This is a genomic window from Streptomyces thermocarboxydovorans (assembly GCF_039524635.1).
Lineage (GTDB): Bacteria > Actinomycetota > Actinomycetes > Streptomycetales > Streptomycetaceae > Streptomyces > Streptomyces thermocarboxydovorans.
Genome location: NZ_BAAAGU010000045.1, coordinates 1 through 55,479, shown reverse-complemented (window position 1 = coordinate 55,479; position 55,479 = coordinate 1). Strand labels below are relative to the sequence as shown.

55 protein-coding genes and 2 pseudogenes (1 of these 57 only partly in view) are annotated in these 55,479 nt (G+C 71.3%); 39 read left to right on the top strand and 18 right to left on the bottom strand.

Going from position 1 to position 55,479, the window contains the following annotated elements:
* Together ABD198_RS21195 and ABD198_RS21190 are read right to left on the bottom strand one after the other, a co-directional pair.
* Positions 1-181, bottom strand: the beginning of a protein-coding gene (locus tag ABD198_RS21195; RefSeq protein ID WP_344004264.1) for a Yip1 family protein. It extends 836 nt beyond the left edge of the window; only the first 181 of its 1,017 coding nucleotides appear in the window; its start codon is at positions 179-181; its stop codon lies off the left edge, out of view.
* Between the two features lie 287 nt (positions 182-468).
* Positions 469-2,751, bottom strand: a complete 2,283-nt coding sequence (locus ABD198_RS21190) for a (Fe-S)-binding protein (RefSeq protein ID WP_344004262.1) — start codon at positions 2,749-2,751, stop codon at positions 469-471.
* A gap of 324 nt (positions 2,752-3,075) precedes the next feature.
* Between ABD198_RS21190 and ABD198_RS21185 the strand changes: the two genes are divergently transcribed.
* The 6 genes from ABD198_RS21185 to ABD198_RS21160 all read left to right on the top strand — a co-directional run bounded on the left by ABD198_RS21185 (position 3,076) and on the right by ABD198_RS21160 (position 10,275).
* Entirely contained in the window at positions 3,076-4,506 is a 1,431-nt protein-coding gene (locus ABD198_RS21185) for an MraY family glycosyltransferase (RefSeq protein WP_425580520.1), read from the top strand.
* Positions 4,507-4,658: 152 nt separating this feature from the next.
* Complete coding sequence (gene dnaK / locus ABD198_RS21180; RefSeq protein ID WP_344004259.1) at positions 4,659-6,503, top strand: molecular chaperone DnaK; 1,845 nt, start codon at positions 4,659-4,661, stop codon at positions 6,501-6,503.
* Entirely contained in the window at positions 6,500-7,219 is a 720-nt protein-coding gene (gene grpE / locus ABD198_RS21175; RefSeq protein ID WP_344004256.1) for a nucleotide exchange factor GrpE, read from the top strand. Before dnaK ends, grpE begins: the two co-directional genes overlap by 4 nt.
* Positions 7,220-7,255: 36 nt before the next feature.
* The gene (gene dnaJ / locus ABD198_RS21170) at positions 7,256-8,425 is read left to right on the top strand and encodes a molecular chaperone DnaJ (RefSeq protein ID WP_344004253.1); all 1,170 of its coding nucleotides are present in this window, start codon (positions 7,256-7,258) and stop codon (positions 8,423-8,425) included.
* Between the two features lie 5 nt (positions 8,426-8,430).
* Positions 8,431-8,883: a heat shock protein transcriptional repressor HspR gene (locus tag ABD198_RS21165; RefSeq protein WP_344004251.1), complete on the top strand. Its 453-nt coding sequence runs from the start codon at positions 8,431-8,433 to the stop codon at positions 8,881-8,883.
* A gap of 285 nt (positions 8,884-9,168) precedes the next feature.
* Complete coding sequence (locus ABD198_RS21160; RefSeq protein WP_344004249.1) at positions 9,169-10,275, top strand: sugar ABC transporter substrate-binding protein; 1,107 nt, start codon at positions 9,169-9,171, stop codon at positions 10,273-10,275.
* A gap of 214 nt (positions 10,276-10,489) precedes the next feature.
* On the opposite strand, the gene ABD198_RS21155 is transcribed toward ABD198_RS21160, so the two are convergent.
* Entirely contained in the window at positions 10,490-10,666 is a 177-nt protein-coding gene (locus ABD198_RS21155) for a hypothetical protein (RefSeq protein WP_344004246.1), read from the bottom strand.
* 335 nt (positions 10,667-11,001) lie between these two features.
* Between ABD198_RS21155 and ABD198_RS21150 the strand changes: the two genes are divergently transcribed.
* Positions 11,002-12,030: a helix-turn-helix transcriptional regulator gene (locus tag ABD198_RS21150; protein WP_344004244.1), complete on the top strand. Its 1,029-nt coding sequence runs from the start codon at positions 11,002-11,004 to the stop codon at positions 12,028-12,030.
* Here the strand turns inward: ABD198_RS21150 and ABD198_RS21145 are convergent.
* From ABD198_RS21145 to ABD198_RS21135, 3 genes are read right to left on the bottom strand one after another with little or no spacing between them, the layout of a single operon-like run.
* On the bottom strand, positions 11,993-12,976 hold the full coding sequence (locus ABD198_RS21145) for a helix-turn-helix transcriptional regulator (RefSeq protein ID WP_344004242.1): 984 nt from the start codon (positions 12,974-12,976) through the stop codon (positions 11,993-11,995). The genes ABD198_RS21150 and ABD198_RS21145 overlap by 38 nt on opposite strands.
* Positions 12,973-13,995, bottom strand: coding sequence for a helix-turn-helix transcriptional regulator (locus tag ABD198_RS21140; RefSeq protein WP_344004240.1), 1,023 nt, complete (start codon positions 13,993-13,995; stop codon positions 12,973-12,975). The genes ABD198_RS21145 and ABD198_RS21140 overlap by 4 nt, the downstream gene beginning before the upstream one ends.
* Complete coding sequence (locus ABD198_RS21135) at positions 13,992-15,011, bottom strand: helix-turn-helix transcriptional regulator (RefSeq protein ID WP_344004238.1); 1,020 nt, start codon at positions 15,009-15,011, stop codon at positions 13,992-13,994. Before ABD198_RS21135 ends, ABD198_RS21140 begins: the two co-directional genes overlap by 4 nt.
* A gap of 294 nt (positions 15,012-15,305) precedes the next feature.
* Here ABD198_RS21135 and ABD198_RS21130 point away from each other — a divergent pair, with 294 nt between their 5' ends.
* The gene (locus ABD198_RS21130) at positions 15,306-15,641 is read left to right on the top strand and encodes a hypothetical protein (RefSeq protein ID WP_344004236.1); all 336 of its coding nucleotides are present in this window, start codon (positions 15,306-15,308) and stop codon (positions 15,639-15,641) included.
* Between the two features lie 203 nt (positions 15,642-15,844).
* Here ABD198_RS21130 and ABD198_RS21125 read toward each other — a convergent pair whose 3' ends face one another.
* The gene (locus tag ABD198_RS21125) at positions 15,845-16,261 is read right to left on the bottom strand and encodes a pyridoxamine 5'-phosphate oxidase family protein (protein ID WP_344004234.1); all 417 of its coding nucleotides are present in this window, start codon (positions 16,259-16,261) and stop codon (positions 15,845-15,847) included.
* A 147-nt stretch (positions 16,262-16,408) separates the two neighbouring features.
* Between ABD198_RS21125 and clpB the strand changes: the two genes are divergently transcribed.
* Together clpB and ABD198_RS21115 are read left to right on the top strand one after the other, a co-directional pair.
* The gene (gene clpB / locus ABD198_RS21120; RefSeq protein ID WP_344004231.1) at positions 16,409-19,006 is read left to right on the top strand and encodes an ATP-dependent chaperone ClpB; all 2,598 of its coding nucleotides are present in this window, start codon (positions 16,409-16,411) and stop codon (positions 19,004-19,006) included.
* Positions 19,007-19,159: 153 nt separating this feature from the next.
* Positions 19,160-19,690, top strand: coding sequence for a YbjN domain-containing protein (locus tag ABD198_RS21115; protein ID WP_344004228.1), 531 nt, complete (start codon positions 19,160-19,162; stop codon positions 19,688-19,690).
* 111 nt (positions 19,691-19,801) lie between these two features.
* On the opposite strand, the gene ABD198_RS21110 is transcribed toward ABD198_RS21115, so the two are convergent.
* Positions 19,802-20,998 carry a pyridoxal phosphate-dependent aminotransferase gene (locus tag ABD198_RS21110; protein WP_344004225.1) on the bottom strand — a complete coding sequence of 399 codons (1,197 nt, stop codon included), beginning with the start codon at positions 20,996-20,998 and terminating at the stop codon, positions 19,802-19,804.
* 279 nt (positions 20,999-21,277) lie between these two features.
* Between ABD198_RS21110 and ABD198_RS21105 the strand changes: the two genes are divergently transcribed.
* The 8 genes from ABD198_RS21105 to fbaA all read left to right on the top strand — a co-directional run bounded on the left by ABD198_RS21105 (position 21,278) and on the right by fbaA (position 29,238).
* On the top strand, positions 21,278-22,384 hold the full coding sequence (locus ABD198_RS21105) for a PP2C family protein-serine/threonine phosphatase (protein WP_344004222.1): 1,107 nt from the start codon (positions 21,278-21,280) through the stop codon (positions 22,382-22,384).
* A gap of 239 nt (positions 22,385-22,623) precedes the next feature.
* The gene (locus tag ABD198_RS21100) at positions 22,624-22,911 is read left to right on the top strand and encodes a hypothetical protein (RefSeq protein ID WP_344004220.1); all 288 of its coding nucleotides are present in this window, start codon (positions 22,624-22,626) and stop codon (positions 22,909-22,911) included.
* Positions 22,912-23,286: 375 nt separating this feature from the next.
* On the top strand, positions 23,287-23,805 hold the full coding sequence (locus ABD198_RS21095) for a DUF2617 family protein (RefSeq protein ID WP_344004217.1): 519 nt from the start codon (positions 23,287-23,289) through the stop codon (positions 23,803-23,805).
* A gap of 121 nt (positions 23,806-23,926) precedes the next feature.
* The gene (locus tag ABD198_RS21090; protein WP_344004214.1) at positions 23,927-25,549 is read left to right on the top strand and encodes a polyamine aminopropyltransferase; all 1,623 of its coding nucleotides are present in this window, start codon (positions 23,927-23,929) and stop codon (positions 25,547-25,549) included.
* A 73-nt stretch (positions 25,550-25,622) separates the two neighbouring features.
* Positions 25,623-26,603 carry an SRPBCC family protein gene (locus ABD198_RS21085; protein ID WP_344004212.1) on the top strand — a complete coding sequence of 327 codons (981 nt, stop codon included), beginning with the start codon at positions 25,623-25,625 and terminating at the stop codon, positions 26,601-26,603.
* Positions 26,604-26,711: 108 nt separating this feature from the next.
* Positions 26,712-27,500, top strand: a complete 789-nt coding sequence (locus ABD198_RS21080) for an aldose epimerase family protein (protein WP_344004209.1) — start codon at positions 26,712-26,714, stop codon at positions 27,498-27,500.
* A 10-nt stretch (positions 27,501-27,510) separates the two neighbouring features.
* Positions 27,511-28,059 (top strand): orotate phosphoribosyltransferase, encoded by a 549-nt coding sequence (pyrE, locus tag ABD198_RS21075; RefSeq protein ID WP_344004205.1) that lies wholly within the window; start codon positions 27,511-27,513, stop codon positions 28,057-28,059.
* Positions 28,060-28,206: 147 nt separating this feature from the next.
* Positions 28,207-29,238: a class II fructose-bisphosphate aldolase gene (fbaA, locus tag ABD198_RS21070; RefSeq protein ID WP_344004202.1), complete on the top strand. Its 1,032-nt coding sequence runs from the start codon at positions 28,207-28,209 to the stop codon at positions 29,236-29,238.
* A gap of 119 nt (positions 29,239-29,357) precedes the next feature.
* On the opposite strand, the gene ABD198_RS21065 is transcribed toward fbaA, so the two are convergent.
* Positions 29,358-29,777: a DUF3151 domain-containing protein gene (locus ABD198_RS21065; RefSeq protein ID WP_344004199.1), complete on the bottom strand. Its 420-nt coding sequence runs from the start codon at positions 29,775-29,777 to the stop codon at positions 29,358-29,360.
* Positions 29,778-29,948: 171 nt separating this feature from the next.
* On the opposite strand from ABD198_RS21065, the gene ABD198_RS21060 reads away from it, so the two are divergent.
* From ABD198_RS21060 to ABD198_RS21035, 6 genes and pseudogenes are all read left to right on the top strand, one after another.
* The gene (locus tag ABD198_RS21060; RefSeq protein ID WP_344004196.1) at positions 29,949-30,779 is read left to right on the top strand and encodes a tryptophan 2,3-dioxygenase family protein; all 831 of its coding nucleotides are present in this window, start codon (positions 29,949-29,951) and stop codon (positions 30,777-30,779) included.
* A 16-nt stretch (positions 30,780-30,795) separates the two neighbouring features.
* The gene (gene kynU, locus ABD198_RS21055) at positions 30,796-32,031 is read left to right on the top strand and encodes a kynureninase (protein WP_344004291.1); all 1,236 of its coding nucleotides are present in this window, start codon (positions 30,796-30,798) and stop codon (positions 32,029-32,031) included.
* Positions 32,032-32,209: 178 nt separating this feature from the next.
* Positions 32,210-33,100 (top strand): alpha/beta hydrolase family protein, encoded by an 891-nt coding sequence (locus tag ABD198_RS21050; protein WP_344004193.1) that lies wholly within the window; start codon positions 32,210-32,212, stop codon positions 33,098-33,100.
* Between the two features lie 306 nt (positions 33,101-33,406).
* Positions 33,407-33,772 (top strand): annotated as a pseudogene (locus ABD198_RS21045) (alpha/beta hydrolase); the annotation flags it as partial.
* Positions 33,769-34,044, top strand: a pseudogene (locus tag ABD198_RS21040) (acyltransferase family protein); the annotation flags it as partial. The pseudogenes ABD198_RS21045 and ABD198_RS21040, both read left to right, overlap by 4 nt.
* Positions 34,045-34,138: 94 nt before the next feature.
* Positions 34,139-35,341, top strand: a complete 1,203-nt coding sequence (locus ABD198_RS21035) for a cytochrome P450 (protein ID WP_344004190.1) — start codon at positions 34,139-34,141, stop codon at positions 35,339-35,341.
* 64 nt (positions 35,342-35,405) lie between these two features.
* On the opposite strand, the gene ABD198_RS21030 is transcribed toward ABD198_RS21035, so the two are convergent.
* Positions 35,406-37,037 (bottom strand): ABC transporter permease, encoded by a 1,632-nt coding sequence (locus ABD198_RS21030; RefSeq protein ID WP_344004187.1) that lies wholly within the window; start codon positions 37,035-37,037, stop codon positions 35,406-35,408.
* Positions 37,034-37,948, bottom strand: coding sequence for an ABC transporter ATP-binding protein (locus tag ABD198_RS21025; protein ID WP_344004184.1), 915 nt, complete (start codon positions 37,946-37,948; stop codon positions 37,034-37,036). The genes ABD198_RS21030 and ABD198_RS21025 overlap by 4 nt, the downstream gene beginning before the upstream one ends.
* Positions 37,949-38,070: 122 nt before the next feature.
* Here ABD198_RS21025 and ABD198_RS21020 point away from each other — a divergent pair, with 122 nt between their 5' ends.
* The 3 genes from ABD198_RS21020 to ABD198_RS21010 all read left to right on the top strand — a co-directional run bounded on the left by ABD198_RS21020 (position 38,071) and on the right by ABD198_RS21010 (position 39,904).
* Positions 38,071-38,589, top strand: a complete 519-nt coding sequence (locus tag ABD198_RS21020) for a GbsR/MarR family transcriptional regulator (RefSeq protein ID WP_344004181.1) — start codon at positions 38,071-38,073, stop codon at positions 38,587-38,589.
* A 48-nt stretch (positions 38,590-38,637) separates the two neighbouring features.
* The gene (locus ABD198_RS21015; protein ID WP_344004178.1) at positions 38,638-39,228 is read left to right on the top strand and encodes a Uma2 family endonuclease; all 591 of its coding nucleotides are present in this window, start codon (positions 38,638-38,640) and stop codon (positions 39,226-39,228) included.
* 79 nt (positions 39,229-39,307) lie between these two features.
* Positions 39,308-39,904, top strand: coding sequence for a Uma2 family endonuclease (locus tag ABD198_RS21010; RefSeq protein ID WP_425580519.1), 597 nt, complete (start codon positions 39,308-39,310; stop codon positions 39,902-39,904).
* Between the two features lie 56 nt (positions 39,905-39,960).
* Here the strand turns inward: ABD198_RS21010 and ABD198_RS21005 are convergent, their stop codons facing one another.
* On the bottom strand, positions 39,961-40,830 hold the full coding sequence (locus ABD198_RS21005; RefSeq protein WP_344004173.1) for a diacylglycerol kinase: 870 nt from the start codon (positions 40,828-40,830) through the stop codon (positions 39,961-39,963).
* Between the two features lie 190 nt (positions 40,831-41,020).
* On the opposite strand from ABD198_RS21005, the gene ABD198_RS21000 reads away from it, so the two are divergent.
* Positions 41,021-42,304, top strand: coding sequence for an adenylosuccinate synthase (locus ABD198_RS21000; protein ID WP_344004170.1), 1,284 nt, complete (start codon positions 41,021-41,023; stop codon positions 42,302-42,304).
* Between the two features lie 105 nt (positions 42,305-42,409).
* On the opposite strand, the gene ABD198_RS20995 is transcribed toward ABD198_RS21000, so the two are convergent.
* Complete coding sequence (locus ABD198_RS20995; protein ID WP_344004167.1) at positions 42,410-42,562, bottom strand: hypothetical protein; 153 nt, start codon at positions 42,560-42,562, stop codon at positions 42,410-42,412.
* Between the two features lie 214 nt (positions 42,563-42,776).
* On the opposite strand from ABD198_RS20995, the gene ABD198_RS20990 reads away from it, so the two are divergent.
* The 3 genes from ABD198_RS20990 (at position 42,777) to ABD198_RS20980 (ending at position 45,192) form a co-directional block, all read left to right on the top strand.
* On the top strand, positions 42,777-44,357 hold the full coding sequence (locus tag ABD198_RS20990) for an alpha/beta hydrolase (protein ID WP_344004164.1): 1,581 nt from the start codon (positions 42,777-42,779) through the stop codon (positions 44,355-44,357).
* Positions 44,358-44,437: 80 nt separating this feature from the next.
* On the top strand, positions 44,438-44,809 hold the full coding sequence (locus ABD198_RS20985) for a hypothetical protein (protein ID WP_344004161.1): 372 nt from the start codon (positions 44,438-44,440) through the stop codon (positions 44,807-44,809).
* Between the two features lie 89 nt (positions 44,810-44,898).
* A complete protein-coding gene (locus ABD198_RS20980; RefSeq protein WP_344004158.1) occupies positions 44,899-45,192 on the top strand; it encodes a hypothetical protein in 294 nt (97 codons plus the stop codon).
* Positions 45,193-45,216: 24 nt separating this feature from the next.
* Here ABD198_RS20980 and ABD198_RS20975 read toward each other — a convergent pair whose 3' ends face one another.
* The 3 genes from ABD198_RS20975 to ABD198_RS20965 form a co-directional block, all read right to left on the bottom strand.
* Positions 45,217-45,867, bottom strand: a complete 651-nt coding sequence (locus ABD198_RS20975) for a hypothetical protein (protein WP_344004155.1) — start codon at positions 45,865-45,867, stop codon at positions 45,217-45,219.
* A 154-nt stretch (positions 45,868-46,021) separates the two neighbouring features.
* On the bottom strand, positions 46,022-46,717 hold the full coding sequence (locus tag ABD198_RS20970; protein ID WP_344004152.1) for a GntR family transcriptional regulator: 696 nt from the start codon (positions 46,715-46,717) through the stop codon (positions 46,022-46,024).
* 180 nt (positions 46,718-46,897) lie between these two features.
* Positions 46,898-48,262, bottom strand: a complete 1,365-nt coding sequence (locus ABD198_RS20965) for an aspartate aminotransferase family protein (protein ID WP_344004148.1) — start codon at positions 48,260-48,262, stop codon at positions 46,898-46,900.
* 227 nt (positions 48,263-48,489) lie between these two features.
* Between ABD198_RS20965 and ABD198_RS20960 the strand changes: the two genes are divergently transcribed.
* The 3 genes from ABD198_RS20960 (at position 48,490) to ABD198_RS20950 (ending at position 51,547) form a co-directional block, all read left to right on the top strand.
* Positions 48,490-49,092 carry a DJ-1/PfpI family protein gene (locus ABD198_RS20960; RefSeq protein ID WP_344004146.1) on the top strand — a complete coding sequence of 201 codons (603 nt, stop codon included), beginning with the start codon at positions 48,490-48,492 and terminating at the stop codon, positions 49,090-49,092.
* Positions 49,089-49,574, top strand: coding sequence for a MarR family winged helix-turn-helix transcriptional regulator (locus ABD198_RS20955; protein ID WP_344004143.1), 486 nt, complete (start codon positions 49,089-49,091; stop codon positions 49,572-49,574). Before ABD198_RS20960 ends, ABD198_RS20955 begins: the two co-directional genes overlap by 4 nt.
* A 77-nt stretch (positions 49,575-49,651) precedes the next feature.
* Positions 49,652-51,547, top strand: coding sequence for a serine/threonine-protein kinase (locus ABD198_RS20950; protein ID WP_344004140.1), 1,896 nt, complete (start codon positions 49,652-49,654; stop codon positions 51,545-51,547).
* A gap of 9 nt (positions 51,548-51,556) precedes the next feature.
* Here the strand turns inward: ABD198_RS20950 and ABD198_RS20945 are convergent, their stop codons facing one another.
* The gene (locus ABD198_RS20945) at positions 51,557-52,333 is read right to left on the bottom strand and encodes an SLATT domain-containing protein (protein WP_344004137.1); all 777 of its coding nucleotides are present in this window, start codon (positions 52,331-52,333) and stop codon (positions 51,557-51,559) included.
* Positions 52,334-52,657: 324 nt separating this feature from the next.
* On the opposite strand from ABD198_RS20945, the gene ABD198_RS20940 reads away from it, so the two are divergent.
* From ABD198_RS20940 to ABD198_RS20930, 3 genes are all read left to right on the top strand, one after another.
* Complete coding sequence (locus tag ABD198_RS20940) at positions 52,658-52,999, top strand: YbaB/EbfC family nucleoid-associated protein (protein WP_344004134.1); 342 nt, start codon at positions 52,658-52,660, stop codon at positions 52,997-52,999.
* Between the two features lie 76 nt (positions 53,000-53,075).
* Positions 53,076-53,675, top strand: coding sequence for a recombination mediator RecR (recR, locus tag ABD198_RS20935; RefSeq protein ID WP_344004130.1), 600 nt, complete (start codon positions 53,076-53,078; stop codon positions 53,673-53,675).
* On the top strand, positions 53,668-54,327 hold the full coding sequence (locus ABD198_RS20930; RefSeq protein ID WP_344004127.1) for a DUF5063 domain-containing protein: 660 nt from the start codon (positions 53,668-53,670) through the stop codon (positions 54,325-54,327). The genes recR and ABD198_RS20930 overlap by 8 nt, the downstream gene beginning before the upstream one ends.
* 36 nt (positions 54,328-54,363) lie before the next feature.
* Here ABD198_RS20930 and ABD198_RS20925 read toward each other — a convergent pair whose 3' ends face one another.
* Entirely contained in the window at positions 54,364-54,705 is a 342-nt protein-coding gene (locus ABD198_RS20925) for a hypothetical protein (protein ID WP_344004124.1), read from the bottom strand.
* Between the two features lie 53 nt (positions 54,706-54,758).
* On the opposite strand from ABD198_RS20925, the gene ABD198_RS20920 reads away from it, so the two are divergent.
* Positions 54,759-55,211: a DUF5753 domain-containing protein gene (locus ABD198_RS20920; protein WP_344004121.1), complete on the top strand. Its 453-nt coding sequence runs from the start codon at positions 54,759-54,761 to the stop codon at positions 55,209-55,211.
* Complete coding sequence (locus tag ABD198_RS20915) at positions 55,204-55,386, top strand: DUF397 domain-containing protein (protein WP_344004118.1); 183 nt, start codon at positions 55,204-55,206, stop codon at positions 55,384-55,386. The genes ABD198_RS20920 and ABD198_RS20915 overlap by 8 nt, the downstream gene beginning before the upstream one ends.
* Positions 55,387-55,479 lie beyond the last annotated feature (93 nt).

The window sequence follows — 55,479 nt, the reverse complement described above, 5'->3', positions numbered from 1 at the left end:
ACGGCCCCTGCGGCGTCTGCTGTCCGTACGGGGGGTGTTGCGGGTGCGCGTTGGGAGCGCCGTTGTTGTTCCGGCCGCGTCCGATCCTGAATCCAGCCACGTCTTCGAACGTACCTGGTCGCGGAAGGTCGCGTGTCCGGCCCCCGGTTTTGCGGGCCCCTTTGCGGCCGAGCTGTGACATCCCCTAAGGGGTCGTCAGGCCCGGTGTCCGTCCCCGGTAGTGCGCCGGTCCGTCCCGGGTAGTGCTTCGCGGGAGGCGGTCATCCGTAGGGGGGAGAGAGGGCGGGAGGCAGGTCGTGCCCGGCCGCGCGGGAGAGGGCCCGCTGTACGGGGAAGGCCGTCCGTACGAGCCAGGTGTACGGCGAAGGGCCGCCCGGGGGACGGGCGGCCCTTCGTTCGCGTGTGGTCGCAGACGGCTCAGCGAGCTCGGCCGGCCTCAGCCGGCCCCGCGCCCGCCGACCGCGACGGTCACTTCACCGGCTCCGGCTCCGGCTCGCTCTCGGTCTCGGCGGAGCCTTCGGGGTCGGCCGGGGTCTTGACGGACTCCAGCAGCAGCTGGGCGACGTCGACGACCTGGACGGATTCCTTGGCCTTGCCCTCGTTCTTCTTGCCGTTGACCGAGTCGGTGAGCATGACCAGGCAGAACGGGCAGGCGGTGGAGACGATGTCCGGGTCGAGGGAGAGGGCCTCGTCGACGCGCTCGTTGTTGATGCGCTTGCCGATGCGCTCCTCCATCCACATCCGGGCGCCGCCGGCGCCGCAGCAGAAGCCGCGTTCCTTGTGGCGGTGCATCTCCTCGTTGCGGATGCCGGGGACGCTGGAGATGATCTCGCGCGGGGGCGTGTAGATCTTGTTGTGGCGGCCCAGGTAGCAGGGGTCGTGGTAGGTGATGATGCCCTCGACCGGGGTCACCGGGATCAGCTTGCCCTCGTCGACGAGGTGCTGCAGCAGCTGGGTGTGGTGGATGACCTCGTAGTCGCCGCCGAGCTGGGGGTACTCGTTGCCCAGGGTGTTCAGGCAGTGCGGGCAGGTGGCGACGATCTTCTTGGCCGACTTCGGCTTCTTCGACTCGGGCGTGACGTTGCCCTCGTCGTCCATCTCCTCGCCGAACGCCGTGTTCAGCGCGGCGACGTTCTCCATGCCGAGTTCCTGGAAGAGGGGCTCGTTGCCCAGGCGGCGGGCGGAGTCACCGGTGCACTTCTCGTCGCCGCCCATGATCGCGAACTTGACGCCCGCGATGTGCAGCAGCTCGGCGAAGGCCTTGGTGGTCTTCTTGGCGCGGTCCTCCAGGGCGCCGGCGCAGCCGACCCAGTACAGGTACTCGACCTCGGAGAGGTCCTCGATGTCCTTGCCGACGATGGGGACCTCGAAGTCGACCTCCTTGAGCCACTCCAGGCGCTGCTTCTTGGCCAGGCCCCAGGGGTTGCCCTTCTTCTCCAGGTTCTTGAGCATCGTGCCCGCCTCGGACGGGAACGCGGACTCGATCATGACCTGGTAGCGGCGCATGTCGACGATGTGGTCGATGTGCTCGATGTCCACCGGGCACTGCTCCACGCAGGCGCCGCAGGTGGTGCAGGACCACAGCACGTCGGGGTCGATGACGCCGTTCTCCTCGGCGGTGCCGATCAGCGGGCGCTCGGCCTCGGCGAGGGCGGCGGCGGGCACGCCGGCCAGCTGCTCCTTCGTCGCCTTCTCCTCGCCCTCCATGGTCTTGCCGCCGCCGGCCAGCAGGTAGGGGGCCTTGGCGTGGGCGTTGTCCCGCAGGGACATGATCAGCAGCTTGGGGGAGAGGGGCTTGCCGGTGTTCCAGGCCGGGCACTGCGACTGGCAGCGGCCGCACTCGGTGCAGGTGGAGAAGTCCAGCAGGCCCTTCCAGGAGAAGTGCTCGACCTGGGAGACGCCGAAGACGTCGTCCTCACCGGGGTCGGTGAAGTCGATCGGCTTGCCGCCGCTGGTCATCGGCAGCAGCGCGCCGAGCGAGGTGGAGCCGTCGGCGTTGCGCTTGAACCAGATGTTCGGGAAGGCCAGGAAGCGGTGCCAGGCGATGCCCATGTCCTGCTTCAGCGCGACCGTGATCATCCAGATGAAGGAGGTGGCGATCTTCAGGCCGGCGAAGAAGTAGACCAGGTTCTGCAGCGTGGGGACGTCCAGGTCCTGCAGGGCGGCGACGACCGGGTACGAGATGAAGAAGGAGGCCTCGTAGCCGTCGACGTGGTGCAGGGCGCCCTCGAGGGCGTGCAGCATGAAGATGCAGACGCCGACGATCAGGATGACGCCCTCGACGAAGTACGCCTGGCCGAAGCTGGAGCCGGCGAAGCGGGACTTGCGGCCCGGCTTGCGCGGGTGGCTCAGCTGCCGGATGACGATCAGGGTCAGGATGCCGAGCACGGTCATCGTGCCGATGAACTCGACGAAGACGTTGTACGGGGCCCAGTCGCCGAGGACCGGCAGGATCCAGTCGGCCTGGAAGAGCTGACCGATCGCGTTGACGATCGTCAGCAGCAGGGTGAAGAAGCCCACCGCCACGAACCAGTGCGCGACGCCGACGATGCCCCAGCGGTTCATCCGGGTGTGGCCGAGGAACTCACGTGCCACGGTGAGGGTGCGCTGCGCGGGCTGGTCGGTGCGGGTTCCGGCCGGAATCGGCTGGCCCATCCGCATGTGGTTGACGATCTGCAGGACAGCGCGGCCGAACAGTGCCACGCCGACCACGATCAGGACCAGCGACACGATGATCGCGGCGAGTTGCATTGGGGGCTCCTCGGGCCTGCGAGGGTTGCGAAGGGGCGGTATTACTAAGCGGTAACTTATGCAGTCCGTTCGAGATTACCCCTATCTTCGGCCGCACTGTAGCCGGGTACGGGGTGATCTGAATCGCTGAGGGTTGCCTGACATGGCGCCCGGCGGCACGGCTCCCGCGGCCTCCGGCGACACGGCCGGCGGTATGGCCCTGAGGGGAGCTATTGCGCCGGACGGGGGACGGGCGGCAGCGCCGAACGGGGTGTCCGTGATGGCACCTCGCTTCCGATCGTGTTATTCACGCCAAATCTGTACATACGCCCCTAACTTATATCCGTGCTCTACGGGATCGTCGTCGCCATCACCGCTCTGCTGCTCTCCGCCCTGCTCGCGGCGGCGCTGCGCGGGCCCGCCCTGCGCCTCGGCGCCGTGGGCCGGCGGCGGCAGCGGGCGGTTCCGCTGTCCGGGGGAATCGCCGTCCTGCTGGTCACCGCCCTGGTCACCGGTGTCGGTGACTGGACGGGGGTCGCACCGCTCGGCAGCGGGGCCGGACGGATGCTGGTGGCCGGGGTCTGGGTCGGCGCGCTCGGGCTGCTCGTGGACCACTGCCGGCTGCGCTGGTGGGTGCCGCTCGCCGGTACGGCGCCGGCCGCGCTGGTCGTCGTTCCGTACGCGGAGACCGGGCCGTGGGCCGGGCTGCTGGCCGCGGGGTGGATCGCCTGCGTCACCGTGGCCTTCCGGGGGCTCGACCACGCCGACGGGCTGGCCGGGAGCGTGGCGGTGGTGACCGCGTTCGGGGTGGCGGCCTGCGCGGCCGTGGAGCTGATGGACGGGGTCGCGGTGCTGCTGAGCGTGCTGGCCGCGGCGCTCACCGGCTTCCTCATGCACAACTGGCATCCGGCCCGGGTCGCGCTGGGCGCGGGCGGGGCGCTGTTCGCCGGGTTTCTGCTCGCCTCGGCGGCGGTGTTCGTGCGCGCCGGGCACGGGCTGGACGCGAGCGCCTGGGTGCTGTTCGCGCTGACCGCGGTGGTGTGCGCGGACGCCGTCCTGGTGGTGCTGTCGCGGTGCCTGGCCCGCAGGCCCCTGCCGCGCGGCCGCCCGGACCATCTCGCCCACCGTCTGCGGCGCCTCGGGCTCGCCCCGCGCGCCGCTACCGTACTGCTGGGCGCCGGCGCGCTCGCCGGTGTCACGGTCGCGGTGCTCACCCACGCGGGCCATGCCTCCCAGGGAGGCGTGCGCTGGGTGGCGGCGGTTACCGTGGTGGTGGTCCTCGCACTGGTGCGGGTTCCGGTGTCGACGGCGGCGCCGGAATCGGCCCGGACGACGGTGAGGGCGACGGTACGGACGCATGCCGGGACGGCGGCGTCACGGACAACGGCAACGGCAAGGGCGACGGCAAGGGCGACGGCAAGGGCGACGGCGACGGTGAGAACGCCGGCCGGGGCGGCCGGAAGGGCCGTGAAGGGGTCCTACGGCCGTACGGCGGCCGGAGCCGGACCCGGAGCCGGACCCGCAGCCGGATCCGGAGCAGTGAAGGGAGCCGGTCCCCGCGGCCGGTCCCAGGCGGGGCGACCCGGGCGGCCCGGGCAGCCGGGGCGATCCCCGGTCACCGCCACCGCTCCCCGCCCCCGCTCGGTCGGCCCGGTCGCCGACCCGCCCCGCGGGCGCCTGCGCCGGGCACCCGGTGTGCCGCGCAGCCGGTCGTCCGAGGAGCCGCCCGCACGGGCCCGGCGCCTTGCGCGTCAACTTCCTTTTCGGAGCCCATAGCCGATCCCCGGCCGCATCCTCCCAGGTCAGAGGATCGTTGCGTGTAATGAACAGATAAGAGTTGAGTCTGAGCGACTCAGGTCTGTTGACCCGGCCTCCCGGTGTCAGGCATGCTTGAGTCCGTTCCACTCAAGTCAGCTGGAGGAATCGAAATGGCACGTGCGGTCGGCATCGACCTGGGCACGACTAACTCCGTCGTCAGCGTTCTGGAGGGCGGCGAGCCCACCGTCATCACCAACGCCGAGGGCGCCAGGACCACGCCTTCCGTCGTCGCCTTCGCCAAGAACGGTGAGGTGCTGGTCGGTGAGGTGGCCAAGCGCCAGGCCGTGACCAACGTCGACAGGACCATCCGGTCGGTCAAGCGCCACATGGGCACCGACTGGAAGATCAACCTGGACGGCAAGGACTTCAACCCGCAGCAGATCAGCGCCTTCGTGCTGCAGAAGCTGAAGCGGGACGCCGAGGCGTACCTGGGCGAGAAGGTGACCGACGCGGTCATCACCGTCCCGGCGTACTTCAACGACGCCGAGCGCCAGGCGACCAAGGAGGCCGGTGAGATCGCCGGTCTGAACGTGCTGCGCATCGTCAACGAGCCGACGGCCGCCGCACTGGCCTACGGCCTCGACAAGGACGACCAGACCATCCTCGTCTTCGACCTCGGTGGCGGTACCTTCGACGTCTCCCTGCTGGAGATCGGCGACGGTGTGGTCGAGGTGAAGGCCACCAACGGTGACAACCACCTCGGTGGTGACGACTGGGACCAGCGCATCGTCGACTACCTGGTCAAGCAGTTCCAGTCGGGCCACGGCGTGGACCTGTCCAAGGACAAGATGGCGCTGCAGCGTCTGCGCGAGGCCGCCGAGAAGGCGAAGATCGAGCTGTCCTCGTCCACCGAGACCTCGATCAACCTGCCCTACATCACCGCCTCGGCCGAGGGCCCGCTGCACCTCGACGAGAAGCTCACCCGTGCCCAGTTCCAGCAGCTGACCGCGGACCTGCTCGAGCGCTGCAAGACCCCGTTCAACAACGTGATCAAGGACGCCGGCATCTCCGTCAGCGAGATCGACCACGTCGTCCTGGTCGGTGGCTCGACCCGTATGCCCGCCGTCGCCGACCTGGTCAAGGAGCTGACCGGCGGCAAGGAGGCCAACAAGGGCGTCAACCCGGACGAGGTCGTCTCCATCGGCGCCGCGCTCCAGGCCGGTGTCCTCAAGGGCGAGGTCAAGGACGTCCTGCTGCTGGACGTCACCCCGCTGTCCCTCGGCATCGAGACCAAGGGCGGCATCATGACCAAGCTGATCGAGCGCAACACCACGATCCCGACCAAGCGCTCCGAGATCTTCACGACGGCCGAGGACAACCAGCCGTCCGTGCAGATCCAGGTCTACCAGGGCGAGCGCGAGATCGCGGCGTACAACAAGAAGCTCGGCATGTTCGAGCTGACCGGTCTGCCGCCGGCGCCGCGCGGCGTCCCGCAGATCGAGGTCTCCTTCGACATCGACGCCAACGGCATCATGCATGTCACGGCGAAGGACCTCGGCACCGGCAAGGAGCAGAAGATGACCGTCACCGGCGGCTCCTCGCTCCCGAAGGAAGAGGTCGACCGCATGCGCGAGGAGGCCGAGCGCTACGCGGAGGAGGACCACAAGCGCCGCGAGGCCGCCGAGACCCGCAACCAGGGCGAGCAGCTGGTCTACCAGACCGAGAAGTTCCTGGCCGACAACCAGGACAAGGTCCCCGGCGAGATCAAGACCGAGGTCGAGGCGGCCGTCGCCGAGCTGAAGGAGAAGCTCAAGGGCGACGACACCGCCGAGATCCGCACCGCCACGGAGAAGGTCGCGGCCGTCTCCCAGAAGCTGGGCCAGGCCATGTACGCCGACGCCCAGGCCGCGCAGGCGGCGGGCGGCGCCTCGGCCGGTGCCGGTGAGACCAAGGCCGACGACGACGTCGTCGACGCCGAGATCGTCGACGACGACCGGAAGGACGGTGCCGCGTGACGGAGGAGAACCCGGGCTTCGACGAGCAGCAGCAGCCCCGGCAGCCGCAGCAGCCGCAGCCCGAGGTCCCCTCCGGCGCCGCTTCCGAGGACGCCGAGCCGCAGGCCGCCCCCACCCCCTCCGCGGAGGAGGAGGCGGCGGCCCCGGCCGGGGACACGGGCCAGAACGCGGCCCTGGTGGCTCAGCTGGACCAGGTGCGCACCGCGCTCAACGAGCGCACCGCGGACCTGCAGCGGCTCCAGGCCGAGTTCCAGAACTACCGCCGCCGGGTCGAGCGCGACCGGGTCGCGGTCAAGGAGATGGCGGTCGCGAACCTGCTGACCGAACTCCTTCCCGTGCTCGACGACATCGGCCGGGCGCGGGAGCACGGCGAGCTGGTCGGCGGCTTCAAGTCGGTCGCCGAGTCGCTGGAGACGACCGTGGCGAAGATGGGCCTGCAGCAGTTCGGCAAGGAGGGCGAGCCCTTCGACCCGACGATCCACGAGGCCCTGATGCACTCCTACGCCCCGGACGTCACCGAGACGACCTGCGTCGCGATCCTCCAGCCGGGGTATCGCATCGGCGAACGCACCATCCGCCCCGCGCGGGTGGCCGTCGCCGAACCGCAGCCGGGCGCGCAGACGGTCAAGGCCGACAAGAAGGCCGAGAGCGCCGAGAACGCCGGTGCCGCGGACCAGGCGGACGACAAGGAGAACGGTGGCCCGGAGGAGGGCTGACCCAATCACGGACAACGGGAAGGAGGGACGTCGGGGATGAGTACCAAGGACTTCATCGAGAAGGACTACTACAAGGTCCTCGGCGTCCCCAAGGACGCCACCGAGGCCGAGATCAAGAAGGCGTACCGGAAGCTCGCCCGCGAGTACCACCCGGACGCCAACAAGGGCAACGCCAAGGCCGAGGAGCGGTTCAAGGAGATCTCCGAGGCGCACGACGTCCTCGGCGACCCCAAGAAGCGCAAGGAGTACGACGAGGCCCGCGCACTGTTCGGCAACGGCGGCTTCCGCCCGGGGCCGGGCGCCGGCGGCGGCACGTTCAACTTCGACCTCAGCGACCTGTTCGGCGGTCCGGCCGGGCAGGGCGGAGGCTTCGGCGGCGGTCTCGGTGACGTCTTCGGGGGCCTGTTCGGCCGCGGCGGCGGCGCGGGCACGCGGACGCAGCCGCGGCGTGGCCAGGACATCGAGTCCGAGGTCACGCTCAGTTTCACCGAGGCGATCGAGGGGGCGACCGTCCCGCTCAGGATGTCCTCCCAGGCGCCCTGCAAGGCCTGTTCGGGCACCGGCGACAAGAACGGCACACCGCGTGTGTGCCCGACCTGCGTCGGCACCGGGCAGGTCGCGCGGGGCAGCGGCGGCGGCTTCTCCCTCACCGACCCCTGCCCCGACTGCAAGGGGCGCGGTCTGATCGCCGAGACCCCTTGCGACGTCTGCAAGGGCAGCGGCCGGGCCAAGTCCTCGCGGACGATGCAGGTGCGCATCCCCGCGGGCGTCAGCGACGGCCAGCGGATCCGGCTGCGCGGCAAGGGCGCACCGGGCGAGCGCGGCGGTCCGGCGGGCGACCTGTACGTGGTCGTGCACGTCGGCAAGCACCCGGTGTTCGGCCGCAAGGGCGACAACCTCACCGTCACCGTGCCGGTGACGTTCGACGAGGCCGCGCTCGGCGGCGAGGTGCGGGTGCCCACGCTGGGCGGGCCGCCGGTCACGCTGAAGCTGCCGCCGGGCACGCCCAACGGACGCACCATGCGCGCCCGGGGCAAGGGCGCGGTACGCAAGGACGGCACCCGCGGTGATCTGCTGGTCACCGTCGAGGTGAGTGTTCCCAAGAACCTGTCGGGGAAGGCTCGTGAGGCGCTGGAGGCGTATCGCGAGGCAACCGCGGGTGAGGACCCGCGGGCGGAGCTGTTCCAGGCCGCGAAGGGAGCTTGATTGAGATGGACGGCCGTCGACGGAATCCGTATGAACTGACCGAGGACACCCCGGTCTACGTCATCTCGGTGGCGGCCCAGCTCTCCGGCCTGCACCCGCAGACCCTGCGGCAGTACGACCGTCTGGGGCTGGTCTCGCCGGACCGTACCCCGGGGCGGGGCCGCCGCTACTCGGCCCGCGACATCGAACTGCTCCGCCAGGTGCAGCAGTTGTCGCAGGACGAGGGCATCAACCTGGCCGGAATCAAGCGCATCATCGAACTGGAGAACCAGGTCGCCGAACTCCAGGCGCGGATCGCGGAACTGGAGGACGCGCTGGACGGCGCGGCGGCGGCGATGCGCCAGCGCGAGGCGGCCGTCCACGCCTCCTACCGCCGCGATCTGGTCCCGTACCAGCAGGTGCAGCAGACCAGCGCGCTGGTGGTCTGGCGGCCCAAGCGGCAGCAGCAGTCGGACTGACACCTTCCGGGGTTCCGCTTCGGGGCCCGGAAGCCGGCGTCGGCCTCCGGGCCCCTTCGCGTGCCCGTGGGAGCGCGCACACATCAATGACCGGCGTATGTGCAGGTGTTCGCGGTTGCCCCGCGATTCCTCCCCGGGTCCCTCACGAGATCAGCGGAGCGTGTCGTATCCACTTCGTTAAGTGGTTCCTCTTGACGCCGATGGCGGGTGAAGATTGGCTTTTCAGTCACATGGGTCGCACTGCTGTGCCCACGTCCCGAATTACGTACTGAAGTGGACCTTCGCATGCGTCGTCGTATCGCCATATCCGTGGCCGCCACCTCCGTGTCCGTGATGCTCGCCGGCTGCGGCGTGCTCGACGCGACGGGAAGCAGCGACGACGCCAGCCCCACCAAGGGCAACGACGTGAAGATCGGCCTGCTGCTGCCGGAGAAGGCCAACACGCGCTACGAGCAGTTCGACTACCCCATCTTCAAGCGCAAGGTGGACGCCCTCACCGGCGGCGAGGGCCAGGTCGTCTACGCCAACGCGGACGCGGACGCGGCCAAGCAGGAGAGCCAGCTGCAGCAGATGATCGACGACCGGCTCGATGTCATCGTGCTGGACGCGGTCGACTCGCACGGCATCGCGGACGGCGTGAAGAAGGCCAAGGAGGCCGGCATCCCGGTCATCGCCTACGACCGGCTCGCCGAGGGCCCGATCGACGCGTACATCTCCTTCGACAACGAGCTCGTCGGCCAGGTCCAGGGACGGTCGCTGCTGGAGGCCCTCGGGGACGTCAAGGGCACCGACAAGATCGTCATGATGAACGGCTCGCCCACCGACCCCAACGCCAAGCAGTTCAAGGCGGGCGCGCTGTCGGAGATCAAGGGCAAGGTGACCATCGCCGCGTCCTTCGACACCAAGGGCTGGAAGCCGGAGAACGCCCAGGCCAACATGACCCGGGCGATCAACGAGATCGGCGCGGAGAACATCGCCGCCGTCTACTCCGCCAACGACAGCATGGCGGGCGGCATCGTCAAGGCTCTCCGGGCCGCCGGCGTCACCGACCTGCCGCCCATCACCGGCCAGGACGCGGAGCTGGCCGCGGTGCAGCGGATCCTCACCGGCGAGCAGTACATGAGCGTGTACAAGTCCTACCCGCAGGAGGCCGAGTCCGCCGCGGAGATGGCCGTGGCGAAGATCCAGGGCAAGGACATCCAGTTCGACGCGCTGACCCGCGACCGGGTGGACAGCCCCACCCACAAGAACATCCGGGCCCAGCTGGTGCCGGTGGTCGCGCTGACCAAGGACAACATCAAGGACACGGTCATCGCGGACGAGATCTACGAGGTGTCGGACATCTGCACCGCCAAGTACAAGGCGGAGTGCGAGGCGATCGACCTGAAGTGAGCGCGGGCCCGCGTGAGCAGGGCGGGTCGCCTGAAGTGAGCGCGGTCCTGCATGAGGTGAGCGCGGGCTTGCGTGAGGTGAGCGCGGGCTTGCGTGAGGTGAGCGCGGGCCGGCCGAGCGCTCGGGTCCGCCTGGTGTGAGCGCGGTGCGCTCGACGTGACAGCCGTGGTGAGCACGGCCCCGGCCAGGGGGGACGGCGGCCGGGGCCGCGCGTTCAGGGGGAAGCGGGCGGGCAGTCCTCGCCCAGCAGCCTGAGCCACTGCCGCTCGCGCTCCGTCAACGGGCAGCGCACGGAAGCACCGCTCCTGCTCGCCGCGCCGCCCTCCGCCTCGTGGTGAGGCGTGGAACTGGACTCGCTGTCCGACTTCTCGCTGACATCCCACCTGGTCACAGTGGTGCCCTGCCTTCCCCGTCAAGCCCGGTCATGCCTGGGCGGCCAGGGCCGCGTCGGCGGCAGCCCTGGCCGGACTCCCCCGTGAGTCCCCCGTGTTCCCCCGCGGATCCCCCGTGTTCCCCCGGGAAACCCCCGTGTTCGAGACAATCCCATCTCCGCCCGCACCGACACCACCCTCATCTTGTTGCAACGGGTCATCCCGGGGGAGTGCACATAGCGGAATCCGGGCCATCAAAGGGGGCGATTCCGCGGTCGAGCCGTGTTGCGCAGCACGTTCCGTCCGCGCATAGTTGCGCTGCGGAAAGGCGCTGCAACCGGGGGTGGAACGGGCGATGGCCGGGCACGGGACGGACGAGCATCCACACGGTGCTGACCGACTGTGCGAGGCCGGGGACCGCGTGTACTCCCGTGCCGTACGGCGCGGGCGCGTGCACCGCCGGGACGCCGAACCGGTTCCCTGCCTCCTCGAACTCGCCCTGCTGCACCCCGACCCCGACGACATGGACTGGCTGGTGCCGACCTCGCCCCAGGAGGTCATGACCCGGCTGCTGCGCGAGGTATACGAGGAGATCAGCACCAGCCGGCGCCGGGTGGGCTCCGCGGTGGAGGCCTTCGAGTGGTACGCGGGCCTGGGCCGCCAGGTGCAGCCCGCACCGGCGGCGGAGGGCCCCGCCATCCGCGTCCTGGACGGACTCGCCCGCATCCAGGCGGCGATGGACGAGGCGACCCAGGCGTGCACCGCCGAGGTGCTGACCGTCCAGCCCGGCGGCATCCGGCGCGAGGCGGAACTCTCCGAGGGCCTGCACCGGGCGATGGCTCTGCGCCGGCGCGGGGTGCGGATGCGGGACCTGTACACCCATGTGGCCCGGCACGGCCACGGGCTGCTCTCCTACCTGGAGTTGATGGGCGGCGCGGTGGAGGCCCGCACCCTGGACGAGGTGACCGAGCGCCTGATCCTCTTCGACCGCACGGTCGCCTTCATCCCCGCCAACGCCGAACGCACCATGGCCCTGGAGCTGCGCCACCCCGCACTGGTCGACTACCTGGTGACCGTCTTCGACCGCTTCTGGCGCCTGGCCATCCCCCTGACCGCGCCGCTCCCCGACACCGGCATCGAGGGCATCTCGCACCGGGAGCGGTCCATCGCGGCGCTGCTGGCGGAGGGCCACCAGGACGCGGTCATCGCCGGGCGCCTGGGCATCAGCGTGCGCACCTGCCGGGCGCACATCGCCCGCCTCTCGGAGACCCTGGGCGCGGCCAGCCGCGCCCAGCTGGGCGTCCGCATAGCCCAGGCCGGCCTGGACCGCTCCCACTCCCCGACCCTCACCGTCCCCGATCAAGAATCCCCGACCGCCCGATGAGGTAGCCGAGCTGGGCTCGGCTCTGGCTGCCGAGGGTGGCGGCGAGTTTGGCGATGTGGACGCGGGCGGTGCGGACGTTCATGCCGAGGCGTTCGGCGATCGCGGTGTCGGTGTGTCCTTCGACGAGGAGTTCGGCGATGGCGCGCTGGCGCGCGGTGATGCCGTCGGGGGAGGGCGGCTGGACGGCCTGGGGGAACATGGGGGTGGCCAGGCGCCAGAGCCGTTCGAAGGTCGTTGCGAGGAAGGTGACGATCGCCGGGTGACGGATCTCCAGTGCGGTGGTCCGGTCCGCTCGGGCGGGAATGAAGGCGACTCGGCGGTCGCAGACGAGAAGTCGGTCGGTGACCTCGTCGAGCGTGCGCGCCTGGACGTCGCCTCTCAGTTGCTCGTAGCGGGCGGCGACTTTGGGGGCGTGCCGCAGAGTGTGCGGGTAGAGGGCGCGGATACGGCCGCCGCGGTCGAGCAGCGCCTGATCACGCCGGAGGGCGGACTCGTCGGTGACCCCGCCGGAGTGGGTGGATCTGGCGCGGGGCTGGATCGCCAGGATTTCGGAGGCATCGGTCACTGCCTCATCGATGGCCCTGTTGATGCGTTCGAGCGAGGTGTGGAGCGTGAGAGCGGACGTCGTCGACGCAGCGTCCTTGTGCTCGGTGGCCGTGAGCAGTGGTGCGACAGCCTCCACCAGCCGCTGCTCCCGGCGACGTTCGTCGGCGATGCCCTCCGCGGAGGCGCGCAGGAGGCGACGCAGGACGATCTGGGGTGCCACCGGCGTCCATGTGCCCGGGGCTTCGACGGAGGGTTGCAGCAGGCCGAGGTCGGTCAGGCATGTGGCGTGCTCGACCTCCTGAGACGACAGGGAGTCCTCGTGCAGGGCCCGTTGGTAGAGCTCCCTGCCTGTGGCGCAAAGCTCCTCCATGCCGTGCACGGGATGCGGCATCGAGGTCACGTGTCGGCTCCCTGGTGATCGACGTGGTCGACGTGGTCGACGTGATCGAGGATCCCTGACTGGCCGATGAGGTAGCCGAGCTGGGCGCGGCTCTGGCTGCCGAGGGTGGCGGCGAGTTTGGCGATGTGGACGCGGGCGGTGCGGACGTTCAAGCCCAGTCGTTCGGCGATGGCGGTGTCGGTGTGGCCCTCGATGAGGAGTTCGGCGATGGCGCGCTGCCGGGGAGTGAGCCCGTCGGGCCCCGCCTGGGGGGTGCGCTGGGGGAACATCGGCTTCGCCAGGCGCCAGAAGCGGTCGAAGGCGGTGGCGAGGTAGCCGACGATCGCCGGATTGCGTATCTCGGCCGCGAGCGAGCCGTCCTCGTCGGCGGGCAGGAAGGCGACCGCACGGTCGACGATGATGAGCCGGCCGGGCACCTCGGTCAGCGCGCGGGCCTCGAGGTCTCCCCTCATGTCCTGGCGGGAGATGACAGCGGGGAGGTGGCGCATCGTCTCCTGGTAGAGCGTGCGGACGCGTACGCCGCGGTCCAGTACTTCCTGGTCGCGTTCGTAGGCCAGCGCGTCGGCGTGATCGCCTCGGGGGCCGGTGAGGCCCGCTCGGGGCTGGACGGTGAGCACTTCGTGGGTGCTCTGGGCCATGGCGTCCGTGATGGCCTGTTTGATCCTCCTGGTGCCGCTGAGGATCTTGATGGTGGGGGTGCCGTCCTCAGGTGTGGGGGAGGCGCCGATGCGCGACAGGGCCTGGAACATGCCGGCGACCTCTTCCTCGCGCCGCCGGGCCTCGGCGATGCGTTCGCCGGACTCGCGCAGGTAGCGGTGGAGGGCCACCAGAGGGGCGGTCGGCTCCAGCCTTGTCACGTCGTCGAGGGCGGGATGCAGCAGGTCCAGGTCGATCAGACAGGGGGCCGCCTGGGCCTCCTGGGCCGGCACCGAGCCCTCGCGGAGGGCCCGTTCGTAGAGCCGGGCAGCCGCGGCGCACAGCTCCTCCACCCCGTGCTCGGCGTGCGGCGCCGAGTTCACTTGCCGTCTCCTCCGTGTTCGAGGATCCCCGACTGCGCGATCAGATAACCGAGTTGGGCACGGCTGCCGCTGCCCAGGGCAGAGGCCAGCTTGGCTATGTGGGCCCGGCACGTGCGGACGTTCATACCGAGGCGGCGGGCGATCGCCTCGTCGACGTGGCCTTCGACGAGCAGCTTGGCGATGGAGTGCTGGATGTCGGTGATGCCGTCGGGGGCGGTCTCGTAGGGCGCGCCGGCGCTCAGGGGCACGGCCCTGCCCCACATGAACTCGAACACCTTGATCAGGTAGCGGACCAGACCGGGGTGACGGAGTTCCAGGGCGACTTGACGGTCTTCGCGCACCGGGATGAAGGCCACGGTCTCATCGCATATGATCAGGCGTTCGACCAGTTCGTCGATGGTGCGGTACTCCACCTTGCCGTCGGTGAACTGTTCGACCCAGGCGATCCGTTCGGGGCTGTACCTGGCCGTGTGCTGGTAAAGCGTGCGGATCCGCACCCCACGCTCGATCAGGGGCCTGTCACGCTCCAGCGCCTCCATGAGCCGACGTTCCGGGTGGCGGTGGCTCGGCTGGACTGCGAGCACCTCGTTCTGGCACTGGGCGGTCGCCAGGTCGAGCGCCTCGTTGATACGGTCGAGCCCCTCCAGCACGGTGATCGAGTGGATGGACTCCGTTACCGGCGCGCCGAGGCCCAGGAACGGTTCAAAGGCGTCCGCCAACTGGATGGACAGCCGCCTGCGTTCGGCGATCTCGCGCTCGATCGGGTCCAGGCGTTGGGCCAGTACCACCGATGGCGGAACCGGTCGCAGCCAGTTCGGGTCGTCAGGATCGGGACGGAGCAGGGCGAACTCCATCAGGCACGGGGCGGGTTCCGCGTCCGCCCGGGCGATACGTCCTGTGCGGAGGGCGTTCGAGTAGAGACGACGTCCTTCCGGGCACAACTCCGTCATGGCATGGGGATGTGTCGCTTTGGTCCGATTTGTTGGCAAATCTCCACCCCCCAGGGTCCTGAACATGCAGGAACATGATGCACCGATCGTGTGGCCATGACGTGCCCGAATGAGCCATCGTCTTACAGGACGGGGGAAGAGGGGACCTTCAAGTGAGGACGAAGCTGACTATGCGTAAGAGAATGCTTCGCTGGGTGCTTGTTGCCGCCTTCTCCGCCGTTGTGGCCGTCGGTTCGCTGAGTGGCCTCTCCGGAGCGGAGAGTGGGGTGCAGCAGGACACCGCTTGGTCGAGCGGGGCAGTCGGTTCGACCGACGGCGATGCTGCGGATCTTCACCCGGCAGACACTGCGTGGAGCTGACGTGACCACACCACCCGACGACCGTTCCTTCCGCAGAGAGATGGCCACGGCCTACCGTTCCGGCTGGCACTTCATCGACCTGGTCACCGCCATCCCCCACAGCGGTGACTCGTTGATGGTGACCGTGTTCGGTGAGCCGGTCGTCGTCACGCGGGACGAGGACGGAGACGTACGGGCCTACCGGTGTCTGCGCCGGCCGCGGGGTGCGCCGCAGCCCGTGCGGTGTGCCATCCGGTACGGAATGATCTTTGTGAACCTCGACCAGCGGGACACCCAGCAGGTGGATGCCGGCATCCCCGCCCCAAGGGCCTTCTCCGCCACCCCCCGCAGCGCCTGACGCGATTCCCCCGTCGTAAAAGATCGCTCAGGCGCTTCCCCCCGCAGCGGCGTCACCGTGACCTGAACACGGTGACGCCGCTGTCGTTCGTGGGGTTATACGGTCAGATGTCCGACCATGCGCACCGGGGGCGCACCGGGTCGCGGGGGCCACGCAGTGGCCGAAAATAGACCTTGAGGAGGCCATGAGAGAGCTGCGGCTCCTCAGCCGCGGCCCATCGCCCGTGTGAGGGCGATCTCGATGACGACCCGCTCCGGGTTGGGCGCCGGCGTCCGCCCGTAGCGCTCGGCGTAGCGGCGCTCCGCCTCCGCCACCCGCTCCCGGTCCGTGCGCACGAACGCGCGCCCCTCCAGCGTGGCCCAGCGCCCGCCGTCCACCTGGCAGACCGCCACCGGCGCCCCCTCGGGGCCGGCCGCCAGTACATTGCGCACCTTTCTGCTCGTCTTCCGGGTGATGACCCGAGCAAGGCGGGCATCGGGGTCGTATGTCACTCCGACCGGCACCACGTGCGGCGTGCCGTCCGGGCGGAGGGTGGTCAGCGTGCACAGGTGCCGTTCCCGCCAGAAGGTGAGGTACTCCGGGTCCGGCCGGCCGGGATCCGCGGGCTGCGAGGTGGTCATGCCCCGGAACTTAGCCCGCCGGGGCCCTCCCGCCCCACCCTTGAGCGGAATAGACTCAAGTTTGTGTATGTTGAGCAAGTCAGCCACGAGTGCGGCTGAAGGCCGCCAGGGGCGCTGAAGGGTCGTTGCAAGGAGGAGAACGGACACGTGGACGCCGAGCTGACCAACCGGAGCCGGGAAGCGATCAACGCCGCCGGCAACCGGGCCGTGACCGACGGGAACCCCGACCTCACCCCCGCCCACCTGCTGCTCGCCCTGCTCCAGGGGCAGGACAACGAGAACATCACGGATCTGCTCGCCGCCGTCGACGCCGACCAGGCGGCCGTCCGGGCCGGAGCCGAGCGCGTCCTCGCCGGGCTGCCGAGCGTGACCGGGTCCACCGTGGCTCCGCCGCAGCCCAACCGGGAGATGCTCGCCGTCATCGCCGACGCCCAGACGCGGGCGCGGGAACTGGGCGACGAGTACGTCTCCACGGAGCACCTGCTCATCGCGATCGCCGCCAAGGGCGGCGCCGCCGGTGAGGTGCTGCAGAAGCAGGGCGCCACCGCGCAGAAGCTGCAGGAGGCCTTCCAGAAGGTCCGCGGCGGGCGCCGGATCACCACGGCCGACCCCGAGGGCCAGTACAAGGCGCTGGAGAAGTTCGGCACCGACCTCACCGCCGCCGCCCGCGAGGGCCGGCTCGACCCGGTGATCGGGCGGGACCAGGAGATCCGGCGCCTGGTGCAGGTGCTCAGCCGCCGCACCAAGAACAACCCCGTCCTCATCGGTGAGCCCGGCGTCGGCAAGACCGCCGTCGTCGAGGGCCTCGCCCAGCGGATCGTCAAGGGGGACGTGCCCGAGTCGCTCAAGGACAAGCGGCTGGTCGCGCTGGACCTGGGCGCGATGGTCGCCGGCGCCAAGTACCGCGGCGAGTTCGAGGAGCGTCTGAAGACCGTCCTCGCCGAGATCAAGGACTCCGACGGGCAGATCATCACCTTCATCGACGAGCTGCACACCGTGGTCGGCGCCGGTGCCGGCGGGGACTCCGCCATGGACGCCGGCAACATGCTCAAGCCCATGCTGGCCCGCGGTGAGCTGCGCATGGTGGGCGCGACGACCCTCGACGAGTACCGCGAGCGGATCGAGAAGGACCCCGCCCTGGAGCGGCGCTTCCAGCAGGTGCTGGTGGCCGAGCCGTCCGTCGAGGACACCATCGCCATCCTGCGCGGCCTCAAGGGCCGCTACGAGGCCCACCACAAGGTGCAGATCGCGGACAGCGCGCTGGTCGCCGCCGCCACCCTCTCCGACCGGTACATCACCTCCCGCTTCCTGCCGGACAAGGCCATCGACCTCGTCGACGAGGCCGCCTCCCGGCTGCGCATGGAGATCGACTCCTCGCCCGTCGAGATCGACGAGCTGCAGCGCGCCGTCGACCGGCTGCGCATGGAGGAGCTGGCGCTCAGCAAGGAGACCGACCAGGCGTCCAAGGAGCGGCTGGAGAAGCTGCGCCGCGACCTCGCCGACAAGGAGGAGGAGCTGCGCGGCCTGACCGCCCGCTGGGAGAAGGAGAAGCAGTCCCTCAACCGGGTCGGTGAGCTGAAGGAGAAGCTGGACGAACTGCGCGGCCAGGCCGAACGCGCCCAGCGCGACGGCGACTTCGACACCGCCTCCAAGCTGCTGTACGGGGAGATCCCGGCCCTGGAGCGCGACCTGGAGGCCGCCAGCAAGGCCGAGGAGGAGGCCGCCAAGGACACCATGGTCAAGGAGGAGGTCGGCTCCGACGACATCGCCGACGTGGTCGCCTCCTGGACCGGCATCCCGGCCGGGCGCCTGATGGAGGGCGAGACGCAGAAGCTGCTGCGCATGGAGGAGGAGATCGGCCGGCGGCTGATCGGGCAGCGCGAGGCGGTCCGCGCCGTCTCCGACGCGGTGCGGCGCAGCCGGGCCGGGATCTCCGACCCGGACCGTCCCACCGGCTCCTTCCTCTTCCTCGGCCCCACCGGCGTCGGCAAGACCGAGCTGGCCAAGGCGCTCGCCGACTTCCTCTTCGACGACGAGCGGGCCATGGTCCGCATCGACATGTCGGAGTACAGCGAGAAGCACAGCGTGGCCCGGCTGGTCGGCGCCCCGCCCGGCTACGTCGGCTACGAGGAGGGCGGCCAGCTCACCGAGGCGGTGCGGCGGCGCCCGTACAGCGTGGTGCTGCTGGACGAGGTGGAGAAGGCTCACCCGGAGGTCTTCGACATCCTGCTCCAGGTGCTCGACGACGGCCGGCTCACCGACGGGCAGGGCCGCACGGTCGACTTCCGCAACACCATCCTGGTGCTCACCTCCAACCTGGGCAGCCAGTTCCTGGTCGACCCGATCACCAGCGAGGCGGAGAAGAAGGAGCAGGTGCTGGAGGTCGTGCGGGCCTCTTTCAAGCCGGAGTTCCTCAACCGTCTGGACGACCTGGTGGTCTTCTCGGCGCTGACCAAGCCGGAGCTGGAGCGGATCGCCAAGCTGCAGATCGACCGGCTGGCCGAGCGGCTCGCCGAGCGGCGCCTCACGCTCGACGTCACGCCCGAGGCGCTGGAGTGGCTCGCGGAGGAGGGCCTGGACCCGGCCTACGGCGCCCGCCCGCTGCGCCGGCTGGTGCAGACCGCGATCGGCGACACGCTGGCCAAGGAGATCCTGGCCGGCGAGATCAAGGACGGCGACACGGTCCGGGTGGACCGGGCGGCCGACGGCCTGCTGGTCGGGCCGGCGACCGCGAAGTCACTCTGAGTGACAAAAGGGAGGAAGGTGTCGGTTCGCTCACCGTGGTACCCGCAGAATGACCGGATCGTGTCAGCCCATGGCTGACAGGCCCGTCGGGGCTTGCCACCCCCCTCCCCGCATGGGGGAGGATGGCGGGATCCGTACGAAGGGAAAATCACGGTGAGCATCGACCCGTCCTCGATTCCGAACTTCGGGGGCCAGCAGCCCGAGCCGCAGCCCCAAGGACCGGCGGGCCCCGTCGTCCCGGATCAGGACCTTGTGAAGCAGCTCCTCGACCAGATGGAGCTCAAGTACGTCGTCGACGACGAGGGTGACCTCGCGGCGCCGTGGGAGCAGTTCCGCACCTACTTCATGTTCCGTGGGGAGGGTGACCAGCAGATCTTCTCCGTGCGGACGTTCTACGACCGGCCGCACCAGATCGACGAGAAGCCCCAGCTGCTCGAATCCGTGGACGACTGGAACCGCCGCACGCTGTGGCCCAAGGTCTACACCCACACCCATGACGACGGCACCGTCCGTCTCATCGGTGAGGCCCAGATGCTGATCGGCATGGGCGTCAGCCTGGAGCACTTCGTCTCCTCGACGGTCAGCTGGGTCCGGGCCGCCATCGAGTTCGACCGCTGGCTGGTCGAGCAGCTCGGCCTGGAGCAGGAGATCAACGAGGCGGAGAAGCCCGACGACGAGGAGTAGGCCGCGCGCCGTCTCGCGCCGTTCCACGGCGAACCGACAGCCCGGCCCGGCACCGGCCCTCACGGCCGGCCGCCGGGCCGGGCTTTCTCGTGTCCGGATCCGGGGGAGGGTTCAGCCGCCCGCCGCCGCGCCCTTCAGGCGCCGGGCCGCCTCCTCCAGGACCTCCTTCTGTTTGCAGAAGGCGAACCGCACGAAGGGGGCGCCCGCCTCCTGGTGGTCGTAGAAGACGGCCGTGGGGATGGCGACGACACCCGCCCGTTCGGGCAGGGACCGGCAGAAGGCGACCCCGTCGCTCTCGCCGAGGGGGCGGATGTCGGCGGTGATGAAGTACGTGCCCGCCGTGCGGAAGACGGACAGCCCCGCCTCGGTGAGCCCGGCGGCCAGGACGTCCCGTTTGGCGCGCAGGTCGTCGCGCAGCCCGGTGTAGTACGAGCCGGGCAGCGCCAGCGCCTCGGCGACCGCGTACTGGAAGGGGCCCGCGGAGACGTACGTCAGGTACTGCTTGGCCGAGCGCACGGCCGTCACCAGCTCGGGTGAGGCGGTCACCCAGCCGACCTTCCAGCCGGTGAAGGAGAACGTCTTGCCGGCGCTGGAGATGGTCACCGTGCGCTCCCGCATGCCGGGGAAGGTGGCCAGCGGGACGTGCTCGGCCTCGTCGAAGACCAGGTGCTCGTAGACCTCGTCGGTGACCACCAGCAGGTCCCGCTCCACCGCCAGCTCCGCGATGAACGCCAGCTCCTCGCGGGTGAGGACGGTGCCGGTCGGGTTGTGCGGGGAGTTGATCAGCAGCATCCGGGTGCGGTCGGTGACCGCGTCGCGCAGCTCGTCCAGGTCCAGCCGGAAGCGGTCCCCGTCGGGGCGCAGGGTGACCGGGACGCGGGTGCCGCCCGCCAGGGCGATGCTGGCGGCGTAGGAGTCGTAGTACGGCTCCAGGGCGATCACCTCGTCGCCGGGCTCCACCAGGGCGAGCAGGGAGGCGGCGATCGCCTCGGTGGCGCCCGCGGTGACCAGGACCTCGGTGTCGGGGTCGTAGGCCAGGCCGTAGCGGCGCTGCTGGTGAGCGGCGATCGCGGTGCGCAGCTCGGGGATGCCGGGGCCCGGGGGGTACTGGTTGCCGCGGCCGTCGCGCAGGGCGCGTACCGCCGCCTCCCGGACCTCCTCCGGGCCGTCGGTGTCGGGGAAGCCCTGGCCGAGGTTGATGGACCCGGTCTTCAGGGCGAGGGCGGACATCTCGGCGAAGATCGTCGTCCCGAACTCCGCCAGCCGGCGGTTCAGGAGGGGGCGCGCACTGGAGGTCATGCCGGCCATCCTCCGCCGAAGCCACGGCGTTCCTCAACAGGCATCCCGGCCCGCGTCAACCGGGCTCACCCGCCGGTCGTCCGCGCGGGGCGGGAACGCCGGGTGCCGTGGGGGCATGCACGCCGGGTGCCGTGGGGGCACGCACGCCGGGTGCCGTGGGGCACGCACACGGGGTGCGCGGACGCCCACGTCACCGTCACCGGGGGAGCGGCCAGCGGTGGCCGGGTGCGGGAACGTGCCGGAGACTGGAGCCGGAACGGTGCGGGACGAGACCCGAGGACCGTATGGATGGAGCGATACCGATACCAGGACAAGCGCGTCTCCAGGAGATTGCGGTGGTCCCGGTTCCTGCCCGCCGTCATCCTCCTCGCCGCGATCGTCATCGAGCTCACCTGGCTGGAGGTCAACACCTTCCCCCTGCTGGCCGTGGTCCCCGTGATCGCGGCGCCGATGCTCTCCCTGGCCTGGACGGCCGCCAGCGGTGCGGCGTCCTGCGCGGCCGGGGCGGTCCTGGCGCTGCGCGGTACCGAGTTCCAGCTCACCCGGGCGGTGCTCATCCAGCTGGTGACCCTCGCCGTCCTGACCCTCGTGGCGATGTTCCTCAACCGCCTGTTCACCCGGGAGCGGGAACAGCTGAGGACCACCCGCCAGGTGGCCGAGGCCGTCCAGCGTGCGCTGCTGCCGTCCATGCCCGACCGCGTCCGGGGGCTGGCGATCGCCACCCGGTACCGGGCCGCCGAGAAGGAAGCCCTGATCGGCGGCGACCTCTACGCACTGCACGACACGCCCTACGGGATCCGCGTCCTGATCGGTGACGTGCGCGGCAAGGGCACCCAGTCGGTCACCCTGGTGAACACCGTGCTCAGCTCCTTCCACGCGGCGGCCCGTCATCTGCCGGACCTGTCCGACGTCGTGCGCAGCGTGGAGCAGCAGGTGAAGGAGCTCAGGGACTACCGGGCCGATCTGACGGACGAGGACTTCGTCACCGCCGTCTTCGCCGAGGTCATCCCCGAGCACTCGGTGCTGCGCATGGCCAACCGGGGCCATCCGGCGCCGCTGCTGGTCCACGAGGGCCGGGTGACGGCCCTGGAGCCGGAGAGCCCGTCGCTGCCGCTGGGCCTGGGCGACCTGGACGGGTCCGAGGTCCCGGTGGGGCAGTACAAGTGGCCGGCCGGCGCCACGCTCGTGATGTTCACCGACGGCATCATCGAGGCCCGTGACCGCAGCGGCGTCTTCTTCGACCCCGTCCCGTCCCTGACCGGCCCGCTCCCGCCGGACCCCGGCGCCGTCCTGGACGCCATGCTCACCGCCCTCTTCCGCCACACCGGGGAACTCGAGGACGACGCGGCCGCCCTCGCCATCACCCTCCTCCCCGGCAGCGACTCCGAGTCCTGACCCGCCGGGCTCCTTCGCTCAGCGTCAGGCGGCCGGGGGCGCGCGCCCGGCCCCGAGAAGCCCTGAGCTGCGCAGTCGCGGAGGCCGGAGGCCACCCGTGTGACGGAACCCTCAGAAGTTGCTCAACTCTGCTTTGGGGCGAGGCAGCGGGGGGCATCTCCCGACCACGCACGTGAACGAGGCACCCACGGGGGGATGCTTCGGGGGATTCACGGGGGACTCGGAAGGGCGGTGACGCCATGGCCATGGGCATCATCCTCGCGATCATCATCTTCGGTCTGTTCATCGCGATCGTCGTGGGCCTCATCCAGGGGGCGGCCGCCAACCGGCGGGCGCGCCGGCGGCGGGCGCGGTACTCCGGTGGCGGGCACAGCGGCAGCGACCAGAGCTGGTGGGCCGGCGGCGGTGCCGTCGGGGCGTCCTGCAGCTCCGGGAGCGACGGGGGCTCCTCCTGCGGCGGAGGCTCGTCCTGCGGGGGAGGCGGCGGCTGCGGGGGAGGCGGCGGATGCGGCGGAGGAGGCGGCTGACGGGGCAGCACTCCTCCCGAACGGGGGAAGCATCCGCAGCGGCGGGGTCCGCGCCTGGGGCGGGCCCCGCCGCGTCGCTTCGCTCCGCGGCCGGACCCAGGGCGCGTGGGCACAGCCCGTACCTCCAGGGCGCACGCCATAGTTGAACAGTTGAGCTGTTGAGCCCCCTAGGGGATGGAAACCCCACGAAGTTGGGTAAAAACGCTGTGGCGGCGCCACAGTTCATGATTCCCTCTAAACCGCCAAGCAGCCCACGGACTTGCTGCGGACCCATCCCGACCGGCCGACCGGGCTGACGGGCCGAGATCCCCGGTGCGACCAGGGGACACCGGACCCGTTCTTCTTCCTTTCCTTGTGTGCTTGCGGAGCCGATCCATGCTCACGACCCTGAACACCGCCTACACCGACACCCGCGCGGCCGACCTCGCCTGGGCGCTGGGACGCGAGCCGCTTCCCGCGCTGGCCACGCTCGACCTGGAACTGGTCGGGGCGAGGCTTCAGTTGAGACTGCTCGGCGCCTCCCACCAGGTGCTGCTGGAGGAAGAGCGCGGTCTGTGCTCGGAGACGGTGGCCTGTATTCCGGGCAGCAGTACGCCCCTTCCGCTGGGTGTCGCCAAGCGGGTGGGGGACTGGGAGTACGAATTCGCCGCCTGCGTCGAGGAGTTACCGCCCGGATCCTTCGCGAGCCGGGCGCAGGAGCTGCTCGCCCTGGTCGCCGAACATCCGCAGGGCCTGGCCGGGGTGTTCCCCGGCAGCCCGCACGCGTTCACCGCGATGCTCGCCCAGCGCCGTGAGGGGCGGGTGCACTGGCGGACCTGGCACGCCTATCCCCAGGACGGGCAGCTGGTGGCGACCCGGACGAAGGTCGGTACGCGGCTGCCCGCCGCGGTGTGAGAGGCCCACGGCTCATCCCTCGGCGGGGCGTCGCTCGCTCATACCAACATCGGTCAGGTGTAAACAAATCCCCCGCGTGTGGGTGACGCTTCGCACCGAAGGCGTGACGTACCGTCGCAGAGTGATCGAACCGCAGGCCCCCGCCCCGCCCGGTCCCGTGCAGCCCGGGCACGGGCCGGCCGGACCTGTGGGATCCGGCGGCTGCGGCGGCGCGGGCGGGGCGGCGCGGCTGCCCGTGCGGCAGGCCACCGGACGGTTCCTGGTCCTCACCGGCGTGTTCGTCTGTGCGGCCTGCGGACTGGTGTACGAGCTCGAACTGGTCGCGCTTGCCTCGTACTTGATGGGCGACTCGGTCACCCAGGCGTCGGTCGTGCTGTCTGTCATGGTCTTCGCCATGGGGGTCGGCTCCCTGGCCGCCAAGCGGCTGCGCCGGCACGCCGCGGCCGGCTTCGGCGCCGTCGAGGCGGTGCTCGCGCTGGTCGGCGGATGCAGTGCGATGGCCCTGTACGCGGTCTTCGCCTGGACCGGCGACTGGGGCGGGCTGTGGTCCGACGGCCCGCGCGTGCTGCTGGTCGGCTTCTCCCTGGCCACCGGTCTGCTGATCGGCGCCGAGGTGCCGCTGCTGATGGAGCTGATCCAGCGGATCCGCCGCCAGGACCCGGGCGGCGCGGTCGCCGACCTCTTCGCGGCCGACTACGTGGGCGCACTCGTCGGGGGACTGGCCTTCCCCTTTCTTCTCCTTCCCTTTCTGGGCCAGCTGACCGGCGCGCTGATCACCGGCGCGGTGAACGCGGTGGTCGGCGGGGCGCTGGTGCTCGGCCTGTTCCGGCAGGACCTCACCCGCCGGGCCCGCCGGCTGCTGATCACCGCCAATGTCTGCGTGCTGGCGGTGCTCGCCTCGGCCACCGCCCTCGTCGACGACTTCGAACGCGCCGCACGGCACGCCCTGTACGGCTCCGATGTCCGCTTGGCGCTGCGCACCGAGGTCCAGGAGGTGGTCCTCACCGGCGGGCGGGACGACCGGCCGCTGGCGCTGTACCTCGACGGCCGGCTGCGGGCCGCTCAGCGGGACGAACTCCGCCACCACGAGGCGCTGGTGCACCCCGCGATGACCGGACCGCACGCCCGCGTACTGGTCCTCGGCGGCGGCGACGGACTCGCCGCCCGTGAGGTGCTGCGCCATCCGGGCGTGGACCGCGCCGAGGTCGTCGAAGCCGACGCCGGACTGGTGCGGTTGGCCCGCAGCGACCCCGCCCTGTCCGCGCTGAACCGTCACTCCCTGGACGATCCGCGGGTGACGGTGACCATCGCCGACCCCTTCGACCGGCTGCGCGGCGCACCCCCGGCCGCGTACGACGTGGTGATCTGCGACCTGCCCGACCCGGGGGTCACCGAGACCACCAAGCTGTACTCCGAGGAGTTCTACGGCCTGGTCCGGCGGGTGCTGGCCCCCGGCGGGCGGCTGGTGGTGCACGCGGGCCCGCTGTCCGCGCACCCCCGTACGTACTGGACGGTGGAGTCGACCCTGCGCGCGGCCGGCTTCCGCACGGCCCCCTACCGGACGGGCGACAGCGGCCTGATCCTCGCCTCCCGCACGACCCCCGCCCTTCAGCTCGACCCCTCGGGTCCCCGGCTGCGCACGCTCACCGACTCCGCCCTCGTCTCCGCCGCCCGCGCCGCCTCCCGCACCCGCATCCCGGACCTGCCTCCGTCGAGCCTCGTCCATCCGCGGTACGCGCCGTGACGGCCCGTGCGACGCGCGGGAGTTTCCGTTCGCGAGGGTGCAGCGGGGCGCCGCGTGGGTAGGCTCCGCTGTCATGGAGCACGAGGTGTTCGTTCCGGTCTCCGCCCAGCGGCTCAGGGAGGTGCTGGGCGACCCCGCGCGGGTCGCCCGGGCGGTTCCCGGGCTCCAGCACGACGCCGGTGCGGAACCCGTCGCCGGGCGGCTGAAGGTCCGGGTCGGCAGTCACTCGGTCACCTACCGGGGCACCCTGCGCGTGACCGGCCAGGAGGACGGCGCCTACACCGTGGAGGGCGACGCGGCGGAGACCCGCGGCAGCGGCTCGGTGAAGCTGGCGCTGCGGCTGCGCCTGCGGGACGCCGAGGACGGCGTCACCCTCACCCTCGACGGCACCGGCAGCGCCGACGGCCGGATCCTCGAGTTCCCGCCGGACTCGGTGGCCTCGGCGGTGTCCCGGCTGATCGACCGGTTCGCCCAGAACCTGGCAGCCGAGGCCGGGGAGGGCGCCGAGGACGAGTCGCCCGAGATGCTGCGCACCGGGGACTTCGAACCCCGGGCCACCACGGACTTCGAGACCACCCCGGACGCGGACGACAGCCCGCCGCCGCCGGCGTCGGCGCCCGCGTCCCCGCCGTCCCCGCCGTCCCCGCCGTCCACGTCGTCCGAGCCCGGCACCGGGTCCGAGCGGGCGCCGGAGGAGGAGACCGAGACCGAGCCCGAGTCCCCCTCCGTCTTCGACACCGAGGTCCCGCCCTCCTCCCTCGACCCCGCCGCCGCCGACGACGAGGACGAGGACGAAGACGAGGACGAAGACGAGGACGAGGACTTCCAGGACACCTCCGACGGCGCCGTCGCCGAGGCCGCCCACGCCCGCCGGACGATGATCGGCCGCAGCGCCGAGGAAGTGGACCACGCCCCGCCGCGCGGCCGGTACGCCCCCGTCCCCGCACCGCAGACCGTCTCCCAGCCCACCCCGCTGCGCTGGGCGGCACCCGCGGCGGCGCTCGCGGTGGCCTCCGTCGTGGTGGCGATCCGGGCACTGCGCCGCCGGCGCTGAGCGTCCCGCGGGCAGCCGCGCCGCGGGCAGCCGTACCGGCGGCCGGCCGGACACCCGTTTCCCACGCGTCCGGCGAGGCCCTCTTGATCACCCCGTTAGGGTCGACGTGTGAGGAACGAAGACATCACGCTGACCGCGGGCGACGCGGAGGTGACCGTGACGCCGGGCAACGGCGGGCGGGTCTCGGGGCTGCGCGTCGGCGGCGTGGAGCTGCTGCGGCAGGGGGAGCGCTACGGCTGCTTCCCGATGGTCCCCTGGTGCGGCCGGGTCCGCGACGGCCGGTTCCGGGACGGGGCCACCGTCCACCAGCTGCCGCTCAACGCCCCGCCGCACGCCATCCACGGCACCGCACGCGACGCCGCCTGGCGCACCGCCCGCAGCGGCCCCGACGAGGCCGTGCTGACCTACGACCTCACCGACCCGTGGCCCTACCCCGGCCGCGTCACCCAGCGGATCGCGCTCACCGGCGACTCGCTCACCCTGACCATGAGCGTGGAGACGTACGAGTCGTCCTTCTCTGCCCAGCTCGGCTGGCACCCCTGGTTCAACCGGAACCTCGGCGGCGAGGACGTCCGGCTCGACTTCAAGCCGGCCTGGCAGGAGGAGCGCGGCGAGGACCGCCTGCCCACCGGGCGGCGCATCGATCCGTCGCCCGGCCCCTGGGACGACTGCTTCGGCATGCCCGGCGGCGTGGACGTCACCCTCACCTGGCCGGAGCAGCTCCGGCTGCGGGTGGCCAGCCGCGTCGAGTGGGTGGTGATCTACGACGAGCAGCGCGAGGCGGTGTGCGTGGAGCCGCAGACCGGCCCGCCGAACGGGCTGAACACGCACCCGCGCCTGGTCACCCCGCTGGAGCCGCTGGAGGCCGCGACGACCTGGACCTGGACCCGGCTTTAAGCTGACAGGCATGACGGACACACGCGGCGCGCTGCTGCAGCAGATCAAGGACAAGGCCGTGGTGCACGGCAAGGTCACCCTCTCCTCGGGCCTGGAGGCCGACTACTACGTCGACCTGCGCCGCATCACCCTCGACGGCGAGGCCGCCCCGCTGGTCGGGCAGGTGCTGCTGGATCTGACCGCCGAGTACGACTTCGACGCCGTGGGCGGTCTGACCATGGGCGCCGACCCGGTGGCCGCCGCCATGCTGCACGCCGCCGCGGCCCGCGGCCGCAAGCTGGACGCGTTCGTGGTGCGCAAGGCCGCCAAGGCGCACGGGCTGCAGCGCCGCGTGGAGGGCCCGGACATCAAGGGCCGCCGGGTCCTGGTCGTCGAGGACACCTCCACCACCGGTGGCTCCCCGCTCACCGCCGTCGAGGCGGTGCGTGAGGCCGGCGCGGAGGTCGTGGCCGTCGCGACCATCGTCGACCGGGCGACGGGTGCCGCCGAGAAGATCCGGGAGGGCGCCGGGGTGCCCTACCTGTTCGCCTACTCCAAGGACGAGCTGGGCCTGGACTGACCGGCCGACCGCCCAGCCCGCGGACAGCGGGATGGACGTTCCGGCCGAGTCTGGAAGGATGTGACCGACAATGACGTCGCTTCCAAGGTTCCAGGTCAGGGCCGACAGTACGCAGTACGCCAACCCGCAGCGCTAAGGAGCGGACAGATGCCCATCGCAACTCCCGAGGTCTACAACGAGATGCTCGACCGGGCGAAGGCAGGCAAGTTCGCCTACCCGGCCATCAACGTCACCTCGTCCCAGACCCTGCACGCGGCACTGCGCGGCTTCGCCGAGGCGGAGAGCGACGGTATCGTCCAGATCTCCACGGGCGGTGCCGAGTTCCTGGGCGGCCAGTACAAGAAGGACATGGTGACCGGCGCGGTCGCCCTGGCCGAGTACGCGCACATCGTCGCCGAGAAGTACGACGTCAACGTCGCCCTGCACACCGACCACTGCCCGAAGGACAAGCTCGACGGGTACGTACGTCCGCTGCTCGCGATCTCCGAGGAGCGCGTCAGGGCCGGCCGCAACCCGCTGTTCCAGTCCCACATGTGGGACGGCTCCGCGGAGACCCTCTCCGACAACCTGGCCATCGCCCAGGAGCTGCTGGAGCGCACCCGCGCCGCCAAGATCATCCTCGAGGTGGAGATCACCCCGACCGGCGGTGAGGAGGACGGCGTCTCGCACGAGATCAACGACTCCCTCTACACCACCGTCGACGACGCGATCCGCACCGCCGAGGCCCTGGGCCTGGGCGAGAAGGGCCGCTACCTGCTGGCCGCGTCCTTCGGCAACGTCCACGGCGTCTACAAGCCGGGCAACGTGGTGCTCCGTCCCGAGCTGCTGAAGGAGCTGAACGAGGGCGTCGCCGCCAAGTTCGGCAAGCCCGCGTCTCCTGGGCCGTTCGACTTCGTCTTCCACGGCGGCTCCGGCTCCACCGAGCAGGAGATCCACACCGCGCTGGAGAACGGCGTGGTCAAGATGAACATCGACACCGACACCCAGTACGCCTTCACGCGTCCGGTCGCGGACCACATGTTCCGCAACTACGACGGCGTCCTGAAGGTCGACGGCGAGGTCGGCAACAAGAAGGTCTACGACCCGCGCAGCTGGGGCAAGCTGGCGGAGGCGTCGATGGCCGCCCGCGTGGTCGAGGCCTGCCGCCACCTGCGCTCCACCGGCACCAAGATCAAGTAACCGTCCGGCCGCCCGGCCGCCCGGCCGTCCTGACGGCCGTCCGGCAAAACGAACCGGGCCCGGCACCGCGAAACCTGCGGTGCCGGGCCCGGCGCATGCAGGGACACGGTGCCGTACGGCTACCGCTTCAGCTCGGCGTACGCCTCCTCGCTGCTGTCCTTCAGGAACTGCCAGCAGCGCTCGTACTCGTCCTGCTCACCGATCTCCCCGGCGGCGCGGGCGAGCGCGGCGAGGCAGCGCAGGAAGCCCCGGTTGCCGCGGTGCTCCCAGGGGATCGGGCCGTGCCCCTTCCAGCCGGCCCGGCGCAGCGCGTCCAGCCCCCGGTGGTAGCCGGTGCGGGCGTAGGCGTACGACTCGATCACCCGCCCGGCCTCGAAGGCGTCGTCGGCGAGCATCGCCCAGGCCAGCGAGAACGTGGGGTGCGCCGCCGCGACCTCGGCCGGAGACTTGGACTCCTCACCCAGCAGGCGGTGCGCCTCTTCGTTCTCCGGCAGCAGGGTCGGGTCCGGGCCGCCCAGCAGGTTCTTGTGCGTCGTCATGCGGTCAGTCTGCCACCTGCCCCCTGGGGCGAGGCTGGGGCGCGGTCGGTCTGGAGGTGCGGCTCTTGCGAGGGTGCGCCCGATTACGGAGGATGCACCGTGGGGACCGGGGCCCCCGTGCCGGTAACGGCAGGGGCGGACCGCTACCCGGAGTGCATTCAGGAGACAGCGATGTCCCACGAGGCTCACGAGCCCGAGACCCCGCATCTCGATTTCCAGGGGACGACCCCCTACGAGGACTACGTCAAGGCGGACGTCCTCACCCATCTGCAGCACCTGCTCTCCGACGACCCCGGAGAGATGGTGTTCCTGGTGACCACGCAGGTGATGGAGCTGTGGTTCACCTGCATCGTCCACGAGTGGGAGACCGCGGCCAAGGCGCTGCGCAACGACGACGTGCCCACCGCGATGGACGCGCTGAAACGATCCATCCGCGAGCTGGAGGCGCTGAACGGCAGCTGGACGCCGCTCGCCCAGCTCACCCCGCAGCAGTTCAACTCCTACCGGTCCTCCCTCGGCGAGGGTTCCGGTTTCCAGTCGGCGATGTACCGGCGGCTGGAGTTCCTGCTCGGTGAGAAGTCCGCGTCGATGCTGGTCCCGCACAAGGGCTCCCCGCGGGCGTACGCCGAGCTGGAGAAGGCGCTGCACGAGCCCAGCCTGTACGACGAGGTGCTGCGGCTGCTGGCGCGGCGCGGGCACCCGGTGCCGCAGGAGGTGCTGGGCCGGGACGTGTCGCAGCGCTACGAGGCCTCGCCCGAGGTGGAGCGGGTGTGGGCGGACATCTACTCCGGCGACGAGGACGACGAGCTGGCCCGCCTCGGCGAGGCGCTGACCGACGTCGCGGAACTGGTGTGGCGCTGGCGCAACGACCACCTGGTCGCCACCCGCCGCGCGATGGGCGCCAAGCCCGGCACGGGCGGCTCCGCCGGGGTGGCCTGGCTGGAGAAGCGGGCGCAGAAGAACGTGTTCCCCGAGCTGTGGACGGCGCGGTCCCATGTCTGAGCCGAACACGCGGGCCATGCTGCAGCCGCGGGCCGAGCTGAGCGGGAGCAAGCAGGCCGAGCTGGGCGCGCGGGCCGAGAAGCTGGACGGCGCCGACGAACTGGCCCACAAGCGCGCCGAGTTCGTGCTCGACGACGTGGTGTACCTGGACGGGAACTCGCTGGGCGCGCTGCCCGCGGCCGTTCCCGGCCGGGTCGAGGACGTGGTGCGCCGCCAGTGGGGCGAGCTGCGCATCCGCTCCTGGACGGAGAGCGGCTGGTGGACGGCGCCCGAGCGGATCGGCGACCGGATCGCGCCCCTGGTCGGTGCGGCGGCCGGGCAGATCGTGGTCGGCGACTCCACCAGCGTCAACGTCTTCAAGGCCCTGGTGGGCGCGCAGCGGCGGGCCGAGCTCGCCGACCCGGACCGCACCGAGATCCTGGTCGACGCGACCACCTTTCCGACGGACGGGTACATCGCCCACTCGGCCGCCCGGATGACCGAGTGCACCCTGCGGGCGGTCACCCCGGCAGAGGTGCCCGAGGCGGTAGGGGAGCGCACCGCCGCGGTGCTGCTCAACCACGTCGACTACCGCACCGGCCGGCTGCACGACCTGCCGGGCCTCACGGCCGCCGTGCACGAGGCGGGCGCGTATGCCGTCTGGGACCTGTGCCACAGCGCGGGCGCCCTGCCGGTGGGCCTGGACGAGCACGGCGTGGACTACGCCGTCGGCTGCACCTACAAGTACCTCAACGGCGGCCCCGGCTCACCGGCGTTCCTCTACGTCCGGCGCGAGCTGCAGGACTCCTTCGACTCGCCGCTGCCCGGCTGGAACTCCCACGCGGAGCCCTTCGGCATGCGGACGCAGTACGAACCGGCGGCGGGCGCGCTGCGCGGCCGGGTGGGCACGCCGGACATCCTCTCCATGCTTGCCCTGGAGGCGGCGCTGGAGGTCTGGGACGGGGTGCCGATCGAGGCGGTGCGGGCCAAGTCCCTGGCCCTGACGGACTTCTTCCTGGAGTGCGTCACGGAGTACGTCCCGGAGGGCCGCGTCGAGTGCGTGACACCCCGTGAGCACAGCGAGCGGGGCAGTCAGATCGCGCTGCGCTGCGACGACGCGGCCGAGGTCATGCCGAGGCTCATCGAGCGGGGCGTGGTCGGCGACTTCCGCCACCCGGACGTGCTGCGCTTCGGCTTCACCCCGCTGTACGTCGGCTTCGCGGACGTGGAGCGGGCGGCACGGGTGCTGGCCGAGGTGCTGGCCGGGGAGTAGCCGGCAGGTGCTTGTGGCTGGGGGGCCGTCGCGGTGACAGCCGAGGCAGCCCCCTCGCCGGGTGACCGAGCGTGACATCCCCATGTCGGCGAGGGTTCCCGGCCTGATACCGTCCCGGCTCGACGGCCGATCTCTTCGCCGGTCCACCAAGTAAATTGCATTGCTGGAAGGTTGGGACATGTCGGACGCCGCGAACGCCGCCGCAGACACCGCCCGGGCCGCCGCCGAGGAGAAGTCGGCCCTCTCCCATCCGCCCGTCGACCCCGACGCCACCGCGGCTTACGGCGACGACCCGGACCAGGTGATCGACTTCTACGTCCCGCGCGCCGAGGGCGCCGCGGGCCGGCCCGCCCCCGTGGTGGCCGTGCTGCACGGCGGCGCGTGGCGGGCACCGTACGACCGGCGGCACATCAGCCCGTTCGCCGCCTTCCTCACCCGCCGGGGCTTCGCCGTGGCCGGCATCGAGTACCGCAGGGGCGCGGCGGAGGCGGGCGAGGGCGACCCGGTGGCGGGCCGCTGGCCGGACACCCTGGACGACGTGGCAGCTGCCGTCGACGCGCTGCCCGCGCTGGTCCGGGAGCATCTGCCGCAGGCCGACGCGGGCCGGATCGTGCTCACCGGCCACTCCGCGGGCGGCCACCTCGCCCTGTGGGCCGCCGCCCGCCACCTGCTCCCCGAGGACGCGCCCTGGCGCACCGACCGGCCCGCCCCCTTGCGCGGTGTGGTCGCCCTCGCCCCCATCGCGGACTTCGCCGTCGCCGACAAGCTGGAGGTGTGCGGCGGCGCGGTGCGCCAGTTCCTCGGCGGCGACGGCAAGTTCGCCGAGCGGCAGCCGTACGCCGACCCCGCGCTGCTGGTCCCCACCGGCATCGCCACCACCCTGGTGCAGGGCCGGCGCGACATCGACGTGCCGCAGGCGGTGGCCGAGGCGTACACGGTCGCGGCGGCCAAGGCGGGCGAGGTGGTCGGCCTGACGCTGCTCGAGGACGTCGGCCACTTCCCGCTGATCGACCCGGCGGCCGACGCCTGTGCGGTGGTGGCGGAGGAGATCGCCCAACTGGCGTGGTGAGACCCGTAGTACCTGAGAGCTACCCCGGAGGTGAGCCCTCCGGTGGGACGCGGTCTACAAGCCCGCCTCCCTAACTTCCTTGCCTGACGGGCCCGACGGACGGGCCGGGGGAGGAAGACCACCGTGGGACGGGGAACGTACGGGGCGCTCAGGACCAGGGGCGCGGCGGGTCAGGCGCAGGGAGGTGCGGGGCCGTCCCCGTACCGGGTTCGACGGTATGTCAGCCGGGGGGCGTACTCGGCGCGTTGTGCCGTCGAGCCGGGGCCCACTCGACGGGGCTCGGCACCTGGCCGGCTCCGCCGCACCCTGCTCGCCGCGCTCATCGCCGGCGCCGTGGCCCTCCCTCTCTCCGCCGCGGCCGAGGCACGCATCCCCGCTCCCGCCCCCGCGGCCGTCGGCGCACCCACCCGGGCCACGCTCGACGACATCTACGCGGCCAACCGCGCCAACGCGGCCGAGGCCGCGCGGATGGCCGCCGCGTACGGTGCCCGCGGCCGCGCCGCCGCCGACCGCCGGCTCGCGCACCCGGTGCGGCAACTGCTCGCCTTCGACGGCCGGGGGCCCGGCCTGGTCACCGAGGTGTTCGGCGACCTCACGGCGGCGCACCGCGTAGCCGTCCTCGTCCCCGGCTCGGACACCAGCCTCGACACCTACGACCGCTTCCGCGCGTCCCCGGCGCCGCCGTCTCCAATCTCGACCCGCCGACGCTCGCCGTCGTCACCTTCGGGCTCGCCCAGTGCGGTCTTGCGCTGCTGCTGCGCGAACCGCTCGCCCGTGCCCTGCGCCGGCCCCTTGCCTGGGCGGCGGTGGCGCTGGTCAATCTGTCCGCGATGACGCTCTTCCTGTGGCATCAGACCGCGCTGATGGCGACGACCGCCATGACCCTGCCCCTCGGCAGGCAGCCCGGTCTGCACACCCGGCCCGACCACCTCGGCTGGGTCGCCGACGAGTAGTGCCGGGGAGCGCGCAGAGGGTGCTCGCCCAGACTCTGCTCTGGCCCCCTGGTCAGTCCCGGGGCCTCCGGGCTAGCGTCGCTGCATGGCAGCCTTCGATCCGTGGGACCCGGCGTTCGTCGCCGACCCGTACCCCGCCTACGCAGAGCTGCGCGCCAAGGGGCGTGTGCACTACTTCGAGCCGACGAACCAGTGGCTGGTGCCGCACCACGCGGACGTCTCGGCGCTGCTCCGGGACCGCCGCCTGGGCCGGACGTATCTGCACCGCTTCAGCCACGAGGAGTTCGGGCGCACGCCGCCCCCGCCGGAGCACGAGCCGTTCCACACCCTCAACGATCACGGGATGCTCGACCTGGAGCCGCCGGACCACACCCGCATCCGGCGCCTGGTGTCGAAGGCGTTCACACCGCGGACGGTGGAGCGGCTGAAGCCGTACGTGGAGCAGCTGGCCGGTGAACTGGTCGACCGGCTGGTCGCCGCGGGCGGGGGCGATCTGCTGAGGGACGTAGCCGAGCCGCTGCCGGTCGCGGTGATCGCCGAGATGCTGGGCATTCCGGAGGCGGACCGGGGCCCGTTGCGGCCCTGGTCGGCCGACATCTGCGGGATGTACGAGCTGAACCCGTCCGAGGAGGCGGCGCGCAAGGCGGTGCGGGCCTCGATCGAGTTCTCGGACTACCTGCGCGAGCTGATCGCCGAGCGCCGCAAGGAGCCGGGCGACGACCTGATCTCCGGGCTGATCGCCGCGCACGACGAGGAAGACCGCCTCACCGAGCAGGAGATGATCTCGACCTGTGTGCTCCTGCTGAACGCGGGCCACGAGGCCACGGTGAACGCCACGGTCAACGGCTGGTGGGCCCTGTTCCGCAACCCCGGCCAGCTGGCGGCCCTGCGCGCGGACCACTCCCTCGTCCCCTCGGCGGTCGAGGAGCTGCTGCGCTACGACACCCCGCTGCAGCTCTTCGAACGCTGGGTGCTGGACGAGATCGAGATCGACGGCACGGTCGTCCCCCGGGGCTCCGAACTGGCCCTCCTCTTCGGCTCCGCCAACCACGACCCAGCCGTCTTCACCGACCCCGAGAAGCTCGACCTCACCCGCCGCGACAACCCGCACATCTCCTTCAGCGCCGGAATCCATTACTGCATCGGTGCGCCCCTGGCCCGCATCGAACTGACGGCATCCATGGGCGCGTTGCTGAAGAAGGCCCCGGGTCTGAAGCCGGTGGCGGAGCCGAAGCGGAAGCCGAACTTCGTGATCCGGGGCTTGGAGGGACTGGAGGTCGAGGTCTGACCTGATATTCCCTGATCTTCGAGACGGTCGATTGACCGGTGGGGTGGGGCGGCTGACGGGGCGTCTACGTCGTCAGGTCGCGGCGACCCAGCGCCGCGAGGCCCGCGGCCACCAGCCCGGCCGCGATCAGGCACAGCACCACCAGTGGGCCCCAGCTCATCTCCGCCCCCGGCACCTTCGGCAGGTGACCGAAGGGGGAGAGGTCCAGTACGGCCTGGGGCAGGTCGAGGGCCGGGCCCACCCAGCCCAGGAGGAGGACCGCGCCGGCCACGCCCCACGCCGCTCCCACCGCCGCCCTCGGCAGCAGCCCGTGCAGCAGGACGGCCGCGCCGCCGATCACCCACACCGCCGGGACCTGGACCAGGCAGGCGCTCAGGACTCCGCCGGTGTCCTTGCCGTAGGCCAGGGCGTATCCGGCGCCGGCCAGCAGCATGATCCAGACCGCGCCGCCGAAGGCGATGGCCAGGTGGCCCGCGGCCCAGCGGAGCCGGCTGACCGCGCCGGCCAGCACCGGTTCGGCCCGGCCGGAGGTCTCCTCCCCCGTGAGGCGGAGCACCGAGCTGACGATGCAGAGCGCGGCGACCAGGCCCAGCATGCCGATCACCGAGGCGACGAAGGCGTCCGTGACCTGCGCCTGGCCGCCCATCCGCTCGATGATCCGCCGCGCCTGCTCGTTGTCCCCGACGAGATCCGCCGCGCCCTCGGTCATCCCGCCGTACACCAGCCCGGCCAGGAGGAAGCCGATGCTCCAGCCGAGGACGCTCCCCCGCTGAAGGCGCCAGGCGAGCGCACCGGCCGTGCTCAGTCGGCCGGTGGCCGGTCCGGGGCGGGTCGGCAGGAAGCTCATGCCGAGGTCGCGGCGGCCGGTGAGCTCGTAGGCCAGCGCGCCCTGCAGCAGGGCGGCGCCGGTGAAGAGCAGCAGGACCCACCAGCGTTCGGCGGCGAAGGGGCGGAGGTTCTCCTGCCAGCCGAGCGGGGAGAGCCAGGTGAGGGGGGAGGAGCCGTCGGTGGTCGCCGAGTCGCCGGCCGCGCGCAGCACGAAGGCCGCCCCCAGCAGGCCGGCCGTCAGGCCCCGGGCCAGGCGGGCGCTCTCCGTGAGCTGGGCGAGGACCGCGGCGGCCGTGGCGAAGAGCATGCCGGTGCCCGCGACGCCGAGGGCGAAGGCGATCGCGCCCGCGGCTCCCTGGCCGGACAGGCCGGCAGCGAGCAGCAGGGCCAGTGCGGCGTTGGCGACGGCCGCCGTGAGGAGGGCCGCCGTCAGCGGGGCCCGGCGGCCGACCGTGCCGGACGCCACCAGTTCCTGACGGCCGCTCTCCTCCTCGTCACGGGTGTGCCGTACGACGATCAGCAGGCTCATCACGGCGGCGAGGGCGGCCGCGTAGACGCCGACCCGCCAGGCGGTGAGCGCGCCGAGGGAGTCGCCGAAGACGGGGCCGACCATCGCACGCAGGGAGGAGTTGGTCCCCATCTGCCGGACCAGATCGGCGCGTTCGGCCGGCGTGCCGTACAGGCCGTCCAGGGTGCCGGGCATGGACAGCACCATGAGGGCGTTCACCGCGACCCAGAGGGGGATCAGCAGGCGGTCGCGGCGGAGGGCGAAGCGGAGCAGGGTGCCGGTGCCGGCGAGCTGCCGCGCGGCGGCGGGACGTACCGCGAAGGCGGAGAGGGCGGACGGGGTGGTGGGGGTGGTGCTCATCGGGCCACCGCCTCGGCGGACGCTGTGACGTCCTCCTGGTAGTGACGCAGGAACAGCTCCTCCAGCGTCGGCGGCGTGGACGTCAGTGAGCGCACGCCCGAGTCGGTGAGCGAGCGCAGTACGGCGTCCAGCCGGTCGGTGTCGACCTGGAGCCGGACCCGGTTGCCGCGCACCTCCAGGTCGTGGACGCCGGGCAGGGCGGCGAGGCCGTTCGGCGGGCCGGCGAGCTCGGCGCTCACGCTGGTGCGGGTGAGATGGCGCAGGTCGGCCAGCGAACCGCTCTCCACCGTGCGGCCCTTGCGGATGATGCTCACCCGGTCGCACAGCTCCTCCACCTCGCTGAGGATGTGCGAGGACAGCAGCACGGTCCGGCCGCGGTCCCGCTCCTCGGCGACGCATTGCTGGAAGACCTCCTCCATCAGCGGGTCGAGCCCGGAGGTCGGCTCGTCCAGGATCAGCAGGTCGACGTCGGAGGCGAACGCGGCGACCAGGGCGACCTTCTGCCGGTTGCCCTTGGAGTACGTCCGGCCCTTCTTCGTCGGGTCCAGCTCGAAGCGTTCGATCAGCTCGGCGCGGCGGCGCGCGTCGAGGCCGCCGCGCAGGCGTCCGTAGAGGTCGATGACCTCGCCGCCGGAGAGGTTGCGCCACAGCGTGACGTCGCCGGGGACGTAGGCGATGCGGCGGTGGATCTCCACGGCGTCCGTCCACGGGTCGTGCCCGAGGACCTGGGCGGCGCCCGAGTCGGCGCGCAGCAGGCCGAGCAGGATGCGGATGGTGGTGGATTTCCCCGAGCCGTTGGGGCCGAGGAAGCCGTGGACCTCGCCGGACTCCACGTCCAGGTCGAGGCCGTCGAGGGCGCGGGTGCGGCCGAACGACTTGTGCAGCCCGGAGACGGTGATGGCCTTCGTCATGCTTCGGAACTTACGCTTCTTTCAGAAATTTGTGAAGATGAAGAAGGGGCTGAACCGGCGGATAGGGTTGCGGACGGAGTCGCAGCGGGGCGCGGCAGTCGTAGCAGGGGAGTGAACGAGGCATGAGACAGGCGGCGGCCAGAGCGAACGACCGGGACCCGGAGGCGGTCTCCCGTTTCGTGGAGCACTTCGCGGCGCAGCTGGTGGAGGCCGGCCTGCCGCGCATGCCCGCCCGCGTCTTCGCGGCCCTGCTCGCCTCCGACACCGGCGCCCTGACCTCGGCGGAACTGGGCGAGCAGCTGAAGATCTCACCCGCCGCGGTGTCCGGCGCCGTGCGCTATCTCGCCCAGGTCCACATGATCTCCCGCGAGCGCGAGCCCGGCTCCCGCCGCGAGCGCTACCGCGTCCACGGCGACCAGTGGTACGAGGCCCTCACCAACCGCGAGGCGATCATCCGGCGCTGGGAGGACGCCCTGCGCGAGGGCGTCACCAGCCTCGGCCCCGCCACCCCTGCGGGCCGCCGCCTCGCCGAGACCCTGGCCTTCTTCGAGTTCGTGGAGAAGGAGGTCGCGGACATGATGGAACGCTGGCGCGTGCACCGGGAGCAGCGATTCGGATCGGGCACCTCCGCGCGTGACTGATCGGCTACGCTGAGTGGTGGCTGGTCCGCGGGCAGGGGAGGGCGCATCATGACAGTCATGGCGGAGCGACCGACGATAAGCGACAACGACTCCCCGGGCTTCGACGAGCTACTGGCCACTCTCGACGAACTGGTCGTACCCGACGGCTACAAGGCCGAGATCATCAGGGGGAGCATCGTCTTGTCGCCGTGGTCCCGGGGCTACTACCTCGATGTCATGGAGTCGGTGTGCGAACAGCTGCGGCCGCACCTTCCGGCAGAGCACCGGATCAGTTACGGCCCTTTCCTGTACGTGTTCCCGGGCGCGGAGCGCGCATACGGGCCTGACATCCACGTGGCCCACCGGCGAGCCAGCCGGATCACCAGCACCCACCTGGACGGCGAAGCCCTCTCCCTCGTGGCCGAACTGACCTCCTCCAGCACCCGCGACGACGACCTCACCGACAAGGTCGAGGTCTACGGACGGGCCGGTGTCCCCGTCTACCTGCTCCTGGACATGCAGGAGGAGCAGACCACGGTCTTCTGGACGCCCTCCGCCAAGGGATACGAGGCGCACGACACCCGGCCGTTCGGCGAGAAGCTGCGCATCCCCGCGCCGTTCGACTGTCTGCTCGACACCACCGGCTTCCAGGCCCCCTGACCTCCGGTATCCGGCACCTGTCAGTGACTGATCGGCTACTGTAAGTGCTGGCTGGTCCGCGTGCAGGGGAGGGCGCATCATGACAGTCATGACGGAGCGACCGACGACAGGCGGCACCGAGCCCCGCAGTGGCTTCGAGGAGCTCCTGGACCTTCTCGACCAACTGCATGTGCCGGACGGCTACAGGGCCGAGATCGTCAGTGGGAGCATCGTCGTGTCGCCGTGGTCCAAGGGCTCCTACCTCCGTGTGCTGCGGCAGGTCTGTGAACAGTTGGAGCCGCATGTCCCCGAGGGGCACGTGGTCGAGCGAGGGCCGTTCCTCTTCGTCTTCCCGGGGGACGAGTGTGCCTACGGGCCGGACATCCATGTGGCGCACGAGCGGGTCTTCGAGACGGAGAGCAACCGCCTGGACGGTGAGGGGCTGTTCTTCGTCGCCGAGCTCACCTCCCCCGCCACCAGGAGCGACGACCTCACCAACAAGGTCGGGGTGTACGCCAGGGGAGGCGTACCCGTGTACCTGATTCTCGACATGCAGAAACAGCAGGCCATCGTCTACGGGTCCCCGTCTCCGCAAGGCACCTACGAAGTCCGCTTCACCAAGCCGTTCGGCGAGAAGCTGCCGATGCCTGCCCCCCTCGACTTCCTGCTCGACACCACCGGCTTCCAGGCCCCCTGACAACCCGCCACCCCACCGAACACCCCACCGAACACCTCACCGGCCACCCTCGTCGGCTACCCCGCCGGCACCGTCAGCCCCCAGGCTCCTTCCCTCACCTCCCACGTCCGGGTGCGGACGGGACCGGAGATCACCGCGTCCGCGCGGTAGCGGAAGTGGGCGCCGGACACCGTCACCGTGCAGCCCTCCGCCAGTAGCGCCGAGGATCCGGCCGGGCGGACCTCGACGCGGGCCCGGCCCGGGGGCGCCGGGCTCACCTGGACGGAGTCCACCGGCTGGTGCAGATCGACCAGCATCTCGCCGTCGACCTCCACCCGCAGCTGCGACGGCCCCGCATCGGGCACGGCGGCGACCAGGCGGGACGGCCGGGCGGGGACCAGGGTGCGCACCAGTGACTGGCAGGTCCGCAGCCAGGGGCGGCCCGCCCCGGACTCCTCCCGCCCGAGCCCCGCACCCAGTGGCGGGATCCGCAGCGTGCCCAGCACCACCCCGTCGCTGTCGTCCACCAGCAGGTCCATCCGGCGCTCGACCCCGTCCAGCACGGCCCGCGCCGCCGCCACCGCACTGGTCGGCACGCCCAGCGACCGGGCGAGGCACAGCGCGCCGCCCACCGGCACCAGCGACAGCACGCACGCCGCCAGCTCGCGCTGCCGGTGCAGCAGGCTCACCGCCCGCACCAGGGCCCGGTCGTCGCCGACCAGCACCGGCCGCCGCGAGCCGCGCCGCCGCAGCGCACGGGCGAACTCCTCCGGACCGTCCGGCAGACACACCTTGGTGCCGGCCGCACCCGCGCTGAGCACGTCTTTCGCGATCCTCACGGACTCTCCGTCGGTGCGCCGGGCGACCGGATCGACGACCACCAGCAGCTGTTCGGGAGCGGACCAGGACGTCGCGGAATGTGTCGCGGATGTCGCCACCTCGGCCATGCCTCGCTTCCTCGGGTAGCATCTTTGTGCAAGAGCCCCTTGCGCTGCGCTGTCGCGTCAGGGGCTTCGTCTATTCCGGGGCATCCGGTCCGACGGTTGGCGGCCAACGACGGTCGCGGTGCACGCGGCGGTGATCCTCCGCGTACGCCCTCGACCATGGACATGCCCCGCCCGGAAGGGGTGTACGCGCGTGCCCGCACTTGTGCTGCTCGGTGCTCAGTGGGGTGACGAAGGCAAGGGAAAGGCGACGGACCTGCTCGGCGGATCCGTCGATTACGTGGTGCGCTACCAGGGCGGCAACAACGCCGGCCACACGGTGGTGGTGGGCGATCAGAAGTACGCCCTGCACCTGCTCCCTTCCGGGATCCTGTCACCCGGCTGCACGCCGGTCATCGGCAACGGTGTCGTCGTCGACCCCTCGGTCCTGCTCTCCGAGCTGAGCGGACTGAACGAGCGCGGCGTCGACACGTCCAAGCTGCTGATCAGCGGCAACGCGCACATCATCACGCCGTACAACGTCACAGTGGACAAGGTCACCGAGCGCTTCCTCGGCAAGCGGAAGATCGGCACCACCGGCCGCGGCATCGGCCCGACCTACGCCGACAAGATCAACCGCGTGGGCATCCGGGTGCAGGACCTGTACGACGAGTCGATCCTGACGCAGAAGGTCGAGGCGGCCCTCGACGTCAAGAACCAGATCCTCACCAAGCTCTACAACCGCCGCGCCATCGCCGCCGACCAGGTGGTCGAGGAGCTGCTGGGCTACGCGGAGAAGCTGCGCCCGTACGTCGCCGACACGGTGCTGATCCTGAACCAGGCGCTGGAGCAGGACAAGGTGGTCCTCTTCGAGGGCGGCCAGGGCACGCTGCTGGACATCGACCACGGCACGTACCCGTTCGTCACCTCCTCCAACCCGACCGCGGGCGGCGCCTGCACGGGTACCGGTGTGGGTCCGACGAAGATCAGCCGCGTCATCGGCATCCTGAAGGCGTACACCACGCGCGTCGGCGCCGGCCCGTTCCCGACCGAGCTGTTCGACGAGGACGGCGAGGCGCTGCGCCGCATCGGCGGCGAGCGGGGCGTGACCACCGGCCGGGACCGCCGCTGCGGCTGGTTCGACGCGGTGATCGCCCGCTACGCGGCCCGGGTGAACGGTCTGACCGACTTCTTCCTCACCAAGCTGGACGTCCTCACCGGCTGGGAGCAGATCCCGGTCTGCGTGGCCTACGAGATCGACGGCAAGCGCGTCGAGGAGCTGCCGTACTCGCAGACCGACTTCCACCACGCGAAGCCGGTCTACGAGATGCTGCCGGGCTGGAGCGAGGACATCAGCAAGGCCAAGACCTTCTCCGACCTGCCGAAGAACGCGCAGAACTACGTCAAGGCGCTGGAGGAGATGTCCGGCGCCCCGATCTCCGCGATCGGCGTCGGCCCGGGCCGCGACGAGACCATCGAGATCAACTCGTTCCTCTGAGCCTCTCGTAAGACTCCCGGACCCGCCTACGAGGTCCCTGAGACGACGGACGGCCGGTACGGAATCCCCGTACCGGCCGTCCGCTGTTGCGCCCCCGTCCCGCGTTCACGCCCCGGCGGCCCCGCCGAGATGCTTGATCTTCTCGAACGGACAGGCTCCCACCGGCACCAGCGCCGCGAAACATGAGCGGGGACGCGCGTCGGCGTTCCTGACATAGGTCTTCCGGATGGGGGCCGACAGCTCACCGGAAACGAGCATCCGGCCTCTGTGCGGGGCCAACTGAGTGTCCCTCAGGCGGCCTCTGGGGAAGATGACGGAACTGCGTTTCCGGTTGTGCGACTCAAGACCCATCTGTCACGGCAGCCCGTCCTTCTGGGGTGGGAGGAAATCGGGACCGAGGAGGGATTACTTCAACTTCCTTGCACGAAAGGGTGGATGGGTCCGTAGTCGATCGATCAAGGGCCCCATCCTCGTGAGAAGAAGTCGAATAGCCCTCCTGGCGGCGGTGGGTACCGTCGCCACATTGGTGCCCGCGCTGGCGCCCGCCACGGCGTCCGCGGCGGAGAACCAGCTCGGCCCGTACCTCAGGCAGAAGGTCTCCTGGCACCGCTGCGACAAGTCGGCACCCGCCGCCCTCCAGTGCGCGACGATCAAGGTGCCGCTCGACTACCGCAAGCCGGGCGGCAAGAAGCTGGACCTCGCGATATCGAGGTACAGGACCAGCACCAAGAAACAGCGCCGCGGTGTGCTCCTGCTCAACCCCGGCGGTCCGGGCGGCCCCGGCGTCGACATGCCGCAGTACCTGGTGAACGAGCTGCCCAAGTCCGTGAAGAGCAAGTACGACCTGGTCGGCTTCGACCCGCGGGGCGTCGGCCAGAGCTCCCCGGTCGGATGCGGGCTCACGGAGAAGGAACGGGACTGGGAACGGCCCTACAAGGCCGCGACGTTCGCCGAGGACGTGAGGTGGGCCCGGACCTTCGCCGACAAGTGCAACAAGAAGCAGGGCGACAGGCTGAGCCACATCACCACCCGCAACACCGCGCGGGACATGGACGTGATCCGTGCCGTGCTCGGCGAGAAGAAGATCTCCTATCTGGGCTACTCGTACGGCACCTACCTCGGCGCCGTCTACACGCAGATGTTCCCCGAGCGCACCGACCGCTTCGTGCTGGACAGCGCGGTCGACCCGGCCCGGGTGTGGCGCGGCATGATCCAGGTGTGGGCCGAGGGAGCCGAGCCCGCCTTCACCCGGTGGACCGAGTGGACGGCCCGCCGCGACGCCACCTACAAGCTGGGCAAGACCCCGGCCGCGGTGCGCAAGACCTTCTACGACCTGGTCGCCCAGGCCGACCGCAAGCCGATCGTCATCGACGGCACCAAGCTGACCGGCGACGACATCCGCGTCGGTCTGCGTCCGGCGTTCTTCAGTGTGCAGGACGCCGCGGAAGCCGTCGTGGAGCTGAAGAAGGCCGCCGCCAAGAAGTCCAGGAAGGCCACGTCCGGCGGCCCCAAGCTCAGGACGCCCACCCCGGCACCCCCGGCCTTCGGCAAGGTGCCCGCCGACAACGGCGACGCCGCCTTCTGGACCGTGGTCTGCGCCGACATCCGCAACTGGCCGCGCGATCCGGAGCGGTACCGGGCCGACGCCGTCCGCGACAAGGTCACCTACCCGCTGTACGGGGACTTCGGCTCCAACATCAAGCCCTGCGCGTTCTGGAAGAGGAACGGCAGTGAGCCCGCCACCAGGATCGACAACAAGGTGCGCGCGCTGATCCTGCAGAACGAGTGGGACCCGCAGACGCCCCTCACCAGCGGCCAGGGCCTGCGCCGGGCGATGAAGGGCGCCAGGATGGTCACCGTCCGCGGGGGCGTCGGCCACGGCATCTACGGCACCAAGTCCTGCGCCGACAAGACGGCCACCGCCTACCTCACCACCGGCAAGCTGCCGTCCAAGGACGTGACCTGCAAGGCCGGCGCGTCCCAGCAGAACGGCTTCAACGTGCTGCCGATCCCGGCGCCCAGGGGCATCCCGGGCATGGTCAGCCGCTTCTGACCGCACGCTGCGCCGCAACGGGAGGCACTCCGCGCAGGGTGCCTCCCCTCGGCAGGACCTCGGCCGCGGAGGCCGCCGGCATGTCCTCGGCCGCGGAGGCCGCCGGCTGCCGCTACACCAGGGAGACGACAGCCCCGATGGATCACACCGACGGCCCGGAGCAGCAGGAGGCGCCGGGGTTCAGCCCCGTTCAGTACATCGTTCCGTATCTGTCGCTCGTCACCGGCAACGCCGGCGTGCAGAAGACGTCCTTGGACGAACGGCCCATGCTGTTCTGGGTGTTCACCGCGATCGCCGCGCTCGGCATGCTCTCCACCGTCATGGAGCTGAGGCGCATGCACACCGCCCACCGGCGCAGCCCCCTGCCCCGGTGGACCCGGTTCTCAGGGCTGCTTCTCGCACTGTTCGGGGCGTACGTCGTCCGCTGCGTCGGCGTCGGCATCAGCGGATAGGGGATTCCCGGGCACCGTCGACGGCTGCTGTGCAGCGGGCATAGCCTGAGGGTGTACCCCACGTGCGTCGACCGGAGAAGGTGAGTGCGATGCGCGTGATGCTCAAGGCTTCCATGGACACGGAGAAGGCGAACGAGGCCATCAGGAACGGCACACTGCCGAAACTGATCGGTGAAACGCTGGAACAGGTCAAGCCCGAGGCGGCCTATTTCACGGCGGACCACGGCAAGCGCACCGCCATTCTGGTCTTCGACATGCAGGACAGCTCGCAGATGCCGGTGATAGCCGACCCGTTCTTCCTGCAGCTCGGCGCGGAGATCAGCTACACGCCGGTGATGAACTTCGACGACATGCAGAAGGGACTCGCGCAGCTGGAGCGGTGATCCTCCGCCCCGGGACACCGCGGATCAGCTGAACACGATCATCGACCCCTGCGCCAGACTCCGTGTCGCCGCCGCGTGCAGGCCCAGCCAGACGTGGCGCTCGCGGGCGAAGGGGCTGGGGTCGTACGGGGCGGGCAGGGCCGGCTCCTCCAGCTCGGTGGGGGCACGCGGGGGTACGGGCGCGGCCGGGGGGTTGGCCGGGTCGATGCCGAGGGTGGGGGCGACGAGCTCCAGCTCCCGCAGGAGCGCCTGGGAGGAGCCCAGCGGGCCGCCGCCGGCGAGGAGTTCGTCGCTGGACAGCGGGGTCGGGAAGTCGAGGGGGACGTACGCGCCCGCGTGGTCGTAGTGCCAGACAAGGTGGGACTGCTGGGCCGTGGCGTCGAACATCTCCAGCAGCTGCTCGTAGTCACCGCCGAGTTCGTCCACCGGGGTCACCGGAAGGCCGCACACCTGGAGCAGATAGGCGCGGCGCAGGAAGTGCAGCGCGTCGTAGTCGAATCCCGCGACCGGGGCGACCTCCCCGGAAAGCCCCGGCATGTACTGGTACACCGGCACCGGTGGCAGGCTCGCAGCGGCGAGCACCGAGTTGTACTGCGCGAGTTCCTCGGCGAACGGATTGCCGGGAGTGTGGCACAACACGTCCACGAGGGGCACCAGCCACAGGTCACAGGCCAAAGAGGGCTCCTCACACGGCACCAGGGCCGTCGGTCGTCGGGAGGATCGGGGAAGTCGTCAAGGAAGAGTACGGCGAGCACTGCGCTTTCGTCTTCGTGCAGGTCCCATACCCGTACGGGGGCGGGCGACGCAGCGGGGGAGGGCGACCGCGGGCTCAGCCGTCCTGGAGGCGGTCGACCAGCGCCAGTCCGTGGGCGTTGTACGACTCGACGATCGCGCGGGCGGCCTTGATGTCGCCGCGCGACAGAGCGTCGACCAGGGCGGTGTGGTCGGACCACAGCCGGCCCCGCAGGTCGGGCATCCGCCGCAGCTGCTGCACCACGCACACCCAGGTCTGCACCCGCAGCCGGTGCAGGAAGTCGCTGAGGTACGGGTTGCCGAACAGCGACCCGAGCTCGCGCCAGAAGCGCAGGTCGTAGCCGATGAGCACGGTGAGGTCCCCGGCGAGGGCCGCCCGCTGGGCCTCCTCACCGCGCCGCCGGACCCCGGCGAGGGCGGCGGCGATCCGGGGTTCCTCGGGCGCGAGGTGGGTGAGGCGGCCCTCTTCCAGCGCGGCGAACATGCCGTCGGTGACCAGGCTCCGCGCCTCGATCATGCCGCGGAAGTCGGCCGCGGAGTACTCGTGCACCCGGAAGCCGCGATGGTGGTCGGCGTCGAGCAGGCCCTGCGCCGAGAGGTCGACCAGCGCCTCCCGCACGGGGGTCGCGGAGACGCCGTACTGGTCGGCGATCTCCTTGACCGTGAACTCCTGCCCCGGTTGCAGCCGCCCGGCCAGCACCTCGTCGCGCAGTGCGTCGGCGATCTGCTGCCGCAGGGTGCTGCGGGTCACGGCGACATGGCCGCTGGGCATGGTCGGGCGTCTCCCTCGTCGCGAAGCCGGTGACGTGCTCGTGGGGACCTTAGGGCCCGCAGGCCGGTCCGGCGGCCCGCGGCGCACACGGCCGCCCGCGCGGGCCCCGGTCCACGGTCCTTACGAGCACGTCACCTTACGCGTTGGGGCAGGGCACGCCCCATGCCCCGCCCGGTGCCGCTACTCCACGTGCTGGTCGGCCACCGACAGTGCCGCGTCCAGCACCGCCAGGCCCTCCTTCAGCTCCGCCTCGCTCACCGTGCACGGCGGCACCACATGGGTGCGGTTCATGTTCACGAAGGGCCACAGACCGCCCTCCTTCGCGGCGGCCGCGAACGCCGCCATCGGGGCGTTGGCCTCGCCGGCCGCGTTGTACGGCACCAGCGGCTCGCGGGTCTCGCGGTTGCGGACCAGCTCCACCGCCCAGAACATGCCGACGCCGCGCACATCGCCGACGCTCGGGTGGCGCTCGGCCAGCTCGCGCAGTCCGGGACCGAGGACGGTCTCACCGAGCCGGGCCGCGTTCTCGACGATGCCCTCCTCCTCCATCGCGTTGATCGTCGCGACGGCGGCGGCGCAGGCCAGCGGGTGGCCGGAGTAGGTCAGACCGCCCGGGTAGGGGCGCTTGCCGAAGGTCTCCGCGATCGCGCCGGAGATGGCGACGCCGCCCAGCGGCACATAGCCGGAGTTCACACCCTTGGCGAAGGTCATCAGGTCGGGGACCACGTCGTACAGGTCCGCCGCGAACCACTTGCCGGTCCGCCCGAACCCGGCCATGACCTCGTCCAGGATCAGCACGATCCCGTACTTGTCGCACAGCTCCCGCACGCCCGCGAGGTAACCGGCGGGCGGCACCATGATCCCGGCCGTGCCGGGGATGGTCTCCAGCAGGATCGCGGCGATGGTCGACGGCCCCTCGAAGGCGATCGTCGTCTCCAGGTGCTCCAGCGCCCGGGCGCACTCCTGCTCCTCGGTCTCGGCGTAGAAGCGCGAGCGGTACAGGAAGGGCGCCCAGAAGTGCACCACGCCCTGCGAGGCGGTGTCGGAGGCCCAGCGGCGCGGGTCGCCGGTGAGGTTGATCGCCTGCTGGGTGCCGCCGTGGTACGAGCGGTACGCGGAGAGCACCTTGGGGCGGCCCGTGTGCAGGCGGGCCATGCGCACCGCGTGCTCATTGGCGTCGGCGCCGCCGTTGGTGAAGAAGATCTTGTCCAGGTCGCCGGGGGTGCGCTCGGCTATGAGCCGGGCCGCCTCCGAGCGGGCCTCGACGGCGAACGCCGGCGCGAAGGTCGTCATCCTCGCCGCCTGCTCCTGGATCGCGGCGACGACCTTGGGGTGCTGGTAGCCGACGTTCGTGTAGACGAGACCACTGGTGAAGTCGAGGTAGCGGCGCCCGTCGTAGTCCCAGAAGTACGACCCCTCCGCTCCGGCGACGGCGAGCGGGTCGATGAGCTCCTGCGCGGACCAGGAGTGGAAGACGTGCGCACGGTCGGCGGCCTTCACAGCGGCGCCGGCCTCGGGGTTCGGCTGAGGGGTCTGAGGGGTCATACGCCGAGGGTAGGGGGCACGCGGGCGGCGGCGACATCGGCGGCCTGTCTGCGGTCGCGAGGTTTCCGCGACAAGTTGTCGACAGCAGGGGCGGCCATGAGCCCACGACCTCCGAAGGCTATTGACAGCATGCTGTCGAAATGACAGAATCTTGTCATCTGATCCTCTCATCGAAAGCAGGACCAGAAGCAGGTGTCACCCATCCCCCCCGAGCCCAGGGAGCGGTCATGACCCGCAAACCCGTCCACCTCGCCCTCTACGACACCTTCGCCGACTGGGAGACCGGTCACACCACCGCCCATCTCACGCAGGCCGGGTTCGGGACCCGTACCGTCGGACCCGCCACGGAGCCCGTCACCACCATGGGCGGACTGCGCATCGTCCCCGACCTGGCGCTCGACGCGCTGCACCCCGAGGACAGCTCGCTGCTGATCCTCACCGGCGCCCGCCTGTGGGACGAGGGCGACTCGCTCGCCCCCTTCGCCCGGGCCGCCCGCGCCTTCCTCGACGCCGGGGTGCCCGTCGCCGCGATCTGCGGCGCCACCGCCGGGCTGGCCCGCGAGGGCCTGCTGGACGACCGGGCGCACACCAGCGCCGCCCTGCCTTACCTCGCGGCCACCGGATACGCGGGCGGGGCGCGGTACGCCGGCACCGACGCCGTCACCGACCGCGGGCTGATCACCGCCGGGCCCACCGAGCCCGTCGCCTTCGCGCGGGAGATCTTCCGGCTGCTCGGCGCCTACGACGAGAAGGTGATCGACGCCTGGTACCGGCTGTTCCACGACTCGGACGCGGCCGCGTACGCCGAGTTGCAGGCGGCGGCGCAGTGAGCACAACGACCCCGGACAACGCAGGCGGCAGGGCGCGGCAGGAGCTGCTCAGCCGCGCCGCGCTCGGTGTCTTCCGGCTCAACGGCCAGTTCCTGCAGCTGGCCGAGGAACTGGCCCGGCCCGCCGGCCTCACCGCCGCCCGCTGGCAGGTGCTCGGCGCGGTCCTCACCGAGCCGCTGCCGGTGGCGGGCATCGCCCGCGTCATGGGCATCACCCGGCAGAGCGTCCAGCGCATCGCCGACCTGCTGGTCGGGCAGGGCCTCGCCGAGTACCGCCCCAACCCGGCCCACCGCCGCGCCAAACTCCTCGCGCCCACGGAGGAGGGGCGGGCCGCGATCGCCCGCATCGACCCCGGGCACGCGGCCTTCGCCGAGCGGCTGGCGCGGGCGTACGGGGAGGCTGAACTGGCCGGTGCGGTGGCGGCCTTGGAACGCCTGTCCGAGGTCCTCGACCGCCTGGACGGGCCTGTTACGGAACCGTAGAGATAGCCCAGCTCACCCCGCCCCGGCCCGGCACTATCCTCGGCTTGTTGCTCACTTGGGGGGAAGGCGGCGCAGCGATGGAGAAGCTCGGGCCCGGGGATCCGCAGCAAATCGGGGCGTACCGGCTGCTCGCGCGGCTCGGGGCCGGGGGGATGGGGCACGTCTATCTGGCCCGTTCCGAGCGGGGCCGCACGGTCGCCGTGAAGCTCGTCCGGGAGGAGCTGGCCCGGCAGGAGGAGTTCCGCGCGCGCTTCCGGCAGGAGGTGCAGGCGGCCCGGCAGGTCGGCGGCCACTGGACGGCGCCCGTGCTGGACGCGGACACCGAGGCTCCGGTGCCGTGGGTGGCCACCGGGTATGTCGCGGGGCCCAGCCTGCAGCAGGTCGTCGGCCACGACCACGGGGCGCTGCCGGAGCGGTCGGTGCGCATCCTCGCGGCCGGTCTGGCGCACGCGCTGAAGGACATTCACGCGGCAGGGATGGTCCACCGGGACCTCAAGCCGTCCAATGTGCTGGTCACCATCGACGGCCCGCGGGTGATCGACTTCGGGATCGCGCGGGCCCTGCAGACGGTGACCGACGGCGGGCTCACCCGCACCGGGGCGCTGGTCGGCTCGCCCGGCTTCATGGCGCCCGAGCAGGTGCGCGGCGACCGCATCACCCCGGCCTGCGACGTGTTCTGCCTGGGCTCGGTCCTCGCCTACGCCGCCACCGGCAAGCTGCCCTTCGGCACCGCCAACAGCGGGGTGCACGCGCTGATGTTCCGTATCGCGCAGGAGGAGCCGGACCTCGAGCCGGTGCCCGAGGCGCTGCGGGACCTCATCAGCGACTGCCTGAAGAAGGACCCGGACGCGCGTCCCGGACTGGACGAGATCCTGCGGCGGAGCGGGGCGGAGGACACGGTCGCCGACGGCCGCTCCCGCGACCCGTGGCTCCCGAGCGCCCTGGTCGCCCAACTGGGCCGCCACGCGGTGCAGTTGCTGGACACGGAGGACCCCGAGGCACCGGCGGCTCAGGCGGCCCCGGGCGGGCCGACGCCCACCGCCGTGTCCGGGACCCCGGCCGGTTCGTCACCCGAGGGGGCTGCCCGAAGCGGTCCCGCCGCGTCCTCCTCCGGCGCCGCTCCCGCCGCGACGCCCGAACACGCCCCCGCGGACGACGACTCCGCCCCGCCGCCTCCCGGTGAGCCGGGCAGCGGGGGCCCGGTGAACCACCTGCCCACCGTGGTCGTCGGCGGTCCGGGCGGCACCACGCCGCCCCCGGGCCCGGCCCCGGGTACCCCCGGCCACCCGCAGCAGCACCCCCAGCCCGCCGCCTACGGCTATCCGTACGGCGGTTACCCGAGCGGCGCCACCCCGCCGTACGGCCCACCGCCCTACTACGGGGCACCCGGCGGGCAGGACCCCCGGCGGGACCCGCGGTCCTCCACCGCGCTGCTCGTGCTGATCGCCCTGGTCGTCGCGGTCGCGGCGGGCGGCACGGTGTACGCGCTGATGAGCGGCGGCGACAAGGACCAGGCCGACCATCCGCCGCCCTCGACGGCCGCCACCGCACCCGGGACCACCGAGACCACCGGCCCGTCGGGCGATGCCAGGCAGCCGTCCCGGCCGGCCACCACGTCGCCGCCGTCCGACGGGGCGATCCCCACCGCCTACCTGGGCAGCTGGTCCACCTCGTTCACCAATGCGATGGGGGAGCACTCCCGCCGGCTGACCCTCCAGCAGGGCGAGACCGGCGACACGGTGCTCTCCCTCGTCGCGGACGGCCCCACCGGCAGCGGCACCTACCACTGCGTCTTCGAGGCCGACCTGACCTCCGCCTCCGACGACCGGCTGCGGCTCGGCCCGTCCACGGTCACCGCCGGCCGGCCCAGCAGCGCCTGCACACCGGGCTCCGCCAGCGAGATCACCCTGCTCCCGGACGGCTCGCTCCGCCGCGTCCACAGCGGGGGCGAGCTGACCTTCAAGCGGGACTGACCCTGGCTCCTACCTGGGCTCTGGGGGCCGCTGGCGCGGCATGTTCGGGCGAGGCTGCCCCGGAGGCGAGGGGACCCGCCCGTTGGGTGACGCGCCCTGTTCCTGCCGGCCGCCGCTCGCCACCGCCGTGTGCACGCTCATCGGCGCGCTCCCGGTGCGGAACTCCACCATCCAGTCCGCCGTCTCGACCCGCACCAGCTCCGTGATGTCCTCCGAGAAGCGGCGCAGCACATTCAGGCACCGCTCCGCCGCCTCGCTGGCCGTGCCCTCCGCGGGGCCCAGCACCTCCCGGACGCACTCCGACGCCCAGTCGAACTGCAGCGCCTGCAACCGCCGCTGCACCGCCTGCGCGGTGGCCACGTCCCGCATCCAGCCGGACGTCACCCCGAAGAACCGGTCCCCGGCCACGCACGCCACACCCAGCAGCAGCGACAGATACCCCCAGGGCGCGACCCCGCTCACCGCCCCGGCCAGATCCAGCAGCGGCAGCGCCGCCCCGGTCACCGCGCCCGCCGCCGCGCCGCCGCGCAGCGCCCGGGCACACCGGCGTTTCCAGACCCGGTCGGCGAGATACCAGGCGGCCGTCTCCAGCGCGCCCCGCTCCACCCACCGGTACAGCTCGTCCAGCCGGGCCGCGGGCTCGCCCCAGTCACCGAGCGGGAAGACCCGGCCGCCGAGGTCCCCCGGCCCCGCCTGTCCCGGCCGCAGCCAGGCCGCCCCCTCGCCGCGCAGCTCGCCCCGCCCGTTCTGAGGCCGACCCTCGGGCTGCATCTCCGGCTGACCCACCCGGTACTCCCTACTGACCGCGACTACGTGACTGACCCCGACCGATCCGCCTGCTCCCCGACCGCCCCCGGCCGGCACGTACCGTTCACCCCGCGCACCCGGCCGATGACGCCCGGTGCCGATGTGGCGGACCCTTGATACCGCCCAAAGGGGTGGGCGCGCCGGTGTTTCGGCCGCTTTTCCGCCCGTACGAGGGCCTTGATCAGGTATAGGGTCCCGGCGCGGCTCACTCGAAAGAGTGCTGGGGCGACGGCCGCTCCGACCACGTAGGCTCGTGCCGAACGGGAAAAACGCCCGACAACGCGGTGACGATGGGAGCTGATCGTGATCCCCGGTGGTGGCCAGCCCAACATGCAGCAGTTGCTCCAGCAGGCCCAGAAGATGCAGCAGGACCTGGCCAAGGCGCAGGAGGAACTGGCCGACACGGAGGTCGAGGGGCAGGCCGGCGGCGGCCTGGTGAAGGCCACCGTCACCGGCTCGGGAGAGCTGCGCGCGCTGAGGATCGACCCGAAGGCGGTGGACCCGGAGGACACCGAGACCCTCGCCGACCTGGTCGTCGCGGCGGTCCACGCGGCCAACGAGAACGCCCAGGAGCTGCAGCAGCAGAAGCTCGGCCCGCTCGCCCAGGGCCTGGGCGGGGGCGGCATCCCCGGTCTGCCGTTCTGAGTCGCTCTGCCTTTCTCAGATCGGCCGAGCCCTCTACCGTACGTAGTGAAGGAACCCCAGGAAGGACGGCAGTCCGTTGTACGAAGGCGTGGTGCAGGACCTCATCGACGAGCTCGGGCGGCTGCCCGGCGTCGGTCCGAAGAGCGCCCAGCGGATCGCCTTCCACATCCTTCAGGCGGAGCCGGCCGACGTACGGCGCCTCGCGCACGCGCTCATGGAAGTGAAGGCCAAGGTCCGCTTCTGCGCGGTCTGCGGGAACGTGGCGCAGCAGGAGCAGTGCGGCATCTGCCGCGACGCCCGCCGCGACCCGGCCGTCATCTGTGTCGTGGAGGAGCCGAAGGACGTCGTGGCGATCGAGCGCACCCGTGAGTTCCGGGGCCGCTACCACGTCCTCGGCGGCGCGATCAGCCCCATCGACGGAGTGGGCCCCGACGACCTGCGGATCCGCGAGCTTCTGGCACGGCTGGCCGACGGCACGGTCAACGAGCTGATCCTGGCCACGGACCCGAATCTGGAGGGCGAGGCCACGGCCACCTACCTCGCCCGCATGATCAAGCCCATGGGCCTGAAGGTCACCCGCCTGGCCAGCGGCCTCCCGGTGGGTGGCGACCTGGAATACGCGGACGAGGTCACCCTCGGCCGTGCCTTCGAGGGGAGACGACTCCTAGATGTCTGATGCCACGCTGCACGCGACGGACCAGAACCCGGACGACTTCGCGGTCCAGATCGCGGATCAGATCGAGAGCTTCCTGGTCGCCGTCACGGAGGTGGCGAAGGGCGACGAGCCGGACTCGGCCGTCCCCTTCCTCCTGCTGGAGGTCTCCCAGCTCCTCCTCGCCGGCGGCCGGCTGGGGGCGCACGAGGACTTCGTCCCCGACGAGCGCTACGAGCCCGACCCGGGCCCGGAGCCCGACGTGGACGAACTCCGCGAGAACCTGGCCCGCATGCTGGAGCCGGTCGACGTCTACTCCGAGGTCTTCGACCCCTACGAGCCCCGCAAGAAGCCGGTCCCGGCCCGCATCTCCGACGACCTGGCCGACGTCATCACCGACCTGCGCCACGGCATGGCCCACTACCGCGCCGGCCGCACCACCGAGGCCCTGTGGTGGTGGCAGTTCTCCTACTTCTCCAACTGGGGCAGCACCGCCTCCGCGACCCTGCGCGCCCTGCAGTCGGTGGTGGCCCACGTCCGCCTGAACCAGCCCCTCGCCGAACTCGACGGCCTGGACACCGACCAGGACGTGGGCGACGACACCCTGGAGTTCGAGGCGGGCAGGGTCATGGCCCGCGAGATCGGCGAGCCTCTGGGCATGCGCCCGGTGCAGTGACGCCTGCGGCCGCAAGGCCGACTCGTCAACTGGCGTTCATCGCAGCCCGCTGACGCCCAGCACCCGTGCCAGTGCCTCCGGCGGGACGTGCGGGGCGGTCCGGGTCGGGATGCTGTACCAGCGCAGCGGCCAGGTGTTGCCGTCCAGGGCCGGCACCCCGAGGTAGGTGACGGCACGCTCACCCCGGCCGCCGAACTGCTGCACGCCCGGGGGCCAGTCGTAGCGGTGCACGGTCCCGGGCGGCAGCAGGAAGTACACCCACCGTCCGCGCGCCGCCTCGCACACGACCGGCCCGGCGTCGTCGTCGCGCACCTCGATGAGCTGATCGGCGACCACCTCCCCGCGCCGGCCCGCGATCCGTACGGCATCGAAGTGCACGCCGGTGATGTGGAGTTGGTGACCGGTTAGGGGAACCCATCCTGGCCGGTGAATTGCACTCGGGGAACCGATTCCCGCCGCTGGACAAGGAGACGATCGCCAGCCGGATCGAGGGGCGCCTGGAGCGGCAGGCGGCCATCGCCGCGCGCACACCCCCGGTCGGCCTGTGCTTCGTGCTCTACGAGGCCGTGCTGCGCAGCCCCCTCGTGGACGCTGCCCAACTGGACCGCCTGCTTGCGGAATCCCAGCTGCCGAACGTCCACCTTCAGGTGCTGCCGTTCGACAGGGCGACGTTCCCCGGCGCTCTCATGGGGCCCATGGTGCTGCTGGAAACGCGCGACCATGAGCGCTTCGCTTTCACTGAGGGCCAGTTCGCGAGTGAACTCTCGGCCGATCCCGCGATCGTCAGTAAGGTGACGGAGCGCTTGAGCATGATTCGTGCACTGGCGCTCAGCCCTGCCGAGTCTGCCGACTTCATCAAAGGATTGGCGAAGACTGATGAGTGAAGCCAAGCACTGGATCAGGTCCAGCTACAGCGATGACGAGGGCGGCGCCTGCGTGGAAGTTGCTTTCACCGCCCGCATACACATCCGCGACTCGAAGAACCCCGAAGGCCCCCGGCTGACCGTTCCCGCGCCCGCTTGGTCCGCCTTCATCGCCGAACTCCGGCCCGGGGCTTGAGAACTCGGGCCCAGGTGGCCCTAGGTGTGCTGTCCCGGGACGTTGGTGACACGCGTGCTGGGTGCTTGAACGGGTGAGGGCCTTCTGGGTTCG

What these genes read in the sequence shown, in the direction of transcription:
- ABD198_RS21190 (WP_344004262.1), bottom strand. Translation starts at nt 2,751, where the DNA reads ATGCAACTCGCCGCGATCATCGTGTCGCTGGTCCTGATCGTGGTCGGC.
- dnaK (WP_344004259.1), top strand. Translation starts at nt 4,659, where the DNA reads ATGGCACGTGCGGTCGGCATCGACCTGGGCACGACTAACTCCGTCGTC.
- dnaJ (WP_344004253.1), top strand. Translation starts at nt 7,256, where the DNA reads ATGAGTACCAAGGACTTCATCGAGAAGGACTACTACAAGGTCCTCGGC.
- ABD198_RS21165 (WP_344004251.1), top strand. Translation starts at nt 8,431, where the DNA reads ATGGACGGCCGTCGACGGAATCCGTATGAACTGACCGAGGACACCCCG.
- ABD198_RS21160 (WP_344004249.1), top strand. Translation starts at nt 9,169, where the DNA reads ATGCGTCGTCGTATCGCCATATCCGTGGCCGCCACCTCCGTGTCCGTG.
- ABD198_RS21150 (WP_344004244.1), top strand. Translation starts at nt 11,002, where the DNA reads ATGGCCGGGCACGGGACGGACGAGCATCCACACGGTGCTGACCGACTG.
- ABD198_RS21135 (WP_344004238.1), bottom strand. Translation starts at nt 15,011, where the DNA reads ATGTTCAGGACCCTGGGGGGTGGAGATTTGCCAACAAATCGGACCAAA.
- ABD198_RS21125 (WP_344004234.1), bottom strand. Translation starts at nt 16,261, where the DNA reads ATGACCACCTCGCAGCCCGCGGATCCCGGCCGGCCGGACCCGGAGTAC.
- ABD198_RS21110 (WP_344004225.1), bottom strand. Translation starts at nt 20,998, where the DNA reads ATGGCCGGCATGACCTCCAGTGCGCGCCCCCTCCTGAACCGCCGGCTG.
- ABD198_RS21105 (WP_344004222.1), top strand. Translation starts at nt 21,278, where the DNA reads ATGGAGCGATACCGATACCAGGACAAGCGCGTCTCCAGGAGATTGCGG.
- ABD198_RS21100 (WP_344004220.1), top strand. Translation starts at nt 22,624, where the DNA reads ATGGCCATGGGCATCATCCTCGCGATCATCATCTTCGGTCTGTTCATC.
- ABD198_RS21095 (WP_344004217.1), top strand. Translation starts at nt 23,287, where the DNA reads ATGCTCACGACCCTGAACACCGCCTACACCGACACCCGCGCGGCCGAC.
- ABD198_RS21085 (WP_344004212.1), top strand. Translation starts at nt 25,623, where the DNA reads ATGGAGCACGAGGTGTTCGTTCCGGTCTCCGCCCAGCGGCTCAGGGAG.
- pyrE (WP_344004205.1), top strand. Translation starts at nt 27,511, where the DNA reads ATGACGGACACACGCGGCGCGCTGCTGCAGCAGATCAAGGACAAGGCC.
- fbaA (WP_344004202.1), top strand. Translation starts at nt 28,207, where the DNA reads ATGCCCATCGCAACTCCCGAGGTCTACAACGAGATGCTCGACCGGGCG.
- ABD198_RS21065 (WP_344004199.1), bottom strand. Translation starts at nt 29,777, where the DNA reads ATGACGACGCACAAGAACCTGCTGGGCGGCCCGGACCCGACCCTGCTG.
- ABD198_RS21060 (WP_344004196.1), top strand. Translation starts at nt 29,949, where the DNA reads ATGTCCCACGAGGCTCACGAGCCCGAGACCCCGCATCTCGATTTCCAG.
- kynU (WP_344004291.1), top strand. Translation starts at nt 30,796, where the DNA reads ATGCTGCAGCCGCGGGCCGAGCTGAGCGGGAGCAAGCAGGCCGAGCTG.
- ABD198_RS21050 (WP_344004193.1), top strand. Translation starts at nt 32,210, where the DNA reads ATGTCGGACGCCGCGAACGCCGCCGCAGACACCGCCCGGGCCGCCGCC.
- ABD198_RS21035 (WP_344004190.1), top strand. Translation starts at nt 34,139, where the DNA reads ATGGCAGCCTTCGATCCGTGGGACCCGGCGTTCGTCGCCGACCCGTAC.
- ABD198_RS21030 (WP_344004187.1), bottom strand. Translation starts at nt 37,037, where the DNA reads ATGAGCACCACCCCCACCACCCCGTCCGCCCTCTCCGCCTTCGCGGTA.
- ABD198_RS21025 (WP_344004184.1), bottom strand. Translation starts at nt 37,948, where the DNA reads ATGACGAAGGCCATCACCGTCTCCGGGCTGCACAAGTCGTTCGGCCGC.
- ABD198_RS21020 (WP_344004181.1), top strand. Translation starts at nt 38,071, where the DNA reads ATGAGACAGGCGGCGGCCAGAGCGAACGACCGGGACCCGGAGGCGGTC.
- ABD198_RS21015 (WP_344004178.1), top strand. Translation starts at nt 38,638, where the DNA reads ATGACAGTCATGGCGGAGCGACCGACGATAAGCGACAACGACTCCCCG.
- ABD198_RS21010 (WP_425580519.1), top strand. Translation starts at nt 39,308, where the DNA reads ATGACAGTCATGACGGAGCGACCGACGACAGGCGGCACCGAGCCCCGC.
- ABD198_RS21005 (WP_344004173.1), bottom strand. Translation starts at nt 40,830, where the DNA reads ATGGCCGAGGTGGCGACATCCGCGACACATTCCGCGACGTCCTGGTCC.
- ABD198_RS20995 (WP_344004167.1), bottom strand. Translation starts at nt 42,562, where the DNA reads ATGCTCGTTTCCGGTGAGCTGTCGGCCCCCATCCGGAAGACCTATGTC.
- ABD198_RS20985 (WP_344004161.1), top strand. Translation starts at nt 44,438, where the DNA reads ATGTCCTCGGCCGCGGAGGCCGCCGGCTGCCGCTACACCAGGGAGACG.
- ABD198_RS20980 (WP_344004158.1), top strand. Translation starts at nt 44,899, where the DNA reads ATGCGCGTGATGCTCAAGGCTTCCATGGACACGGAGAAGGCGAACGAG.
- ABD198_RS20970 (WP_344004152.1), bottom strand. Translation starts at nt 46,717, where the DNA reads ATGCCCAGCGGCCATGTCGCCGTGACCCGCAGCACCCTGCGGCAGCAG.
- ABD198_RS20965 (WP_344004148.1), bottom strand. Translation starts at nt 48,262, where the DNA reads ATGACCCCTCAGACCCCTCAGCCGAACCCCGAGGCCGGCGCCGCTGTG.
- ABD198_RS20960 (WP_344004146.1), top strand. Translation starts at nt 48,490, where the DNA reads ATGACCCGCAAACCCGTCCACCTCGCCCTCTACGACACCTTCGCCGAC.
- ABD198_RS20950 (WP_344004140.1), top strand. Translation starts at nt 49,652, where the DNA reads ATGGAGAAGCTCGGGCCCGGGGATCCGCAGCAAATCGGGGCGTACCGG.
- ABD198_RS20930 (WP_344004127.1), top strand. Translation starts at nt 53,668, where the DNA reads ATGTCTGATGCCACGCTGCACGCGACGGACCAGAACCCGGACGACTTC.
- ABD198_RS20915 (WP_344004118.1), top strand. Translation starts at nt 55,204, where the DNA reads ATGAGTGAAGCCAAGCACTGGATCAGGTCCAGCTACAGCGATGACGAG.